General features: G+C 65.4%; 54 protein-coding genes and 1 tRNA gene (2 of these 55 cut by a window edge). 23 read left to right on the top strand and 32 right to left on the bottom strand.

What is annotated here, in order from left to right:
* From J4G32_RS08145 to J4G32_RS08135, 3 genes are all read left to right on the top strand, one after another.
* Positions 1-680, top strand: the 3' portion of a protein-coding gene (locus J4G32_RS08145; protein ID WP_210485695.1) for a Bug family tripartite tricarboxylate transporter substrate binding protein. It extends 292 nt beyond the left edge of the window; the window shows 680 of its 972 coding nt (coding positions 293-972); its start codon lies off the left edge, out of view; it ends in the stop codon at positions 678-680.
* Positions 681-764: 84 nt separating this feature from the next.
* Complete coding sequence (locus J4G32_RS08140; RefSeq protein ID WP_246504918.1) at positions 765-1226, top strand: tripartite tricarboxylate transporter TctB family protein; 462 nt, start codon at positions 765-767, stop codon at positions 1224-1226.
* An 8-nt stretch (positions 1227-1234) separates the two neighbouring features.
* Positions 1235-2734 carry a tripartite tricarboxylate transporter permease gene (locus J4G32_RS08135; protein WP_210485693.1) on the top strand — a complete coding sequence of 500 codons (1500 nt, stop codon included), beginning with the start codon at positions 1235-1237 and terminating at the stop codon, positions 2732-2734.
* A gap of 69 nt (positions 2735-2803) precedes the next feature.
* On the opposite strand, the gene J4G32_RS08130 is transcribed toward J4G32_RS08135, so the two are convergent.
* The 3 genes from J4G32_RS08130 to J4G32_RS08120 all read right to left on the bottom strand — a co-directional run bounded on the left by J4G32_RS08130 (position 2804) and on the right by J4G32_RS08120 (position 4633).
* Complete coding sequence (locus J4G32_RS08130) at positions 2804-3307, bottom strand: DUF2059 domain-containing protein (RefSeq protein ID WP_210485692.1); 504 nt, start codon at positions 3305-3307, stop codon at positions 2804-2806.
* A gap of 32 nt (positions 3308-3339) precedes the next feature.
* Positions 3340-4038 (bottom strand): ribose-5-phosphate isomerase RpiA, encoded by a 699-nt coding sequence (rpiA, locus tag J4G32_RS08125; RefSeq protein ID WP_210491013.1) that lies wholly within the window; start codon positions 4036-4038, stop codon positions 3340-3342.
* A 118-nt stretch (positions 4039-4156) separates the two neighbouring features.
* Positions 4157-4633: a hypothetical protein gene (locus J4G32_RS08120; RefSeq protein WP_210491001.1), complete on the bottom strand. Its 477-nt coding sequence runs from the start codon at positions 4631-4633 to the stop codon at positions 4157-4159.
* A 111-nt stretch (positions 4634-4744) separates the two neighbouring features.
* Between J4G32_RS08120 and J4G32_RS08115 the strand changes: the two genes are divergently transcribed.
* Positions 4745-5434 (top strand): HAD family hydrolase, encoded by a 690-nt coding sequence (locus tag J4G32_RS08115; RefSeq protein WP_210485691.1) that lies wholly within the window; start codon positions 4745-4747, stop codon positions 5432-5434.
* A gap of 51 nt (positions 5435-5485) precedes the next feature.
* Here the strand turns inward: J4G32_RS08115 and J4G32_RS08110 are convergent.
* Positions 5486-5560 (bottom strand) — tRNA-Val (locus J4G32_RS08110).
* 243 nt (positions 5561-5803) lie between these two features.
* Between J4G32_RS08110 and J4G32_RS08105 the strand changes: the two genes are divergently transcribed.
* Positions 5804-6388 carry a L,D-transpeptidase gene (locus J4G32_RS08105; RefSeq protein ID WP_210485690.1) on the top strand — a complete coding sequence of 195 codons (585 nt, stop codon included), beginning with the start codon at positions 5804-5806 and terminating at the stop codon, positions 6386-6388.
* Positions 6389-6486: 98 nt separating this feature from the next.
* Here the strand turns inward: J4G32_RS08105 and J4G32_RS08100 are convergent, their stop codons facing one another.
* Together J4G32_RS08100 and J4G32_RS08095 are read right to left on the bottom strand one after the other, a co-directional pair.
* Entirely contained in the window at positions 6487-7041 is a 555-nt protein-coding gene (locus J4G32_RS08100; protein WP_210485689.1) for a calcium-binding protein, read from the bottom strand.
* A 90-nt stretch (positions 7042-7131) separates the two neighbouring features.
* The gene (locus J4G32_RS08095; RefSeq protein WP_210485688.1) at positions 7132-7497 is read right to left on the bottom strand and encodes a gamma-butyrobetaine hydroxylase family protein; all 366 of its coding nucleotides are present in this window, start codon (positions 7495-7497) and stop codon (positions 7132-7134) included.
* Between the two features lie 110 nt (positions 7498-7607).
* Between J4G32_RS08095 and moaA the strand changes: the two genes are divergently transcribed.
* From moaA to J4G32_RS08080, 3 genes are all read left to right on the top strand, one after another.
* Positions 7608-8645, top strand: a complete 1038-nt coding sequence (moaA, locus tag J4G32_RS08090; protein ID WP_210485687.1) for a GTP 3',8-cyclase MoaA — start codon at positions 7608-7610, stop codon at positions 8643-8645.
* A 36-nt stretch (positions 8646-8681) separates the two neighbouring features.
* Positions 8682-9536, top strand: coding sequence for an ABC transporter substrate-binding protein (locus J4G32_RS08085; protein WP_210485686.1), 855 nt, complete (start codon positions 8682-8684; stop codon positions 9534-9536).
* Positions 9537-9598: 62 nt separating this feature from the next.
* Positions 9599-10462, top strand: a complete 864-nt coding sequence (locus tag J4G32_RS08080; RefSeq protein ID WP_210485685.1) for an NAD(P)-dependent oxidoreductase — start codon at positions 9599-9601, stop codon at positions 10460-10462.
* Between the two features lie 18 nt (positions 10463-10480).
* Here J4G32_RS08080 and J4G32_RS08075 read toward each other — a convergent pair whose 3' ends face one another.
* The 5 genes from J4G32_RS08075 to cobT form a co-directional block, all read right to left on the bottom strand.
* Positions 10481-10687 (bottom strand): hypothetical protein, encoded by a 207-nt coding sequence (locus tag J4G32_RS08075; RefSeq protein ID WP_210485684.1) that lies wholly within the window; start codon positions 10685-10687, stop codon positions 10481-10483.
* A gap of 10 nt (positions 10688-10697) precedes the next feature.
* Positions 10698-11489 (bottom strand): enoyl-CoA hydratase-related protein, encoded by a 792-nt coding sequence (locus J4G32_RS08070; protein ID WP_210485683.1) that lies wholly within the window; start codon positions 11487-11489, stop codon positions 10698-10700.
* A complete protein-coding gene (locus tag J4G32_RS08065; protein WP_210485682.1) occupies positions 11486-12133 on the bottom strand; it encodes a uracil-DNA glycosylase family protein in 648 nt (215 codons plus the stop codon). The genes J4G32_RS08070 and J4G32_RS08065 overlap by 4 nt, the downstream gene beginning before the upstream one ends.
* A 75-nt stretch (positions 12134-12208) precedes the next feature.
* On the bottom strand, positions 12209-12739 hold the full coding sequence (locus J4G32_RS08060) for a thermonuclease family protein (protein ID WP_210485681.1): 531 nt from the start codon (positions 12737-12739) through the stop codon (positions 12209-12211).
* 3 nt (positions 12740-12742) lie between these two features.
* A complete protein-coding gene (gene cobT, locus J4G32_RS08055; protein ID WP_210485680.1) occupies positions 12743-13762 on the bottom strand; it encodes a nicotinate-nucleotide--dimethylbenzimidazole phosphoribosyltransferase in 1020 nt (339 codons plus the stop codon).
* Between the two features lie 78 nt (positions 13763-13840).
* Here cobT and cobS point away from each other — a divergent pair, with 78 nt between their 5' ends.
* The 3 genes from cobS to J4G32_RS08040 are packed head-to-tail and all read left to right on the top strand — an operon-like array spanning position 13841 to position 15594.
* Positions 13841-14680: an adenosylcobinamide-GDP ribazoletransferase gene (cobS, locus tag J4G32_RS08050; RefSeq protein ID WP_210485679.1), complete on the top strand. Its 840-nt coding sequence runs from the start codon at positions 13841-13843 to the stop codon at positions 14678-14680.
* Between the two features lie 15 nt (positions 14681-14695).
* Entirely contained in the window at positions 14696-14893 is a 198-nt protein-coding gene (locus J4G32_RS08045) for a DUF1289 domain-containing protein (protein ID WP_210485678.1), read from the top strand.
* Positions 14894-14895: 2 nt separating this feature from the next.
* Positions 14896-15594 carry a retropepsin-like aspartic protease family protein gene (locus J4G32_RS08040; RefSeq protein WP_210490992.1) on the top strand — a complete coding sequence of 233 codons (699 nt, stop codon included), beginning with the start codon at positions 14896-14898 and terminating at the stop codon, positions 15592-15594.
* Between the two features lie 3 nt (positions 15595-15597).
* Here J4G32_RS08040 and J4G32_RS08035 read toward each other — a convergent pair whose 3' ends face one another.
* From J4G32_RS08035 to J4G32_RS07965, 15 genes are all read right to left on the bottom strand, one after another.
* Positions 15598-16449: a sulfite exporter TauE/SafE family protein gene (locus J4G32_RS08035; protein WP_210485677.1), complete on the bottom strand. Its 852-nt coding sequence runs from the start codon at positions 16447-16449 to the stop codon at positions 15598-15600.
* A gap of 71 nt (positions 16450-16520) precedes the next feature.
* Positions 16521-17312, bottom strand: coding sequence for an ADYC domain-containing protein (locus tag J4G32_RS08030; RefSeq protein ID WP_210485676.1), 792 nt, complete (start codon positions 17310-17312; stop codon positions 16521-16523).
* Positions 17313-17370: 58 nt separating this feature from the next.
* Positions 17371-17688, bottom strand: a complete 318-nt coding sequence (locus J4G32_RS08025; RefSeq protein WP_210485675.1) for a hypothetical protein — start codon at positions 17686-17688, stop codon at positions 17371-17373.
* Between the two features lie 633 nt (positions 17689-18321).
* On the bottom strand, positions 18322-19113 hold the full coding sequence (locus tag J4G32_RS08020) for an ADYC domain-containing protein (protein ID WP_210485674.1): 792 nt from the start codon (positions 19111-19113) through the stop codon (positions 18322-18324).
* A gap of 56 nt (positions 19114-19169) precedes the next feature.
* Positions 19170-19388 (bottom strand): hypothetical protein, encoded by a 219-nt coding sequence (locus J4G32_RS08015; RefSeq protein WP_210485673.1) that lies wholly within the window; start codon positions 19386-19388, stop codon positions 19170-19172.
* 23 nt (positions 19389-19411) lie between these two features.
* The gene (locus J4G32_RS08010; protein WP_210485672.1) at positions 19412-19630 is read right to left on the bottom strand and encodes a hypothetical protein; all 219 of its coding nucleotides are present in this window, start codon (positions 19628-19630) and stop codon (positions 19412-19414) included.
* A gap of 16 nt (positions 19631-19646) precedes the next feature.
* The gene (locus tag J4G32_RS08005) at positions 19647-19865 is read right to left on the bottom strand and encodes a hypothetical protein (protein ID WP_210485671.1); all 219 of its coding nucleotides are present in this window, start codon (positions 19863-19865) and stop codon (positions 19647-19649) included.
* Positions 19866-20037: 172 nt separating this feature from the next.
* Positions 20038-21036 carry a tRNA dihydrouridine(20/20a) synthase DusA gene (gene dusA, locus J4G32_RS08000; protein WP_210485670.1) on the bottom strand — a complete coding sequence of 333 codons (999 nt, stop codon included), beginning with the start codon at positions 21034-21036 and terminating at the stop codon, positions 20038-20040.
* A 16-nt stretch (positions 21037-21052) separates the two neighbouring features.
* Positions 21053-21379, bottom strand: a complete 327-nt coding sequence (locus tag J4G32_RS07995; protein ID WP_246504916.1) for a ParB N-terminal domain-containing protein — start codon at positions 21377-21379, stop codon at positions 21053-21055.
* 164 nt (positions 21380-21543) lie between these two features.
* Positions 21544-22140, bottom strand: coding sequence for an urease accessory protein UreE (locus tag J4G32_RS07990; RefSeq protein WP_210485668.1), 597 nt, complete (start codon positions 22138-22140; stop codon positions 21544-21546).
* 52 nt (positions 22141-22192) lie between these two features.
* Positions 22193-22678 carry a nucleoside deaminase gene (locus J4G32_RS07985; RefSeq protein WP_210485667.1) on the bottom strand — a complete coding sequence of 162 codons (486 nt, stop codon included), beginning with the start codon at positions 22676-22678 and terminating at the stop codon, positions 22193-22195.
* Entirely contained in the window at positions 22659-23639 is a 981-nt protein-coding gene (xdhC, locus tag J4G32_RS07980; protein ID WP_210485666.1) for a xanthine dehydrogenase accessory protein XdhC, read from the bottom strand. Before xdhC ends, J4G32_RS07985 begins: the two co-directional genes overlap by 20 nt.
* Positions 23636-25981, bottom strand: a complete 2346-nt coding sequence (gene xdhB / locus J4G32_RS07975) for a xanthine dehydrogenase molybdopterin binding subunit (RefSeq protein ID WP_210490977.1) — start codon at positions 25979-25981, stop codon at positions 23636-23638. Before xdhB ends, xdhC begins: the two co-directional genes overlap by 4 nt.
* A gap of 37 nt (positions 25982-26018) precedes the next feature.
* Positions 26019-27494, bottom strand: a complete 1476-nt coding sequence (gene xdhA, locus J4G32_RS07970) for a xanthine dehydrogenase small subunit (protein WP_210485665.1) — start codon at positions 27492-27494, stop codon at positions 26019-26021.
* Between the two features lie 93 nt (positions 27495-27587).
* Positions 27588-28028: a VOC family protein gene (locus J4G32_RS07965; protein WP_210485664.1), complete on the bottom strand. Its 441-nt coding sequence runs from the start codon at positions 28026-28028 to the stop codon at positions 27588-27590.
* Between the two features lie 266 nt (positions 28029-28294).
* Between J4G32_RS07965 and pepN the strand changes: the two genes are divergently transcribed.
* Both pepN and J4G32_RS07955 read left to right on the top strand, forming a co-directional pair.
* Entirely contained in the window at positions 28295-30946 is a 2652-nt protein-coding gene (gene pepN, locus J4G32_RS07960; protein ID WP_210485663.1) for an aminopeptidase N, read from the top strand.
* 272 nt (positions 30947-31218) lie between these two features.
* Positions 31219-33543 (top strand): sensor histidine kinase, encoded by a 2325-nt coding sequence (locus J4G32_RS07955; protein ID WP_210485662.1) that lies wholly within the window; start codon positions 31219-31221, stop codon positions 33541-33543.
* Positions 33544-34957: 1414 nt separating this feature from the next.
* On the opposite strand, the gene J4G32_RS21940 is transcribed toward J4G32_RS07955, so the two are convergent.
* The 5 genes from J4G32_RS21940 to J4G32_RS07915 form a co-directional block, all read right to left on the bottom strand.
* Entirely contained in the window at positions 34958-37117 is a 2160-nt protein-coding gene (locus J4G32_RS21940) for a calcium-binding protein (protein ID WP_281413534.1), read from the bottom strand.
* A 288-nt stretch (positions 37118-37405) separates the two neighbouring features.
* Entirely contained in the window at positions 37406-40360 is a 2955-nt protein-coding gene (locus J4G32_RS07930; protein ID WP_210485661.1) for a bifunctional [glutamine synthetase] adenylyltransferase/[glutamine synthetase]-adenylyl-L-tyrosine phosphorylase, read from the bottom strand.
* A 72-nt stretch (positions 40361-40432) separates the two neighbouring features.
* Positions 40433-41869: a sensor histidine kinase gene (locus J4G32_RS07925; protein ID WP_210485660.1), complete on the bottom strand. Its 1437-nt coding sequence runs from the start codon at positions 41867-41869 to the stop codon at positions 40433-40435.
* A complete protein-coding gene (locus tag J4G32_RS07920) occupies positions 41866-42561 on the bottom strand; it encodes a winged helix-turn-helix domain-containing protein (protein ID WP_210485659.1) in 696 nt (231 codons plus the stop codon). The genes J4G32_RS07925 and J4G32_RS07920 overlap by 4 nt, the downstream gene beginning before the upstream one ends.
* 201 nt (positions 42562-42762) lie before the next feature.
* Positions 42763-43977 carry a S1C family serine protease gene (locus tag J4G32_RS07915; protein ID WP_210485658.1) on the bottom strand — a complete coding sequence of 405 codons (1215 nt, stop codon included), beginning with the start codon at positions 43975-43977 and terminating at the stop codon, positions 42763-42765.
* A gap of 194 nt (positions 43978-44171) precedes the next feature.
* Here J4G32_RS07915 and J4G32_RS07910 point away from each other — a divergent pair, with 194 nt between their 5' ends.
* Positions 44172-44948 (top strand): GntR family transcriptional regulator, encoded by a 777-nt coding sequence (locus J4G32_RS07910; RefSeq protein WP_210485657.1) that lies wholly within the window; start codon positions 44172-44174, stop codon positions 44946-44948.
* Here the strand turns inward: J4G32_RS07910 and J4G32_RS07905 are convergent.
* Positions 44899-45687, bottom strand: coding sequence for an SDR family oxidoreductase (locus J4G32_RS07905; RefSeq protein ID WP_210485656.1), 789 nt, complete (start codon positions 45685-45687; stop codon positions 44899-44901). The genes J4G32_RS07910 and J4G32_RS07905 overlap by 50 nt on opposite strands.
* Positions 45688-45896: 209 nt before the next feature.
* On the opposite strand from J4G32_RS07905, the gene J4G32_RS07900 reads away from it, so the two are divergent.
* The 9 genes from J4G32_RS07900 to J4G32_RS07860 form a co-directional block, all read left to right on the top strand.
* The gene (locus J4G32_RS07900) at positions 45897-46868 is read left to right on the top strand and encodes an ABC transporter ATP-binding protein (protein ID WP_210485655.1); all 972 of its coding nucleotides are present in this window, start codon (positions 45897-45899) and stop codon (positions 46866-46868) included.
* Positions 46865-47743 carry an ATP-binding cassette domain-containing protein gene (locus J4G32_RS07895; RefSeq protein ID WP_210485654.1) on the top strand — a complete coding sequence of 293 codons (879 nt, stop codon included), beginning with the start codon at positions 46865-46867 and terminating at the stop codon, positions 47741-47743. Before J4G32_RS07900 ends, J4G32_RS07895 begins: the two co-directional genes overlap by 4 nt.
* Positions 47740-49368 (top strand): GMC family oxidoreductase, encoded by a 1629-nt coding sequence (locus tag J4G32_RS07890; protein WP_210485653.1) that lies wholly within the window; start codon positions 47740-47742, stop codon positions 49366-49368. Before J4G32_RS07895 ends, J4G32_RS07890 begins: the two co-directional genes overlap by 4 nt.
* Complete coding sequence (locus tag J4G32_RS07885; protein ID WP_210485652.1) at positions 49356-50618, top strand: metal-dependent hydrolase family protein; 1263 nt, start codon at positions 49356-49358, stop codon at positions 50616-50618. Before J4G32_RS07890 ends, J4G32_RS07885 begins: the two co-directional genes overlap by 13 nt.
* Before the next feature lie 76 nt (positions 50619-50694).
* Positions 50695-51930 carry an aminotransferase class V-fold PLP-dependent enzyme gene (locus tag J4G32_RS07880; protein ID WP_210485651.1) on the top strand — a complete coding sequence of 412 codons (1236 nt, stop codon included), beginning with the start codon at positions 50695-50697 and terminating at the stop codon, positions 51928-51930.
* Positions 51927-52916: an ABC transporter permease gene (locus tag J4G32_RS07875; protein ID WP_210485650.1), complete on the top strand. Its 990-nt coding sequence runs from the start codon at positions 51927-51929 to the stop codon at positions 52914-52916. Before J4G32_RS07880 ends, J4G32_RS07875 begins: the two co-directional genes overlap by 4 nt.
* Positions 52913-53863 (top strand): ABC transporter permease, encoded by a 951-nt coding sequence (locus tag J4G32_RS07870; protein ID WP_210485649.1) that lies wholly within the window; start codon positions 52913-52915, stop codon positions 53861-53863. Before J4G32_RS07875 ends, J4G32_RS07870 begins: the two co-directional genes overlap by 4 nt.
* 124 nt (positions 53864-53987) lie before the next feature.
* Complete coding sequence (locus J4G32_RS07865) at positions 53988-55583, top strand: ABC transporter substrate-binding protein (protein ID WP_210485648.1); 1596 nt, start codon at positions 53988-53990, stop codon at positions 55581-55583.
* A 79-nt stretch (positions 55584-55662) separates the two neighbouring features.
* Positions 55663-56635, top strand: the start of a protein-coding gene (locus tag J4G32_RS07860; RefSeq protein WP_210485647.1) for a hydantoinase/oxoprolinase family protein. Its footprint extends 1103 nt past the window's final position; the window shows 973 of its 2076 coding nt (coding positions 1-973); the start codon lies at positions 55663-55665; its stop codon lies beyond the right edge, outside the window.

Here is a 56635-nt window from a genome sequence, read left to right as displayed (position 1 = left end):
TGGTCGGAGCGCTTCTGACCAACAAGTCCCCGGTCACCCTCGACCAGACGACCCCGATCGCCCGGCTCACCGCGGAATACGAGGCGCTCGTCGTCCCGGCCGACAGCCCGATCAAGAACGCCAAGGACCTGGCCGCGGCCGTGAAGGCCGATCCCGCCAAGGTCACCTGGGCCGGCGGCTCGGCAGGCGGCGTCGACCACATCGCGGCGGCTTTGTTCGCCAAGGAAGCCGGCGCGGATCCGACGAAGATCAACTACATCCCGTTCTCGGGCGGCGGTGAAGCGCTGGCGGCGATCCTCGGCGGCAAGGTCACGGTCGGCATTTCCGGCTACGGCGAGTTCGAGAGCCAGATCAAGGCCGGAAAGCTGCGCCTCATCGGCATTACCTCGGCCACCAAGCTGCCGGGCATCGAGGGCGCCTCGCTCAAGGATCAGGGCATCAATCTCGAGATCGCCAACTGGCGCGCCGTGGTGGCCCCTCCCGGCATCACCGCCGACCAGAAGAAGGCCCTGACGGAAGTCGTCGACAAGATGGCCAAGTCCAAGGAATGGACCGAGTTGCTGAAAGCCAAAGGCTGGGACGATTCGTACCTGTCGGGCGACGCCTTCACCAAGTACCTGGCCGACGATCAGGTCCGCACGAAGGACGTGCTCATGTCCGTCGGCCTCGTGAAGTCGTAAAGGCGCCAGCGAGAGACGATCCAGGGAAGCGCCGCCCATCGATCGCGGCGCTTCTTTTTTCCTCACGAACGAATGGGTTTCTCCATGACTCGGCGCATCGACGTGGCAGGCCTCGTCATCGCATTGATTCTTCTGGCCGTTGCGGGCCTGATCTGGCTGGACATGTCGTCCCTCGAACTGTCCTCGGTCTACGGAATGGGGCCGAAGGCGGCGCCGAAGATCGTGGCGCTCGGCCTCGGCATCCTGGCCATCGGCAACGCCATCATGGCCCTTCGCGGCGACCTTCCGGCCCGCGAAAGCCTCGACTGGAAGCCGATCGTCCTCATCATCGGGGGCATGGCGGCGCTGATTGCGCTGATCAAGTTCGGCGGCGGGTTCATCCTCGCCACGACCGTGCTGTTCGTGGCCACATCGGCGGCCTTCGGCCGGCGGGCGCTGCTGGCGGATATCGCCATCGGCGTCGTGATCAGCATCGTCATCTACATCCTTTTCTCGAAGCTCCTCACCCTGTCCCTGCCGGTGGGCCCGCTTGAACGTCTGATCTGAGAACCGTCATGGAAGCTTTCGTCTCCCTCGCCCACGGACTCACCATCGCCATCGAGCCGATGAACCTGCTGTTCGCGCTCATCGGCGTGCTGCTGGGCACCGCAGTCGGCGTGCTTCCGGGCATCGGCCCGGCGCTGACCGTCGCGCTGCTCCTGCCCATCACCTTCAAGCTCGACCCCGGCGGGTCGATCATCATGTTCGCGGGCATTTATTACGGCGGCATGTATGGCGGCTCGACCACCGCCATCCTGATCAACACGCCGGGCGAAAGCGCCTCGATGGCCACCGCGCTCGAAGGCAACAAGATGGCCAAGGCCGGCCGCGGCGGACCGGCGCTTGCCACCTCCGCCATCGGCTCATTCGTCGCCGGCACCATCGCGACGCTGGGGCTTGCCTTCCTCGCCCCCTATCTCGTCGATCTCGCGGTGAAATTCGGACCGGAGGATTATTTCGCGCTCATGTGCGTGGCCTTTGTGACGGTTTCGGCGACCTTCGGCGATTCCCCCGTGCGCGGTCTCACCAGCCTGTTCATCGGCCTTGCCCTCGGGCTTGTGGGCATCGACATCCTCACCGGCCAGTCGCGACTCGCCTATGGGGTGCCCGAACTGTTCGACGGCATCGAGGTGACGACGCTCGCGGTCGGGCTCTTTGCGGTCGGCGAGGCGCTTTACGTGGCATCGCGCCGGCACATCCACGAAGAGAAGCTCGAGCCTGTCCGCGGCTCCCTGTGGATGACGAAGGAGGACTGGAAGCGCTCGTGGAAGCCGTGGCTGCGCGGCACCGCGCTGGGTTTCCCCATCGGCGCATTGCCTGCAGGCGGCGCCGAAATTCCCACCTTCCTGTCATATTCCGCCGAGAAGCGGCTGTCGAAGCACCCGGAGGAGTTCGGTCATGGGGCCATCGAGGGCGTGGCGGGACCGGAGGCCGCCAACAACGCATCGGCGGCCGGAACGCTCGTGCCGCTGCTGACTCTCGGCCTGCCGACCTCGGCCACCGCCGCCATGATGCTCGCGGGCTTTCAGCAATATGGCCTGAACCCGGGTCCGTTGCTGTTTGCCGAGCGTCCCGATCTGGTCTGGGGGCTGATCGCCAGTCTGTTCATCGCCAATACGATGCTGCTCGTGCTCAACCTGCCTTTGGTCGGACTGTGGGTGCGGCTGCTCGCCATCCCGCAGCCGTGGCTCTATGCGGGCATCCTGGTCTTCGCCACCATGGGCACCATCGCGGCCAACCCCTCGCCGGTGGAATTGATGATGCTCGCGGGCTTCGGCATCCTCGGCTTCCTGATGCGCCGGTTCGACTATCCGATCGCCCCGGTGGTGGTGGGATTGATCCTCGGGCCGATTGCCGAGAGCCAGTTGCGGCGCGCGTTGTCGATCAGCCTCGGCGACCCGATGGTCCTGCTGCAAAGCCCGTTCTCGGCGACGTTGCTGACCATCGCGCTGATCGCGCTCATCCTCCCCTTCGCCCTGAAGGGCATGGGTCGCTTCAAGGCTGTCGAGGACTGATCCGCTCCCCGTCTGCACGACGAAAAAAGCCCGGCGATGCCGGGCTTTTTGCTGTCTGTCGCGCAAGCGTTACTGAAGCTGGTGGCCGCGCTTGATCATCTCGGCGCGAGCCCGGATCATCACGTATTCGGAGACGTTCTGGGTCCAGGTCGCCAGATCCTTCACGATGTCGTCGAGGAGACCGGGCTGGACCGTCACGTATTTCACGCCGGTGGGCGTCTTGTAGAAGGTCGCGATTTCCTTCAACTCCGGTTCGGTGAGCTGGCTGGCAAAGACGCGCGCCACATTGTCGAGCATCTTTTCTTTCTGCAGCTCGATCTCCGGCCGCAGCATCGCCGTGACCTCGTCCAGATCCTTCTTGATCTCGGGACGGGTGACATTCATCTGCTGCAACTGGGCGAGGAAGGGTTCGGTCATGGCATCGAACGAGCGCGTCATGCCGGAGACGGTCGCAACCTCACGCGCCATGGCCAGATGGCTCGGGGTGGGCGCCGCCGTCTGGGCGAAGGCGGGACCGGCCAGCAGGGCCAGCGCGAAGGTGGTCGCGACGAGGCGAGAAGCGGAACGGATCATGGGTTAAAGCTCCAAACTGAAAGAGGTCATGGTCAGACCTGACCGAGTTCGACAAGGCCGTCGCCAGTGGCAAGGATCGCCCCTGTGCAAAGACCGATAAAGAGGCCGTGCTCGACGACGCCGGGAATGCGGTTGACAGCATCCGCCAGCGCCTCCGGCCTGTCGATGCGGCCAAGGGCGGCGTCGAGAATGAGATGGCCGCCATCCGTCACGAAGGCCGTACCGTGAGCATCCTTGCGCAAGGACAGGACGCCCTCCAGGCCCAGGTCGTCAAAGAGCGTTGCGAGTGCGATTTCGGTGGCCTTGAGACCGAAGGGAACGACTTCGATCGGCAAGGGAAACCGGCCGAGGGTCGAGACAAGCTTGGATCCGTCGGCGATCACGATCATGCGGGCGCTTGCGGCCGCGACGATCTTCTCGCGCAGATGGGCCCCGCCACCGCCCTTGATCAGGCGCAGCGCATCGTCGATCTCGTCCGCGCCGTCGATGGTGAGATCGAGCTCGGGGGTTTCGTCGAGCGTTGTGAGAGGGATGCCCTCGGCGCTCGCCTGACGGCGGGTCGCCTCCGACGTCGGCACGCCGACGACCTTCAGGCCGCTGCGCACGCGCAGGCCAAGGGCTGCGACGAAATGCGCCGCCGTCGATCCCGTGCCGATGCCGAGCCGCATGCCGTCCGTGACGAGCGCTGCCGCCCTCTCGGCCGCCGCGCGTTTCAGTTGCTCGCTCACAATCGCATTCCGTTCATGCCAGTGCGGAGCCAAGGCCCCGTCGTCGCCGGACGCCCGTCTAGCACGGCCCGCCCGGGCGAAGAAAGAAGGTTTCATCCAAACGCCCGATCAGACGATCGGATTACGGCCGTTGTGGCGAGGCTCCTGTGCCGGGCCGGGCGCTTGGCGTTGCGGCAGGCGCAGAGCCGGGCGAGGCAGCGGCGGCCGGGCTGGTCTGCGGCGTGCACACGACCTTTTCGTCGAAGACGTAGCAGATGCTCATGTCGCCGGTCCGGAAATTGACCCGGAAGACCCCGCCTTCGCGCTCATGCTTGGAGGCCACGAGGCCGTATTCGCCGGGACTTTGCGGACCCGCGCCCTCGCCCGAGCCGAAGCACAGGGTGACGCCGATGGTGCCCTCCTGCAACCCGTACTGGCATGAGCTGATCTCGCCCGTATAGCGATCGATCCGATAGATCCGGTTGAGGTCGGTCTGCGGGGCGGGGACGAAATCGAACGGCGCCGCCACGACGGATCCGGCCGCCGCGAGAACAGCCACGCCGGCAAGACGCCCGACCCGGACAAGTTTTCCAACACCGGAAAGCGCCGATCCACGCATCTCAAGGCCAACAAACCGCATTCAGCACTCCTGCTGGTAAGAACGAATCAACCTTAAGATCATATCATCCCGAGGCTTGATTCTCTCGTTATGTGAAGGTAGCCGAGTCCGATGGCCCTCTCTGCTCCGCCTATCGCCGTCTTCGACCTGGACGGGACGCTCGCCGACACCGCGGCAGACCTGGTGGGGACGCTCAATGTCGTCCTGGACCAGGAGGGCCTTGCGCCGCTTCCGGTGGACAAAGCGCGGGACATGATTGGCGCGGGAGCCCGCGCCCTCATCCAGCGCGGATTCGAGGCCGCCGGCCGTGACCTGACCTCCGCCCATCTCGACCAATTGTTCGAACGCTTCATGGCCCATTACGGCAGCCATATCCGCGTCCACACCGAGCTGTTTCCAGGCGTCCGGGGCGCTCTCGATCGCCTCGAGCAGGCAGGCTATATCCTGGCGGTCTGCACCAACAAGGTCGAGGAGCACTCGGTCAAGCTGCTCGATGCCTTGGGGGTCGGTGGCATGTTCGCCTTCAATGCGGGCCGCGACACGTTTCCCTATTTCAAGCCGGATGCCCGGCACCTGACCATGACGATTGCGCGTGCCGGTGGTGATCCTGGCCGGGCGGTCATGGTGGGGGATTCGAACACCGATATCGCCACGGCCCGCAATGCGCGGATCCCGGTGATCGCCGTGCCGTTCGGCTACACCGACACGCCGGTGCGCCAGCTGGGCCCGGACATCGTCATCGACCATTTCGACGATCTGTTCGATTCGGTGACGGCGCTCATGCGCAAGGCCGCAGCCTGAGGGCCGCAAAGCGTCGCTCGCACGAATGTGAAGAGGGTGATCAGGAAGGAATGGTGGGCGCGACAGGGATTGAACCTGTGACCCTTCGCGTGTGAAGCGAATGCTCTCCCGCTGAGCTACGCGCCCTGACCAGCGCCTTCTAAAGTCGTTGCTCCCTTGGCGTCAAGCCATACTCGGCAAATGCGCCCGAAGTCGCTGCCACCAAATGCGGCTGCGTGGCTTTAACACCTTGCTTACGACGTGGCGAAAACAAGGCAGCTATGCTATGGCGTTCGGTATCGAACCTCTGCTATGCAACGGATCTGAAACGCGGCGGTTGCGTTTAGCTATTTCAAACCAGTAGCGAAACTTGGTTATTTCGAGGCTTTTATGGGACGCACACGCGCCGCCCTGACCGGGCTTGCCTGCGCTTTCGTCGCTCTCGCGACGCCGGCTGCGGCTTTCACTGCAATCGACCCCCTGACACGCCAGCCGCTCTACAGCGCGGAGCAGGCGGTCAAGGCTCAGGCATCGCCGATCCCCCGCGAGATCGTGTCCTATGACGGGCGCCAGGCTCCGGGCACGATCGTGGTATCCACCTCCGAACGCCGGCTCTATTACGTTCTTGGCGACGGCAAGGCCGTCCGCTACGGCGTCGGCGTGGGCCGTCCCGGCTTCCAGTGGGGCGGCGCCCACGCAGTGACGATGAAGCGCGAATGGCCGGATTGGCGTCCGCCGGCAGCCATGCTGAAGCGCCGTCCCGATCTCCCGCGCCACATGGCAGGCGGTCCCGACAACCCGCTCGGCGCCCGCGCGCTCTATATCGGCAGCACGATCTATCGCATTCATGGCTCGAATGAGCCGGAGACCATCGGTGAGGCCGTCTCATCGGGCTGCATCCGCATGACGAACGAGGATGTGACCGATCTTTACACCCGCGCCAAGGTCGGCGCCCGGGTGGTTGTTCAGCGCTAGGAATTCTGCCGGCCGCCAACCGGCCCGGCCCACAAGCCATCAAGGCGCGGCTCTCTGCCGCGCCTTTTTTCATGCCCGGGCGTTGCCCGCCATCGCCATTAGATCACGACGAAATCACCGACTGCGACTTTCGCCTTGTTGGAGAGGGTGGCGAGAAGGACCTGCGCCGCCGGGCCGTTCCCGTCAGGGTCATAGAACAGCGTGCCGGAAGCTTTGGCGTAGATGATCCGGTCATCCGCGTCGGCCGCACGGGCCCCGAGGTGGAACGCCGCGGCCGATAGACCGCCCTGCGCTCCGATCCCGGCGAAGGCGGCCTTGCTGATGAGAAAGGTATCGTCGGCAGGGGTAAAATCGACAATCCGGTCAGCGCTCCGCGGCAGGGGCGGCATGCTGAAGACGAAACTGTCGCGGCCGGCCCCGCCCGCCAGGACATCGTGCCCGGCGCCGCCGTCCAGCCGGTCATTGCCATCGCCCCCGTCGACCAGATCCCGTCCTGCGCCGCCGAAGAACACATCGTCACCGCCGAGCAGGCGGACGGCGCCGGAAATCCGTCCGTCGCGTGTGTCGAGAATGTTGTCGCCCTCACCCATGACGATGCCGCCGGCGATCTGGCTCGCATTGACGAAATACGGGAGATTGACGACGAGCGACATGGCGACGACCCAAAACCACCCGCACCGCGCGGGACGATACAAGACTGCAATTGATATAACGTACCGTTTATACCTGACCCAACGGTAAAATCAATGCGGGTCGCGATGCAGCCCCTTGGCCGACAGGGCATCCACGTATTCCTGCCACCGGGCCGGCAGCTCGGCCCCCAGGGTGTGGAGGTAATCCCACCCGAAGATGCCGGTGTCGTGCATGTCGTCGAAGACCAGACGAACCGCATAATTGCCCACAGGCAGCACGCTGATGATCGACACGCCGCGCTTTCCCGGCACGGTCTTGCGCTGGGCCGGGCTGTGGCCCTGCACTTCCGCCGAGGGGCTGGTCACCCGCAGGTACTCCGCCGGCAGGTCGAAGGCGGTGCCGTCGTCGAAGGCGATCCGCAGGCTCTTCTTGTCCTTGGCGAGACGAAGCTCGATCGGCCAGCGCGCGGTGGTCATGAAACGATGTCTTCCTATATGGTGTACTGGACGCTAGCGACTGGCGGGCCACTTTCCAAGCCGCCCGCCTCCAGGACGCGCCGCCATCGCCGACGAGGAAGACCGACACCATGTGGGGAGCCCCCGCGCCTGCCACCCTGTCGCCGACGGATCGCCCACTGGTCGATCCCTTCGGCCGGACGATCTCCTATCTGCGGGTCTCGGTGACGGACCGGTGCGATTTTCGCTGCGTCTACTGCATGTCGGAAGACATGGCGTTTCTGCCCAAGCGCGATCTTCTCACCCTCGAGGAGCTTGACCGGATCTGCACCGCCTTCGTTCGTCAGGGCGTGCGCAAGCTGCGGATCACCGGCGGCGAGCCGCTGGTGCGGCGCGACATCATGACGTTGTTCCGGTCTCTCTCCCGGCATCTCGAAACCGAGGCGCTCGACGAGCTCACCGTCACCACCAACGGATCGCAGCTGTCCCGCTATGCGGCCGATCTCGCCGCCTGCGGCGTGAAGCGCGTCAACGTCTCCCTCGACACCCTCGACGACGCGACCTTCCGCAGCATCACCCGCTGGGGCGATCTCACGAAAGTTCTCACCGGGCTGGATGCGGCCCAGCGTGCGGGCCTCAAGGTCAAGATCAACACGGTGGCGCTGAAAGGCGTCAACGAGGACGAGATCGAGAGCCTTCTCACATGGGCGCATGGACGGGGCATGGACCTGACGCTGATCGAGGTGATGCCGCTGGGTGAAATCGACGCCCATCGGGTGGACCAGTACCTTCCCCTCTCCGTCGTCCGGGCCCGCCTGTCGCAGCGTTTCACCCTCTCCGAGAACGCCTACCGAACCGGCGGCCCCGCGCGCTATGTCACCGTGGCCGAGACCGGCGGGACCCTCGGATTCATCACGCCGCTGACGCATAATTTCTGCGAGAGCTGCAACCGCGTGAGGCTCACCTGCACCGGCCAGCTCTTCATGTGCCTCGGCCAGGAGGATGCGGCCGATCTGCGCGCGCCGTTGCGGCAATCCGAGGATGACGCCCTTCTGAGCTCCGCCATTGAGGCAGCGATCGCCCGCAAGCCCAAGGGCCATGACTTCGTCATCGACCGCCGCCACACGACGCCTGCCCTGACGCGCCATATGAGCGTGACCGGCGGCTAAGTCCTTACTCCTTACGAGAAAAGGCTTTCCGCTCGATTGACAGTTCCAAGCTTTGCGGGAATATCGCCCAAACTCGCGGATTGGATCGTGGTGATCAGGCTGCATTTTGCGCCCAAGCTGTTGTTGTGCCTCTCGCTCGCTTTCGGGTCGTACACGCTTGGAGCGGCCGTTGCACAGGAGAGCGGGCCCAAACCTGCACCCATTCGCATTGCCATCGAGGGAGCCTATCCGCCCTTCAACTATATCGATCAGGCGAACGAGCTTCAGGGCTTCGAGGTCGATCTGGCCAAAGCCCTGTGCGAGCAGATGAAGGCCGAGTGCGTCATCGTTCAGCACGAATGGGATGGCATTATCCGCGGCCTCCTCAACCACGAATACGATGCCATCATGTCGTCGCTCGAGATCCTCGAACGACGCCAGAAGCGTCTGGCATTCTCGGATCCCTATTACCGCATTCCGGCGATCTTCATCGCTCCCAAGAACAGCACCATCCGCAACCTTACGCCGGAAGGACTTGCTGGATCGAAGATCGGCACGACCATCCGCAGCGACTACGCGGAATATCTCGAGCAGCACTACAAGGAATCCCAGATCGCGCTCTATGGAAGCGCCATGGAGGCGACCCTGGACCTGCTGGTCGGGCGCGTCGACGCGGTGTTCGGCGACAAGCGGGCGCTGGTGAAATTTCTTGAAAGCCGCGAGGGCGATTGCTGCCGCATTCTCGGGACGGCGCCCGACGACCCCCCCTATTCGCGTCAATTCTACGGGATCGGCCTGCGCAAGGAGGATGCCGAGCTGAAGGCCCGTTTCGACCGTGCGCTCGCGGCCATCCAGGCGGATGGCACCTACGACCGGGTTCGGGTCAAGTACTTTCCCTTCGACATCAAGTAACGGCGTTTGACCGAAGGCGACGCTCTTCCTAGAACGGCACGGAACACGCACGGGAGCGGACGATGGCAAAAGTCGGATTCATAGGCCTCGGCATCATGGGCGCGCCCATGGCCCGGCATCTCAAGGTCAAGGGCCATGAGGTCACCGTGTACAACCGCACCAGCGCGAAGGCCGCGGCCTGGGTGGCCGAGCATGGCGGAACAGCGGCGGCGACCCCGCGGGAGGCGGCCACGGGCCAGGCGATCGTGTTCTGCTGCGTCGGCAACGACGACGACCTGCGCCAGGTCACCATTGGGCCGGACGGCGCATTTTCGGGGCTCGGACAGGGCGCAATCTTCGTCGACCACACCACGGCCTCGGCGGAAGTCGCGCGAGAGCTGGACGACGCTGCACGGCAAAAGGGAGCGTCCTTCATCGATGCGCCCGTCTCCGGCGGCCAGGCCGGCGCCGAGAACGGTGTTCTGACCGTCATGTGCGGGGGCACGCCGGAGGCCTATGCCACGGCAGAGCCGGTCATCATGAGCTTCGCGCGCGCCTGCCGCCTCATGGGTCCGGCCGGATCGGGACAGCTCACCAAGATGATCAACCAGATCTGTATTGCGGGGATCGTCCAGGGCCTCTCCGAGGGCATCCATTTCGGCCAGAAGGCCGGTCTCGATATCGAGGCGGTTCTGGACGTCATCTCGAAGGGCGCCGCCGGATCCTGGCAAATGGAAAATCGCGGCAAGACCATGAACGAAGGCAAGTTCGAGTTCGGTTTTGCCGTCGACTGGATGCGCAAGGATCTGGCGATCTGCCTCGCCGAGGCGCGCAAGAACGGGGCCCGGTTGCCGCTGACGGCCCTCGTGGACCAATTCTACGCGGATGTGCAGGCCAACGGCGGCAGGCGCTGGGACACCTCGAGCCTGATTTCGCGCCTGACCTAGACGAGCAGGTCCTTGGGGCTAGCGGCGGCTCATGGTGAGGTAGACGATGAAGCCGCCGAGGCCCAGGGCGAGGAGCGCCAGGACGATCTGCTTGGTCTCGCCCGACAGGGCGGCGTCGCGATACATCTGCGACATCGCGGCAGAGCGCTCCGGATCGCGCGAGACGAGCAATCCGATGACCGCGCTCAGCGTCACGAGACCGAGGATCAGGTAACCGGGCCGCATCGTGGTCTCCTTACCGGCCCGAAAAACGCGGGGGCCGCTTCTCGCGGAAAGCCGTGATTCCTTCGGCGAAATCATCGCTGAACCCCGCCTGTCGCTGCAACGCGGCCTCGATGCCCAGTTGCGTTTCAAGGTCGTTGTCGAGGCTCTGCGCCACGGCCTGCTTGGTCAAGCGATAGGCGAGCGCGGGGCCATCCGCAAGCTTGCGGGCAAACGCCGCCACGTCGTCGCGGAACGTCGCATCGTCGAACACCGTGGCGACCAGTCCCATCCGATGAGCCTCCTCGGCCGAAATCGGCTCGGCGGTCAGCATCAGGGCGAGCGCCCGCTTGGGGCCGACGAGACGCGGCAGGATCCAGGTGCCGCCCGCATCGGGGATCAGGGCGATCTTGGCGAAAGCCTCCTGCAGATAGGCCGAATGGGCCGCCACGACGATATCGCAGGCAAGCGCGATGTTCATCGAGGCGCCGACCGCCGCCCCGTTGAGCGCCGCAATGGTGAGCTTGGGATAATTGGCCAGTTGCAGAATCAACGGATTGTAGTCGCGCGCCAGCGGCGGCCCCAAATCGATACGGCCCGCCTGGTCGCGGGGCAGATCCTCCGTCAGGTCCTGCCCGGACGAGAAGCCCCTGCCCTCGCCGGTGAGCACCACAACGCGGATGTCGTCATCCTCCGCCAGCCGAGCAAGCTCGTCCCGCAGGGCCGCGTGGAGGGCCCCGTTGAAAGCGTTCAGCTTGTCGGGTCGCGCGAGCGCGACGGTCGCGACGGCTCCCTCTCGGCTGCAGCGCAGGGTGGTGGCATTCATGCGGCGGGCTCCTGTTCGTCGAGAGCGAGCATAAGGCGGACTTCCGAGCGAAGCACCGGCAAAAGCTCGGCCTCGAACCAGGGATTGCGCTTCAGCCATCCGTTGTTGCGCCAGGATGGATGCGGCATCGGCAGGACACGGGGCCGTCTCGGCTGCGCGAGGATTTCGCGCCATCGTTCGACCGTCCGGGTCAGGCCGTCCCGGAAATCCTCGCCCAGATGCCAGGCTTGGGCGTATTGCCCGATGACCAGGATCAATTCGAGGCGCGGCAGGGCGGAGAAGAGCGGCACGCGCCAGGTTTCGGCGCATTCCCGGCGGGGCGGCCGGTCGCCGCCCTTGGCATCCTGGCCGGGAAAACAGGAGCCCATCGGCACGATGGCGACATGGCGCGCGTCGTAGAAGGTCGTCTCATTCAGCCCGAGCCATTGCCGCAGGCGCACCCCGGACGGGTCGGAGAACGGCCGGCCGCTCGCATGGGCGCGGGTTCCCGGCGCCTGGCTGGCGATGCACAGCCGGGCAGACGCGCTGCCTTGCAGGATCGGCCGAGGCTCGTGGGCCAGCGGCGGGCCATGCCGTGGGGCATCGCGGCAGATCCGGCAGGCTCTGAGCTGGCGGGCAAGGCGGTCGAAATCGGGTGCGGACATGCGGGGGAAATAGGGTGGCGGAGAGAAAGTTTCGACCCGACAGGACGTCGCGCCGTCTGACGATCCGCCATCGCCCTACGGGCCGATGGGATGGGCGCGACGCCATTCGCGCGGCAGTTCGAATGTGCCCGCCCAGAGGCCTTCCCGGCGGCGTTCGGCCTGCCGCTGCTCACTCATGTAATCGCCGTAGCTGACCGCCCAGCCGGAGGCCACCATCCGGCTGCCGATATCGACACCGCCAACCGTACAGACGGCGAGCGTGCGCCGGTATTTGTCCCGGCCCGCTGCCTTGCAGGTGATGGGCCGACCGATGACGAGCGACAGCAACGCATCCCGCGCATGTTCGCCACAGCGATAAGCCTGCGCGCCGCGACGGCAGATCTGGTCGAGTTCGGGAGCGTCGATGCCCTTGAGGCGGATCCGGGTGTTCTCGAGGCGGATCGAGTCGCCGTCGGTCGCGTTCGCCCGACCCTCGAAAATCCGCTCGCTCGGCGTGAGGAAGACAGCCGCGCAGCCCGCCATTCCAAGTGCCACGAGAAGTCCGGCGATTCCGCTATGCGACGAGGTCGCCGCTTTTATGACCGGACGCTTGGAATCTCGAGACATGGGTCATAACCGTTCAGAGACTCCGGCCTGGCCGAACGTCGCCATGTTACGATGCACCGTTACGGAAGTTTTGACAATCCCCGCCGCCAGGGCGGCTCCGGTTCCCTCTCCGAGCCGCATGCCCAGTGCCAGCAGCGGGATCTTGCCGAGCCTTTGCAGGACGTCTTGATGGGCGCCCTCGGCCGACAGGTGCCCGGCGATGCAATGGTCGAGCGTTGACGGGTGGATCGCGTGCAGAATGGCGGCAGCGGCCGTCGTCACGTAGCCATCGAGAATCACCGGAATGCGCTGGAGCCGCGCGGCCAGAATCGCCCCGGCAATCGCCGCGACCTCCCGGCCGCCGAGACGGCGCAGCACCTCGAGCGGGTCCTGAAGATGGTCGCGATGGCGGGCAAGGGCGCCCTCGACCGCCGCGATCTTGCGCTGAAGCCCCTCGTCGTCGAGACCGGTGCCGCGCCCGACCCAGTGGGCCGCCTCGCCGCCATAGAGCGCCGCGTAGATCGCCGCCGCGATCGTGGTATTGCCGATGCCCAGTTCGCCGACCGCCAGAAGATCGGTGCCGCCGGCGAGCGATTCCATCCCGAACGCCATCGTGGCCACGCAGGATTTCTCGTCCATGGCGGCGTCGTCCACGATGTCGTTGGTGGGCATGTCGATGGCGAGGTCGAAGACCTTGAAGCCAAGGCCGAGATCGGCGCAGATCTGGTTGATGGCGCCGCCGCCGGCAGCGAAATTCTCGAGCATCTGGCGATTGACGTCGGAGGGGAAGGCCGAGACCCCCCGCGCCACGACTCCGTGGCTTCCGGCAAACACGCAGACCAGCGGCCGGTCAATGGCAGGCGACTTGCCCTGCCACGCGGCCACCCACTCCGCCAGCCATTCCATGCGCCCGAGGCTGCCGGCAGGCTTGGTCAACTGGCGGTCGCGGGCCCGCACCGCCTCGACGGCATCCTCGTCCGGTCCGGGCATGGTCGTGATCATGCGGCGGATATCGTCGAAGGGTGAGTTTCCGGCATCGGTCATGGTGGGCTCCCGCCCATCAGGGCATTGCGGAACGCGAAGAGGCGTGACCTATAGCGGGCGTTCCACGCGGGGTGAAGCATGTCCGACCATATTCACAAGACAGGGAGCGACGCGTCCGGCGCATGGCAGGACAACCTGGTCCGGCTCGCCCAGGCCCTGCGCTTCTTCTCCCGCCTGCCGGTCCCCCGCCTGCCCTTCGAATCGGCCGATCCCCATGCGGCCCCGGCGCTTGACGGTCTGGTCCGGGTGGTGCCCATCGCCGGGCTCATCATCGGGATTCTGCCAGGCTTCGTGATGGTCGTGGCGCTGGCGCTGGGTCTCGGTCCCTGGCTGGCCGCCATCCTGACGGTGACAGCCCTGACCCTGATCACCGGCGGCCTGCACGAGGATGGCCTCGCCGATACCGCCGACGGGCTGGGAGGGGCAACCCGCGAGCGCCGGCTCGCCATCATGCGCGACAGTCTGATCGGATCCTACGGTGCCTCTGCCCTGATCCTCGCCTTCGCCCTGCGAATCGCGGCGCTGGCGGCACTCGCCCCGCTGTTGGGAATCGTCGCGGGTGTCGCCGTGGTGATGATCGCAGCCTCCCTGTCGCGCACCGCGGCGCTCATGCCGCTGGTGTTTCTCCCTCCCGCGCGCACAGACGGCTTGTCCCGGTCTGTCGGACAGCCGAGGCGCGAATCGTTCTTGATCGCCGCAACGCTTGCCGCCCTGCTGGCAGTCGCCATCGGTCTGCTGGCGGGCCTGCCTGCCTCAGGGCTTGCGCTGATGATCGGCTTTTCCGGCCTTGCGGGGTTCGGCCTGACACGGCTCGCCGACCGCAATCTCGGCGGGCAGACCGGCGACATCGCAGGCGCGGCGCAGCAGATCGCCGAGATCGCCGCGCTGATCGGCCTCTTGATCGCGCTGGCGCGATGACGACATAAACGGCTCATGACCAGCGCCTCAAGCCCCTGCACCCGCGTCTGCATTCTCGATCCTGACACCGGCCTGTGCGAAGGCTGCGGCCGGACGAGCGCCGAGATCACGCGCTGGTTTCGCATGAGCGAGGATGAGCGCCTCGCGATCATGGCCACCCTTGAGGAGCGGATGCGACGAGCCTTTGCGCCAGAGCCCGGGAAGGCCTCGTGACGATGCCGGGCATCCGCGCGGCCGGTACGCTCCTCATCACCGCAGCGGTGCTGATCGCCTCCCTGGCCGAGGACGCCATCGCGGGCGTGCAGCCCCACGAGGCGGCGCTCCTCGTGGGCTTTTTTGGAATGGCGATGATTCTCGCGGGCGCGATCGTCGACGGCTTCGGCCAGCATTGGACCCATGGGGTGCAGGCGACCGCCGTGACCTTCGGCGTCCTGATCGGCGCCCTTTTGCTCTACAGCTCGCGCTCGGAAATTCTCGCCGTGCTCGACCGCACCATCGGCGATGTTGCGCCCGGACGCACGGTGGTCAACCCCGAGGGCGAGGTCGTCGCAGCCCGCCGCAGCGACGGCACTTTCCTCGTGACCGGGCAGGTGAACGGCCGCGACGCTCGCTTCATTTTCGACACTGGCGCCAGCACCATCGTGCTGCGGGCGGAGGACGCAGCTCACCTGGGCGTGAAGGCCGACTCGCTCACCTATTCGGTGCCGGTCTCCACCGCCAACGGCATGGCGCTGGCGGCCCCGGTCACCATCGCGTCGCTGGCGCTGGGCCCGATTGAAGAGCGCAACGTGCGCGCTCTCGTGGCGCGGGCCGGCGTGCTCCAGATCAACCTTCTGGGCATGAGTTTCCTGGAGCGCCTCTCGTCCTACGAGGTGCGCGGCAACCGGCTGATCCTGCGCGGCAAGGGCGCCTGAGACTCAGGCGATCAGGCTCGCGACGAAACGCGCGGAGACGATGAGCAGGAAGATGCCGAACGCGACCTCGAGCCGGCGCTTCGACAAGGTGTGGGCGAGCCGCGCCCCGATGGGCGCCATCCAGATGCTGGTCGGCACGAACAGCATGAAGCCGATCAGCGAAATGTAACCGATGGCGAGCGGAAATTGCAGCGCCACCACGTTGGGATATTCGGCCGCCCGCGGCAGGCCCGCATAGATGTAGCCGATCGCTCCGGGGATGGAGATGAGCACGCCAAGGCCCGACGAGGTCGCGATGGCCTGGTGGATCGGGCGGTTGTAGAAGGTCATGAACAGGTTCGAGAGCTGCCCGCCGCCGATGCCCATGAGCGCCGACAGCACGCCGATCAGCCAGCCATACGCCACCATGATGGGCTTGGCCGGCATATCGAGGCCGAACCGCCACGTATCCTTGCCGAACAGCAGGCGGATCGCCGAGACGCCGGCGACAATCACAAACACGACCTTGAACAGGTCAGCCGGGGCAAAGCGGGCGATGAAGCTGCCCATGATAACGCCCAGCACCACCGGAACCGCCCAGACCCGCAGGATCGACATATCGACCGCGCCCTTGGCCCGATGGGTCATGAACGAGCGGATCGAGGTCGGGATGATGATGGCGAGCGAGGTGCCGATGCAGAGCGGCATGCGCACCTCTTCGGGCACGCCCACGAGCCGGAACAGCTCGTAGAGAATCGGCACCGCGACGGCGCCGCCGCCGACACCGAAGACGCCGGCGAGAAGACCCGTTACCGCGCCGGCGGCGAGCATCGACACCGCGAGCCAGGACAGGTCGAAGAGAGAAATTCCGTACATCACAAGCCTCAATCAGGAATGCAGCCTGTGTGCGGGAAATCGGCCGCGACGGCAAGGACCCCCTCCGTGACTCAGGGGGACGCCCGGACGGTGACAGCCGACGCGTTGAAGAGAAGCGCGCGGGGATCGGCCATCATCCGGGCCTCGGTGCACACCTCCGGCCCGAGTCGCCGCGCGAGGTGGGGCGCGCGCAGGGCGATGTCGTCGAGCGTGATGTGCTCGGCGATGCGCGGATGGGCGACGCAGATCGCGCCCTCCGGGCCCCAGGCGGCCTCGAACGCCAGGCCCTCCACTCTGTCGGGGACCTGGATGGCGAAACGGTCATAGATGTCGACGCGGGTTCCGTTGCGCGTGGTCGGACGGTCGTCGCCACTGTAATCGGCCCGCAGCATGTGGACGCACGCCCGGTGAAGATCTGCCATCGGCAAACCGTCACGCGCCTGCCAGGGACGATAGCCCATGAGGACACATTTCCCCTGCGCGCCGCTGGTGCAGGTGAGCGCGAAGCCGCCTGCTCCGTCGGGCATTGCAAAGCCCGCGCGCCGGCCGCGCGGATCGGCCTGGCAGAACTCGGCCCCGTCCTGCCCGTCCGGCGCGCTGACAGAAAGCCGATAGAGCGTGACCGTTCCGCCCACGGCATTCAGATCGTCCTCGAGGCCGTCGATACGCACATAGCTGTCGCCCTGGGGGCCCCCGACCACCATGGCGATTCCGATCAGGGCCTCGCGCCGCAGCACTCGCCCGTCCGTGAGGTGCAGCGCAAGCTCGGGCCCGTCCGCAAGAAGCCGACCCTCAAGTCCTGACGCGGAACCGCACAGCAGGACGAGCCACAACACAAGCCACGTCTTCGACAAGGGATGCATATCAAAAAACCTCCCGGTCACCGGGAGGCCTCTCGTCTGATTGTTGGAATGAAACGCGCTAGCGGGAAACAATCCGCGAGCCGTCCTGCAGAATCACCGCCTTCAGCCGGCCATCCGAAGCCACGCCGCTGACGTCGCGACCGTTGGTGCTGAGGCCGTTCGTGCTCAGGCCGTTGGTGCTGAGCCCGTTGGTGCTCAAACCATTCGTGCTGAGCCCGTTGGTGCTCAAACCATTCGTGCTGAGCCCGTTGGTGCTCAGGCCGTTGGTGCTCAAACCGTTCGTGCTCAGGCCGTTCGTCAGTTCCCCCGCGCTCACGGTTGCCGCAGAGAATCCGAGAGCGACCGCAACAATAGCGGCATACAGATGCATCGACATTTTCTTCTCCATTGACGTTAGCGAGCGCCCGTTCCCACATGTTTGAGCCTCGCCGAGGGGAAGATATATGCAATTTTATATCAGTAAAGCTTTAGAATACCATTTCATCTAAAAATCGTTCGTTTTTTGAATGAACGACATGCTGAAAGGATTCGCTTCCATTCGAATCAATCTTCGATTGAAAAAGGCGCTGCTGTTGATCAGGAAATGTTCTTTAAGATTGTTATTCGACATGCATTCCTCAATGGCATGCCGCAATTCCCCGCCACTCGGTCGGCGGACAAAATCCGCTGGCGCCTTTGCTCCGTTGGGGGGCGCTGCTGACGAGGGTTCTCAGAAATTGTCTTGGTGCGCCGACACCCGGCCCTGGCCGTGTCGATGACAGCGCCCGAACTACCGGCGCGCGCATAGGCCGAGCCCCGTCGCACCGGCCCGTCGTTGGTGGAAACGCCGTCGCCACATGGGGATGAGAGGTCGCGGAAAAATCGGGACGTCAGAGCATCCCGCCGACAGGCCATTGGCGGGGTCACGGAACGCTGCGCCGCCAACCGACACGTCCGGCCGGAGAGAATCAAGGCGCGTCAAACCCGCCGGTTCAGGCCGGTGCGCTGCGGAGGCGGTCGGGCGCGACGGTTATTGGGGCGTGCGCCAGGTGATCGTGGATTCGTTAAACAGGATCGCGCGGGGATCCGCCCGCATCGCCTCCTCGTAACAGACATGCGGCCCCAGCCGTCCCTTGAGGTGCGGATAACGCTGCGCCAGTTCGTCGAGAGCCACGTGATCGGCAATCCGCGGATGCGAGACGCACAGAGCGCCCTCGGCGCCCCAGGCGGCCTCAAACGCCATGCCCGGCGCGTGATCCACTTTCTGGATGCCGAAGCGGTCGTAGAAATTGATCTTGGTCCCGTTACGCGTGGATGGATGATCGTCGCCGCCGTAATCGGCGCGAAACATGGCCATGCAGGCGGCATGAAGCGCCCGCATGGGGATGCCGTTGCCCTCTTCCCACGGATGGTAGCCGAAGAGCACGCATTTACCCTCGACTCCGCTGGTGCAGGTGAGGCTGAAGCCCCCTGCCCCGGTGGGAAACGCGAAAGCCACCCGTCGCCCGTCAGGATCTGGTTCGCACAGGTCCCGACGCTCGTGCGTCGTGGGATCAAGCACCGACATCCGGTAGAGCGGCAGGGGATCACCGACCGGAGGCCTGTCCTCCTCGAACCCATCGATCCGCACCGCGGCCTCGCCCGCGCCACTGCCGAGGGTCAGCGACAGGCCGATCAGCGCCTCGCGGCGCAGGGCGCGGCCATCCGCGAGAGTGAGCACGAGATCGACGCCCTCAAGCCCCATCCGCCCATCCAGGGCAACGGCCGATCCAATGAGAAGGCCGAGAACCGCCGCAAGGCAGCCGAGAAAGACTTTTGCCATGGTGGTCAGCGGCCCTCGCCGAGGCGGGGGCCGCTCCTTTGCTGATGTGACCGGGCCTATTTCACCCGGACCGGAGTGCCGTCGCGTAGGGTCACGGCCGTCACGGTGGTCCCGACGGCGTTCAGCCCTGAGAGGCTGAATCCCGTGCGGGACAGACCATTCAGCCCTTTCGGCGGTGGGCGCTCGTCCCTGTAGCCGAAGAAGGCGGAGGCCGTTGATGCCGACAATCCAATCAGCACAACAGCAAGAGACACAGTCGAGAGACGCACAGACATGGTGTTGCTCCGATTGCGTAGGGTTACTTCAGGGTGACGATCGTGCCGTCGCGCAGGGCGACGGTGGTGCCCAACGACACGGCGGTCGAAAGGCCGCTGACGCTGAAGCCGTTCAGCGACACGCCGTTGAGCCCATTCGGCGGCGGACGCTCGTCCCTGTAGCCGAAGAAGGCGGAAGCGGTTGATGCCGACAATCCGATCAGAACAGCCGCGAGTGACAGCACTGGGATGCGCACAGACATGATGTTCCTCCGCATGTTACTTCAGAATGACGGTGGTGCCGTCGCGCAGGGTGACGGTGGTGCCCAACGACACGGCGGTCGTAAGGCCGCTCACGCTGAAGCCGTTCAGCGACACGCCGTTGAGCCCATTCGGCGGCGGACGCTCGCCGATGATGCCGTGAAAGGCATGGGCACCGGTCGCACCGACAAGGCCGGTCGACAGGATAAAAACCAGTGTGCAGAAACGCTTTGACATGATCTCTCCTTGCAACATAGCTCCTGGAAACACCCTGAGCCCCTGGATCATAGAATCGTTATAACGTTACTACAATCCATCATGCAGAAATCCACAATTCTGTTCCACGGCGCGGTGCGCTCGCACACGTGTGGGAGGGAGGAATGTCTCGCAGACCGTCAGGCCACGCGTCTCAGGCGGCATCCTCAAGGGCGGACGGGCCGCGCGACACATGGGCGATGGCCGCCCGCAGGGTCGCAAGATCGGCCCCCGGCCGGTTGGCCTCGGTGGCGAGGTGACGGCGATAGGCCCGGGCACCGGGACGCCCGGTGAACAGGCCCAGCATATGGCGGGTCAGGGTATGGAGCCGGTGGCCCTCCGCCAGCCGCGCGGCGATATAGGGCTCGTAGGCCTCCACGGCCGCAAAACCGTCGGGTACCGGGGCCGTTTCGCCATAGAGGCGGGGATCGACCTGCAGCAGGATTTCCGGCTCGTGATAGGCGACCCGGCCGAGCATCACCTCATCCACATGCTGAAGATGCGCCTCCACCTCGTCCATGCTGCGCACGCCCCCATTGATCCCGATGGGCAAGGCCGGACGCGCCTGTTTGAGGCGATAGACGCGCCCGTAATCGAGCGGCGGAATATCCCGGTTTTCCTTCGGCGACAGGCCTTTCAGCCAGGCCTTGCGGGCATGGACGGTGAGCCCGTCGCAGCCGGCCGCCACGACCGCATCGGTGAGCCGGTCGACCGCTTCCTCGGAATCCTGGTCGTCGACCCCGATCCGGCATTTGACCGTCACCGGCACCGACACCGCAGCCTTCATGGCCGCCACGCAGTCGCCCACCAGCGCCGGCTCCAGCATCAGGCACGCGCCGAACCGCCCGTTCTGCACCCGGTCGGAGGGGCAGCCCACATTGAGGTTGATCGCATCATACCCGTAATCGGCGCAGATCCGCGCCGCCGCCGCCAGATCCGAAGGGTCCGACCCGCCCAACTGCACCACCACCGGATGCTGCTCCCCGTCAAACCCGAGCAGCCGCTCCCGCGGCCCATGCAACACGGCCCCTGTAGTCACCATCTCGGTATAGAGCAGCGCCCGCCGCGACAGGACGCGATGAAACGACCGGCAGAAGCGATCGGTCCAGTCCATCATCGGGGCGATGGAGAGTTTATGATGCGGTTTAGTCATTTGTATACGTCGACCTTCAGTATTCTCCAGGCTTCCAGTCAGTTATCTGTGCTGGCACGTGAGTATAACCGATTGCCGCAAACAGATGGAGTCGATGGAACCCGTCTCTCAGTTCGTAACGCGTTTCACCCGCGCGCTGGAAGAGCACGACGGGCGGCAGTGGCTCACTTCCGCACAAAGCAGATAAAATAGATGAGCTACGGGTTATGCCCGGCCTGTCTGGATCGGGGCTATCGAAGTTCGGCACGCCATCGGCGCGCGCTGGTGGATCAACAAGACTTATCTCGACGATGGTTCCAACTTCGTAATTCGGCGCCATGCTGGTTGGCTTAAAGCCTGCCATTCCAGCTCTTTCGACTATCTCCCAGGCCTCAGCGAGGATGCGTGGGTCAATTGGCATTGACTACAACCAGACGGTAGAGACGACGGCACGGAACCGCCTGACCATTCGAATGATTTTTGGATGCCAATTCGGTGGGCCGGGAACGCAATACATCACCACCCCCCTCAATCGTGCTTGTGCCCGTGATGCCCATGCGCGCAATGCGGCCCATGCTCGTGATCGTCATGGTCGTGCTTGTGCGCATGCCCATGCGCGTGATCGTCATGCCCATGCTTGTGACCATGATCGTGATGACCGTGACCATGGCCGTGATCGCCGTGGTCGTGGTCGCAGGCTTGGGCGCCTTGCTCGGGCTGGAAGCGGCGCTCGACCGGCGTTGCGGTGCAGCCCTGGCCGCGGGCGAGTTCGGCCAGCGCCGGGGTGTTTTCGATGTAGAGGGCGTCGCCGGTGAATTCGGCAAGGCCGTGCTGGCTGCCGAGATGCCAGGCCAGCCGCATGAGGCGCAGGGGGTTTTCGGCGCGCACTTCGAGCAGGGGTTCGGCTGCGGCCTTCACCTGCACGAGGGTGCCGTCCTCGAGGCGCAGGGCGTCGCCGTCGTTGATGCGCGTGTCCATGTCGAGATCGAGGTGGATTTTCGTGCCGGCCTCGCCGGTCCAGTGGGCATGGCGCTGGCCGCGCGCCGCGTGATCGAGGGTGATCGTGTCGACGACGCGGTCCGGCTTGACGGCGGGTTTGCGGACGATGGTGCTGACGCTGGGCATGGTGCTGTCTCGTGGAGTGGCCGATGGGCTCTGGGGCGAGCGTGATGGTCTGCTAATAGCGCACCTTGTCGGCTTTGTCCGCCCAGGTGTCGAAGACCGCCTTCGCCTCGAGGCTGGGCACATGGTCCATGGGGATGATGCGCTCCGCGATGGGAACCGACAGCTCGTCGTAGATCAGGCTGTCGTCGAAGCCGATGGCGGCGGCGTCCGCCCGCGTATTGGCATAGACGATCCGGCGGATGCGCGCCCAATAGGCCGAGGCGAGACACATGGGACAGGGCTCGCAGCTCGAATAAAGCGTCGCGCCCGGCAGGGAGAAATCGCCCACGGCCTCGCAGGCGCGGCGGATGGCCGTGACCTCGGCGTGGGCCGTCGGATCATTGGTGGAGGTGACGCAGTTCCAGCCCTCCGCCAGCACCACGCCGTCGCGCACGATGACGGCCCCGAACGGGCCGCCGGCGCCGTCGTTCATGTGCTCGCGCGAGAGGGCGACGGCACGGGCCAGATGCCGCTGGTCTTCACTGATGAGATCGGTCATGCGCGCTTTTATCGCTTGCGGGGACGGGAGGCGAGAGGGCTTGCAAAAAAGTCGCGCCCTCCCGCTGCTGAAGAAGCTGGGCGGCCACAGAAGCCGCGATCACCGCCGGATCCTTGTCGCGGATGCCGGTAAGGCCAATGGGGCAGAGCAAAGCGGCGATCCGGTCCGCCGGCAAGCCCGCCTCGCGGAACCGCCGTTCGAACCGGGCGCGTTTGGAGGCGCTGCCGATCAGGCCCAGATAGGGAAAGTCGCGCCGCAGCGCCGCAGCCGTAATGGCCATGTCGAGGGGATGGTCATGGGTCATCACCAGCACGAAGGAATCCGGCGGCGCGGAAGCGATCACGGCTTCAGGCTCCGTGAGCAGCAGTGTGGTGGCGTTCTGCGGAGAATGGCCCGGGAAGGCATCTGACCGGCTGTCGAACCAGCGCACCGCGAAGGGCAAGGGCGCGAGCGCCAGAACCAGTGCGCGACCCACATGGCCGGCGCCGAACAGCAGCAGGGGCGTGCGGTTCTCGCCATAGGTCTCTTGCCAGCCCTGAGGATCCTCCGCGCCGGGCGCGACTTCGCGCACGACCCGGCCCTCGACGAGGCGGCAGGACAGGGAAAAGACGCCGTCGGCTTCGCGCGCGGCCCATGCCTCGGCCTCGGCAAGGTCGCGCTTGTCGAAGGTCTCGATGAGGATCGTCACGCGCCCGCCGCAGCACTGGCCGAGATCGGGCCCCAGCGCCTGATCGATCAACCGGGCGGCACCCCTTCCCTCGCGCAGCATCGCGCGGGCGAGCGACAGCATCCGCATTTCGAGCTGCCCGCCGCCGATCGTGCCGTGAAACGCGCCGTCGGGGCGCATCACCATCTGGGCTCCCGGATCACGCGGAACCGAGCCCTTGGCCGCGCGCACGCCGATCAGCGCTGCCGCGCCATCGGCACGGAGACTGTCTGCGAGATGCCGCCAGACTTTCACGGGCCGTTCCTGCTTTCCATCGGCCTGCCGCGCAACGCTTCGCAGGCCCGCAGGATCGCCTCCGGTGTGGCCGGCGCATCGAGCGGAACGGGGGATGCGGGATCGAGCGCGTGCACGGCATCGGCCAGCGCGCAGAACACGCTGTTGGCCAGCATGATGGGCGGCTCGCCCACCGCCTTGGAGCGATAGATGGTGTCCTGCCGGTTGGCATTGGGATAGAGCGCGACGCGGAAATCGGACGGCACGTCGGACGCTACTGGAATCTTGTAGGTCGAGGGCGCGTGGGTGAGCAGACGCCCGTCGCGGGCGAACACCAGTTCCTCGGTGGTGAGCCAGCCCATGCCCTGCACGAACCCGCCCTCGATCTGGCCGAGGTCGATGGCAGGATTGAGAGAGCGCCCCACATCGTGAAGAATGTCGACGCGCAGCAGCTTGTTCTCGCCCGTCAGCGTGTCGACGATCACCTCGGAACACGCAGCCCCATAGGCGAAGTAGAGGAACGGCCGGCCGGTGGCGGTGGCGCGATCCCAGGTTATGTGCGGCGTCTGGTAGAAGCCGGCCTCGGAGAGTTGAATCCGCGCCAGCACGCATTGCTTGGCGAGCTCCGCGAAGGTCAGGCTCTCGTTGCCGGCAAAGACGCGGTCATCGCGAAACGCCACATCGTCTTCGGTCACGCCGAAGAGCGCCGCAGCGCGCGCGGCCATGCGCTGCTTGATCGCGCCCGCCGCGATGCGGGCCGCCATGCCGTTGAGATCGGAGCCGGACGAGGCCGCCGTCGGCGCGGTGTTGGGAACCTTCGCGGTGGTGGTGGCGGTGATGCGCACGCGTTCCATGGCGATGCCGAATTCTTCCGCGACGACCTGCGCAACCTTGATGTAGAGCCCCTGCCCCATCTCGGTACCGCCGTGGTTGAGATGCACGGAGCCGTCCTGGTAGACATGCACGAGCGCACCGGCCTGATTGAGATGGACGAGCGTGAAGCTGATGCCGAATTTGACGGGCGTGAGCGCAAGGCCGCGCTTCATGATCGGCGAGGCGGCGTTGAACGCCGCGATCTCCCGCCGCCGCTCGCGATAGTCGCTGGTGCGCTCGAGATGGCGCACCAGGCCGTGCAGGGTGTCGACCTCTTCCACCGCCATGCCGAACGGCGTGAGGTTGCGGTCCGGCGTGTAGAAATTGGCATAGCGGATATCGAGCGGGTCGCGGCCGCTGGCCCAGGCGATCTGGTCCATCACGTGTTCGATGGCGAGCATGCCCTGCGGACCGCCGAAGCCGCGAAAGGCGGTGTTCGACACGGTGTTGGTCTTGAGCCGCTTCGAGCCCACGCGCACGACGGGGAGAAAATACGCGTTGTCGGAATGGAACATCGCCCGGTCGACGACGCCGCCGGAAAGGTCGGCCGAATACCCGCAGCGCGCAAGATGCTCGACCTCAAAGCCGGTGACGCGACCATCCGCGTCGAAGCCCACCGCCCAGTCGCTGCGCATGTCATGCCGCTTGCCGGTGAGGATGAAATCGTCGTCGCGGTCGAGCCGCAATTTGCAGGGCCGGCCGGTGATGCGGGCAGCGAGCGCCGCCGTCACCGCCCATTGCGTCGCCTGGCTTTCCTTGCCGCCGAAACCGCCGCCCATGCGCCGCGTCTCGCAGGTGACGAAGGCATCGGGAATGGCCAGCACGCGGGCCACCACATGCTGCACTTCGGTGGGATGCTGGGTCGAGGAATAGACATGGATGTCACCATCCTCGCCGGGGATCGCCAACGCGATCTGGCCCTCAAGATAGAAATGCTCCTGACCGCCGACGCGAAAGGCTCCCGACAGCCGCTGTGGCGCGGCAGCGATGGCGTCTTGCGGCTCACCCCGCCCGAACGCGTAATCCGGCAGCACGGTCTCGCCGCGCGCCAGCGCATCCTCGACGGTGACGCTTGGATCCTCCGCGTCGATCGCGACGACCGCGAGCCGCGCCGCCCGGCGGGCGATATCGCGCTCGGTGGCAACCACCGCAAACAGAGCCTGGCCGTGAAAGCCGATGGCTCCATCGGCGAAGAGCGGATCATCGCCCAAGGCGGGCGACACGTCGTTGAGGCCCGGGATGTCTGCGGCGGTGAGCACCGCGACGACGCCGGGATAGGCCCGCACCGCGTCAAGATCGAGGCGACGCAGTTGCCCGCGCGCCTTCGGCGACGTGCCGATGGCCAGATGCAGCGTGCCATCGGGCTCGCGGATATCGTCGATATACTGCGCGGAGCCCTGCACGTGCTTGATGCCGGAATCGTGCGGAAGCGGCTGATGAACATGGCGCAGCTCGGCCTGGGCCAAGCCCTCTTTTAGGGGATCCGTCATGGGTGTCTGTCGGATGGGTGCGTCGTCGGCCATCGGGCTACTCCGCCGCCTGCAGGTGGTCGCGATGGCCAACGATGCGGGTTGCGCGGGTCTCGCCGGAGGCGGTTTCGCTGAGGGCCTTGAACAGCAGGTTGCGCGCCACCGTTCTGCGATACGCGGCCGATGCCCGGTGGTCGTCGAGGGGCTGATAATCGCGCGCCAGCGCCGCCATTGCGTCGCCCCAGGCGGCGGGCTCATCGAGAGACACACCCGCAAGCGCTGCTTCGGTCTCGGTCGCGCGCTTCGGGATTCCCGCCATGCCGCCAAACGCGATGCGGGCTTGGGCGATGCGTCGTCCGTCGAGCGTGAAGGTGAACGCGCCGAGCGCCGCCGAAATATCCTCGTCGAACCGCTTCGTCACCTTGTAGGCGCGGAAGACCTGGTCAGCGCGCAACAGAGGCACCGTGAGACGCCGGAGATATTCGCCGGGGGCTCGATCCTGCTGCCGGTAAGCGATGAAGAAGGCGTAGAGCGGCAGCGACCGGGTCGTCTTGCCCAGGCGCAAGTTGATGGTGGCGCCGAGCGCCATGAGCGCAGGCGCAAGATCGCCGATGGGCGACCCGTTGGCGATGTTGCCGCCGACCGTCCCCGAGGCCCGCACCTGCGCCGAGCCAAACCGCCGCACGATCTCCCCGAGGTCGGGATCGATGGCCGCCAGACTCGCGAAGGCATCCGCATGGCTCGCCATCGCGCCGAGAACAAGGGTGTCAGGTGTTGTCGCAATGTCCTTCAGGCCCGCGACACGGCCGAGCCAGATCACCTTGTCGAGGCTGGAAAGCGACTTCGTGACCCAAAGACCCACATCGGTCGCGCCGCCCACAAGAGTTGCGTCCGGATGGGCCGCGAAGAGATCCGCCAAGGAGTCCTCGCTCGCGGGGGCGGCAAAGAACGCAGTGGAGTTGCCGACGAACAGGTCTTCGCGTTGCGAGTCGGGTGACAGGCTGCGGGGCTCCGCCAACCCATCAAAGACCGGCGGCTCCGCGCAGGCCGCGACGGCCGCGTCGACGATCGGCCGATAGCCGGTGCAGCGGCAGAGGTTGCCCGCCAGCGCATCGTTGATGGCGTCCCGATTCACCGGCCGCTCGCCCTCCTGATGAAGTGCGAACAGGCTCATGACGATCCCCGGCGTGCAGAACCCGCATTGCGAGCCGTGGTGGGCCGCCATGGCGGCCTGCACCGGATGCAGCGTGCCACCCGCCGCAAGATCTTCCACCGTCACGAGTTCCGCGCCGTCGACCTGGCCGAGGAGGAGAATGCAGGCGTTGACGGGCTCGTAGCGAACACGGCCGTCGCGCACGCGGCCGAGCGCGACCGTGCAGGCGCCGCAATCGCCCTCCCCGCAGCCTTCCTTGGTGCCGAAATGCCGCTGGTTCAGTCGGAGATAATCAAGGAGCGTCGTGCGCGGATGGAAATCGGAAATCTCGACGGGTCGTCCATGCCGCCAAAAGCGGATCGCGTTGCGGGTCACGATCATCCTCCGCCGGATCAATCCGGCCCGCCATCCTGTGCCGGGCCGGGGATCGGGGCAAGGGCTTTCGGCGTCGCGCGCGGCGACGCTAGATAGGAGCTACCAGGTGCCGGTATTGGGCATCGATGCCCACGGCTCCTGCACCGGCTTGGCCGGTCCACGCTGCAGCAATTCGATGGAGATGCCATCCGGCGACTTGACGAACGCCATGTTACCATCCCGCGGCGGCCGGTTGATGGTGATGCCGGCATCCATCAGCTTCTGGCAGGTGGCGTAGATGTCGTCGACCTCGTAGGCGAGGTGACCGAAATTGCGGGCGCCCGTATAGGTTTCCGGGTCCCAGTTATAGGTGAGCTCGAGCAGCGGAGCCTTGGTGTCGCGCCCTGCCGCTTCGTCACCGGGGGCGGCCAGAAAGACCAGGGTGAAACGGCCCTTCTCGCTCTCGGTGCGGCGGGTTTCCACCAGGCCGAACTTGTTCACGTAGAAATCCAGCGCCTTGTCGAGGTCAGCGACGCGGACCATGGTGTGCAGATATCTCATCGTCAGTCCTTTTTTCAGTGGCGGGACGCACGCGCACGGGTCGCGCGGCGATCGGGCGCGCCATCCGGCAAGGCCTGAAGCCGGCCTGCCGGATCGTCCCTGAGGTCATGGCGCTTTTTGCCTTGAGATCAAGGAGTTTGTGCGGTCTTGAGGGCCAGGAGGGTCCGGTCTGCGCAAATGCGCACTGCCCATCCCGTCCCGGATGGGGCAAAAGACTCAGCGCAGGCCTCGCGGCCCACCGACACCGAACCGACAGAGAAGCTTCCATGCGCCACGACGCAGCCCCGATCATTCGTCTCCAGGACTACCGCCCCAGCGATTTCCTGATCGATCGCGTCGATCTCGACGTGCGTCTCCATCCGACCGCGACCCGTGTTACCGCCACGCTGGCGATTCGGCCGAACCCGGAGGGTCGAAGCGACGCGGCGCTGGTGCTCGACGGCGATGAATTGAATCTCAAGGGGGTGTCGCTCGATGGGCGCGACCTGCCGGCAGCCGAATTCGACGCCACGACGCAGGGGCTGATCATCGCGCAGCCCCCACGGCAAGCCTTTACGCTGCGCATCGAAACGGAGATCGATCCGACGGCTAACACCAAGCTGATGGGTCTCTACCGGTCCGGCGGGAATTACTGCACCCAGTGCGAGGCCGACGGCTTTCGCCGAATCACGTATTTTCTGGACCGTCCCGACGTGCTCGCGGTCTACACCACCCGCATCGAAGCGGATCTGGGCGAGGCGCCGGTCCTGCTCGGCAACGGCAACCCGGTCGAGGTCGGCCCTGTTGCCGGCACGGATCGGCACTTCGCGGTCTGGCACGACCCGCATCCGAAGCCTGCCTATCTGTTCGCCCTGGTCGGCGGGCGTCTGGGGCATGTGACCCGCGCCTACACGACGGCCAGCGGCCGCGCGGTGAAGCTGTCGGTCTATGTGGAACCCGGCAAGGAGGACCGGGCCGGCTATGCGCTCGATGCGCTCGAGCGCTCCATGCGGTGGGACGAGCGCGTGTTCGGCCTCGAATACGACCTCGACGAGTTCAACGTGGTGGCGGTGTCCGATTTCAACATGGGCGCGATGGAGAACAAGGGCCTCAACATCTTCAACGACAAATATGTGCTCGCCTCGCCCGAGACGGCGACCGATGCGGACTACGCCAATATCGAGGCGATCATCGCCCACGAATATTTCCACAACTGGACCGGTAACCGCATCACCTGCCGCGACTGGTTCCAGCTTTGCCTCAAGGAAGGCCTGACGGTGTTTCGCGATCAGGAGTTTTCCTCCGACGAACGGTCGCGCGCGGTCCATCGCATCGCCGAGGTCAAGACCCTCAGGGCGCGCCAGTTCTCGGAAGATGCGGGGCCCCTCGCCCATCCGGTGCGGCCGAGGCAGTACCGCGAGATCAACAATTTCTACACGGCCACCGTTTATGAAAAGGGCGCGGAGATCGTCCGGATGCTCAAGACCCTCATCGGGGCTGCCGATTTCCGCAAGGGCATGGATCTCTACGTGGCGCGCTGCGACGGCACCGCCGCCACGGTCGAGGATTTCCTGGCGGCCTTCGCGGATGTGACGGGCCGGGACCTGTCGCATTTCGCCCAATGGTACAGCCAGGCCGGCACGCCGCGGGTCACCGTCACCGGGACCTACGATGCGGCAGCGCAAACCTATCGGGTCGATTTCACTCAGGCCACCAACCCGACCCCGGGCGAGACGCTGAAGAAGCCGATGGCAATTCCGGTTCGCCTGGGACTGGTCGCGCCCGATGGCAGCGCGCTGGCCGCACGCAGCGATCGCGTGAGCCGTGACGGCGTCTTTCTGCTCGAGGCCGAGCGCGACAGCATCGTCTTCACGGATGTGTCGCAGAAACCGACTCCGTCGGTTTTTCGCGACTTCTCTGCTCCGGTCAAGGTCGCGCTCGATCTTGGCAATGACGATCTGCTGGTGCTGCTGCGGCACGATTCCGATCCGTTCAACCGCTGGCAGGCGGCCCAGAGCGTGTCGCTTCGATTGCTGGTGAGCCTGGCCAAGGGCGAGCCTGTCGGGCCTGCAGAAATCGCGCCACTGGCCTCCGCGCTCACAGGTTTCCTCGAACGTGATGCGCTTGCCGATCCGGCTTTTGCCGCGCTGGTCCTGTCGCAACCGGGTGAGGCGGAAATCGCCCAGGAGATCGCGGCCGATGTCGACCCGGATGCGGTCCACGCGGCCCGGCGCACCGTCCGCCGGCAGATCGCCGAGGCGGCGTCTCCCCTGTTGCGCCGTCTCTACGACGATCTTGCCGATACCGGCCCCTATCGGCCGGATGCCGCAAGCGCCGGCAAACGGGCGCTGCGCAACATCGCTCTCGACCTCCTGGCCGTGGCCGATCCGGACGCCGGCCAGACATTGGCCCGCGCGCAGGCGCTCGGGGCCACCAACATGACCGACCGGCTCGCGGCGTTGAGCACCCTTGCCACGATCCCCGGCCAACCGCGCGAGGACGCGCTGGCGGCATTCGGCGAGCGCTATCGGGAGGAGCCGCTGGTTCTCGACAAATGGTTCACGCTCCAGGCCGCCATCGAAGAGCCGGGAACGCTGGCGCGGGTCCAGGGCCTTCTCACGCACCCGGCCTTCTCGCTTGGCAATCCGAACCGCGTGCGGGCGCTCATCGGCAGCTTTGCCATGCTGAACCAGACGCAGTTCAACCGCGCTGACGGCGCGGGCTATCGCTTCGTCGCCGAGACGATCCTGCAGGTCGACGCGCTCAATCCGCAACTGGCCGCCCGCCTTCTCACCGCGTTCAGCTCCTGGCGTCTGATGGCAGGCGGACGACGGGGCCACGCACGGAGCGCGCTCGTGTCGATTGCGGATTCACCGCGCCTGTCGCGGGATGCGCGCGATATCGTGCAGCGCACGCTCGAAGAGTCAAAGCCGGCCTGAAACATGCTCTGTCTGGTTGGCGTCGTTGCGTCAACGACCGCGCGCGACCGCTGACTCGCGCCAGAACCTGAGCCGTTCGCTGCGGATGAACCGCCCTGCCTACCCGCAATGGGCAGTGCGGAACGTCCATTCGCCGTCACGCGGAAAGTTTTTATTAACCTCGATGCTGTCGCCGCTGGACAAATCACGCGCCCGTGATTCTATTGATGGTGATTCGGGAAGATGCGGCACGTCCTTCCGAATGAGGACGAATGGATTCCGGAGGACCACGCATGGCGGGGGCAGCGACCGCATGCGTACCCGCACGTGCGGGTACGATTCTAGGGGTAACGCGCTCTGACGCGAACCCGACCTATCGACGACTTGAACAATACGAACCGCTGCTGCGCCTCGCGGTTCCGGCTCTCCTTGCGCTGTTCCTTCTGACCCTCGCGGCGAGCGCGTGGATCCAGGTGCGCGAAGGGCGCGAGGACACGCTTGTCGACGCCATCGCCGACATCGACATCATCGCCTCGCTTTCGGCGGCGAAGCTGGGCATCCACCCCGCTCCGACCGATCGCAATGCGGCGGCGGCGCAATTGGCGACGCTCGTGCGCGGCATGCCGCAAAGTGCGCTTGCCCAAAGTCGCACGCTGGTGCTGGTGAATGCGGCCGGCAAGGTGATGGCGGTTCATCCTGCAACCGAATCTTTCCCCGACACGTTGATCGAGCTTCTGGGCGAGTCCCAGCCCCTGACGACCTTCGCGGACCGCGCCGGCGTGATGACCATCAAGCTGGCGAGCGGCGATGACGGCATCGCCACCGTTCGCAACCTCCCTGCCTCGTCGGGGCAGATCGCCCTCGTGCAGCCGGTGCCCCGGGTGCTGTCAGGCTGGTGGACCCGCACCATCGGCCACGTCTCGCTGCTGGGCGCGACGATCGTCGTTCTCCTCGGCATCGGCATCGCCTATGTGATGCAGGCCAACCGCGCCCGCGCCGCCGACGAAGTCTGCGAGAAGGTCCGCGACAGGATCGATTCAGCCCTCAATCGCGGGCGCTGCGGCCTGTGGGACTGGGATATCGGACGGGGCCGTCTCTACTGGTCGGATTCCATGTACGAGTTGCTGGGCTATGAACGTCAGGACGAGTTCCTGTCGTTTGGCGAAGTCAACGCGATGATCCATCCCGACGATCAGGACCTCTATACGCTGGCCGAACAGCTTGCCTCGGCCAAGACCTCACTCGTCGATTATGAATTCCGCATCCGCAGCTCCACCGGCGACTGGGTCTGGCTGCGGGCGCGCGCGGAATTGATGGACGATCCCGACGACGCCGCAAGCCACCTCGTCGGCATTGCGGTCGACGTCACCGAACAGCGCGGCCTGGAAGAGCGCACCGCACGGGCCGACGCGCGTCTGCACGACGCCATCGAGGCGATCTCGGAAGCCTTCGTGCTGTGGGATGCCAACAACCGCCTCGTGCTGTGCAATTCGAAATTCCACAAGCTGCATGAGCTGGCGCCCAACGCTGAGCTGCAAGGCAAGTCCTACGCGGAAGTGATGGCGCAGGGGCGGCCCGCCGAAGTGCAGCACCAGTTCATGCGCCGCCAGGAAGAAATCGGCGCGCGCAGCTACGAGGCGCGCCTCCAGGACGGGCGCTGGCTGCAGATCAACGAGCGGCGCACGAAGGACGGCGGCTACGTGTCGGTCGGCACGGACATCACCGCACTCAAACGCCACGAAGGCCGGCTGGTGGAATCCGAGAAGGAACTCATCGCCACCGTCATGGATCTCAAGCAGTCGCGCCAGAAGATGCAGGCGCAGACGCAGCAACTGGCCGACCTAGCCGAGCGCTATCTCGACCAGAAGGCGCAGGCCGAAAGCGCCAACCGCGCCAAGTCCGAATTCCTCGCCAATATGAGCCACGAATTGCGCACCCCGCTCAACGCCATCATCGGCTTTGCCGAAGTGATGCAGAGCGGCATCTTCGGGGCGCTGGGTTCAGACAAGTACGAGGAATATTGCAACGACATCCGCGGCAGCGGTGAATACCTGCTGTCGGTGATCAACGACATCCTCGACATGTCGCGCATCGAGGCCGGGCGCACGAGCCTCACCAAGCAGCCCATCGCCGTCAACGCCTCGATCCAGCGCGCCTTGCGGCTCGTGAGCGAGCAGATCAAGGCGAAGAACCTCACCATCAAAGTCGACGTCATTCCCGAGGACATCGTCGTGCCGGCGGACGAGCGCGCGATCCACCAGATCCTCGTCAACCTGCTGCAGAACGCCACCAAGTTCACCAGCGACGGCGGCTGCATCACGGTGCGCACCCGTCAGGCGGGCGATGCCATCAACCTCTATGTGGAGGATAACGGCATCGGCATTCCCGAGCACGCGTTGCAGAAGCTGGGCCGTCCGTTCGAGCAGGTCGAGACCGAGTTCTCGAAGAGCTACAAGGGCTCAGGCCTCGGGCTCGCCATCGCCCGCTCGCTCACCGAACTTCACGGCGGCACGCTCCGCATCCGCAGCCAGGAAGGCGTCGGCACCATCGTGCTCGTCCACCTGCCGCTCACCGAGGCCACGAACTCGGATATTGCGCTGGCCGATACGGCCGCGTAGGCCCGCCTGACGATTGGGGTCTGCGACAGGAAGCGCAGCGTCTTGCGCCTTGTCTTGCTAGGGCGGCAGAGACGCTCCGGAGTTCACGGCGCTATTCGCGACTTCACGGTTCCGCTGCCGTGCATCCATCTCAACCCTTGCCACCACGCCTGCGAGGCTACGACAAAACCGCCCTGCGATTGAGCCAGGAGCAAGGCCGCTGGAGCAAGGCCGCTGCGGCGATCTCCGTCCTCCTTCACTATTCGCGAGAGTCGGTGCGACCCGCCGCCTGCTCCAACCATGCCGCGCAAGACCGCTATACTGGCTCAATCCCGCGCCAACGATGCATTGCTGGAAGCGTAAGAGGATCTACCCGTCGCTCGCGTCGAGGCGCGACAGGAGAGCCGGTCCGCCCGCTCGGCCCTGACAACAGTCTCGGTCAAGACCGGCATTCCCCGAGCGTCGAAGGCTTGCCCGATAGGCCGCGCGCAAAGGGATGACGCTTTAAGGACGCTCACCGCAAGAGCGATGCAAGGGAAGGTGCTGCCGAACGGCCCGTCGCTCGCGTTGAGGCGCGACAGGAGAACCGATCCGCCCGCTCGGCCCTGACAACAGTCTCGGTCAAGACCGGCATTCCCCGAGCGTCGAAGGCCTGCCCGATAGGCCGCGCGCGAAGGGATGACGCATTAAGGACGCTCACCGCAAGTGCGAGGCAAGGGAAGGTGCTGCCGGACGGCCCGTCGCTCCCGTTGCGGCGCGACAGGAGAGCCGGTCCCCCCGCTCGGCCGTGACAACAGTCTCGGTCAAGACCGGCATTCCCGAGCGTCGAAGGCCTGCCCGACAGGCCGCGCGCGAAGGGATGACGCTTTAAGGACGCTCACCGCAAGAGCGAGGCAAGGGAAGGTGCTGCCGGACGGCCCGTCGTTCTCATGAGCGGACATTGCGCTTCACGAGCATTCACCCCGCCTCGCTGGCACAACGCCGGAGACAGGTGCCCGCTCAGCGTCGGCGACACGGCGCATCGATGGACGTCCTGCGTTGAGAACCGGGTTGTCCGTTGCTCTGCTGCCGGACGACCCGGGCCGCCACGAGGCGCAAGGCCAGGACGCCCTGCCGTCCGACCCGACCTCAACCGGCGCGTCGATGAGCGTCGTTCCGGGACCGTGCCGTCAACACCCCCGTGGTACACCGGGCGATCGCCGCGACGGCACAAGGCAAGGACCGGAATCGCCACCTGAGATCACACGATACTCTGTCCAGGGAGGGCATTGTCACCCGGCTGGAGCGGCTGCCGGAATGGCCGCCGGCCGCGCTGACGCCACAGCTTGGAGATACCCGCTGCCACGCAGCACATCACCCCAGGCTCAAGGCCAGGGATGATGTCGCGACGTGAGAAGGGTGAGAGAGCCAGGATGACTCGGCGACGGATGCCCTTTTAGAACCACTGATTGGTGATGCTCGCCGCCACCAGGAAGTGGTCGGCGGTGAGAACGGTGCCGGGGGTGACGACGGCAAACTTCACTGCCGCCTGCGTACCGGAGCCGTCCGCGTCGTAGGACACCTCGCCGGTCGTCTTGTTGTAGAGGATGTGCTGGTCGGCGGTGGTCGCTGCCGTGCCGGCCTTGAAGAACGCCGCGCCCAGGGTTCCGGGCGTCATGCCCTTGAAGACGCTGCCGGCAAGCTGGATGCGGTCGTCCGCCACCGCAAAGTCGGTGATGCGGTCGAGGTTGGAAGCGCCGGGCGTCGTCGTGAACACGAAGATGTCGCGGCCAGAGCCCCCGGTCAGCACGTCGCTGCCAAGCCCGCCATTGAGGAGATCGGCCCCCTGCCCGCCATCCAGCGTGTCGCTGCCGCTGTCGCCCGCGAGTTGATCGTCGCCCATCCCGCCGGTGAGCAGGTTGTAATCGGCGTTGCCAAACAGCCGGTCGGCCGAGGCGGTGCCGGTGAGGTTTTCGATGGCCACAAAGGTGTCGCCTGAAGCGTCGCCGGTGTTGAGCGACGGCGTGGACAGGCTCGCCGTCACCCCGCTCGTTGCGCCCGCATAGCTTGCCGTGTCGCTCCCGGCCCCGCCATCGAGGGCATCCGCGCCCGCGCCGCCGGTGAGGAGGTCGTTGCCGTCGCCGCCGTCCAGCGTGTCGGCACCTGCCGCGCCCAATAGAACGTCGTTGCCGTTTCCGCCCGACAGCGCATTGTCATAGACGTTGCCCTGAAGCGAGTCGGCGGAGGATGAGCCGACCACACCCTCGATGCCGATCAGCGTGCTGCCCGCGCCGTCACCCGTCGCCAGGTTGACGATCACGCCGCTCACCGCATCCGCAAACGACACGGTGTCGAAGCCGTCGCCGCCAGCCAGGGTGTTGGCGCCCGTCCCGCCCGCCAGCAGGTCGTTGCCCGCACCGCCCTGCAGGTTGTCGGCGCCGTCCCCGCCCACCAAGGTGTCGTTGCCGCCAAGGCCCGAGAGCTGGTTGTCGCCGGTATCGCCGGTGATGTGGTCGCCATAGGACGAGCCCGTAACCGCCTCGATGCCGCTGAACGTATCACCAGCCGCTTCGCCCGCGCTCCCACCGGTTGCCAGATTGGCCGTCACGCCCGACCAGGCATCCGCGTAAGAAGCGGTGTCGAGGCCGTCGCCGCCGGTCAGGGCATCCGCCCCGCGCCCGCCGGCCAGCAGGTCGTCACCCGCGCCGCCCACCAGAACGTCATGGCCGTCATTCCCAGACAGGGTGTCGGCACCGCCATTGCCGATCAGCAGATTGTCGCCCTGATCGCCCGAGAGCACATCCGCATAGGCGGAGCCCGCAAGACCTTCGACATCGGTGAAGACGTCGCCCGAAGCATCGCCACCGCCGAGCAGGCTCGCCCGAACGGCCGACGTGGCAGTGTCGAAGACCACAAGATCAAAGCCCGCACCGCCGTGGATCGTATCAACACCAGCGCCGCCGGACAGAACGTCATTGCCCTCCCCGCCATCCAGCAGGTCGGCTCCATCGTTGCCCACGAGCGAGTCGTTGCCCGCGCCGCCGATCAGCCAGCCCTGACCGGACAGATGGTCGTCGGCCGCCGTGCCCACGGACACGCTGAGCGCGAAGCCCTTCGACGTGGTCCGGCCGGCGCCTACGACCTCTGCATGGGTGGCCTCGCCGATCGCAGTGCCACCGGCTTGTACGCTCATCTTGGAGGACGGCAAAGTATTGTCGACAATGACCCCCTCACCGATCTCGATCGTCAGGTGAGCAGGATTGTCCTCTAGCTCGCCCTCGTCTGGCGCATTGAGATTAATGATCCACTCGTCCGCGTGGATAACCGGCGAGCCGATGTTGAAAATCATCTCCTCGCCCTGGATGACCGGGTTCAGAGTTGCGGTGTCGCCGACGATTTCAAAGTCGATATAGGGGGCGTCCGACCCATCAGTAGGAGCGGGGCTCCCGCCGGAGCTGCCTGCTGGAGGATACGACGAACCGGTCCCCGATCCGCCGGTAGGGTTGCCGGTGATCGTGCCACCGGTGCCGGTGCCGCCATACCAGATGCCGCCGCCTCCACTGTTGTTGGCGCACGCGTTATAGGAGGCGAGAATCTCATCGTTCGCGGAGGTCATACAACTCATCCTGGCTCAGTGGCGACGGGCATCGAGCCCAGCACCCGTTTCCAGACGTTACAACGTACCAAAAAGCAATCAAGTAACAAATCGCACAAAGCACAGATGAAGCAAGACAACCTTCAGGAGAAATGTCTATTCGTCATGCAATTACCGGTAATTTTTCCAGTCTTTCGATTCACGATCTCGCGAATATCTACCGATCTTGGTTCACTTTCACAGATTTTCTGTTCGATCAGCGAGCTTTACGCAGATCCGATGTCAACCACACGCACTCATACCGTGAAGTCAGGAGTGTAGAACTTTATCGAAAATCTTCACGACCTGTCCGCGCAGCTGCGTCAGGTGGATCTGAAGCGCCTCGGCTGTGGGCAGGCCGAGGACGGCCGCCAGGCGCTGGAGGATGGCACGCGACAGGGTCGTTGCGTCGAACGGTCCCTCCGCCATCAGACGCTGCCACTGAAAGACGTCGCCCAGGCTGTGATGGGCGTCCAGCAGGATGCGCGCATCCGGCTCGCTCAGGAGACCCGCCTCCTGCGCGCGGGCGATCACCATCGCGGTGGAGGCGCCAGGCGGCGTCGGGATCAAATCCGGGTGCGCGAGCCGGAGACCCTGGGCTATGAAATCGAGATCGGTGAGACCGCCGCGCGCGAGCTTGAGATCCCACGGATCGGCATCGCCCTTCTCCTGCGCGATGAGCTTGCGCATCGCCCGCACATCCTTGAACACCCGCTTGGCAACACGCGGCGTGTCGAGAAGCTCGGTGACCGCCTGCGTGACGCGCTGGCCGAATGCTTCGTCTCCGGCCATCACCCGTGCCCGTGTGAGGGCCATGTGTTCCCAGATGTCTGCTTCGCTGGACTGGTAGTTGATGAAGCCCCGGAACTGGGAAGCGACCGGGCCTTTGCCACCCTGCGGGCGCAGGCGCAGATCGACTTCGTAGAGCAGGCCGCGGCGGGTCGGCACCGTCAGCGCTGCAACGAGGCGCTGTGTCAGGCGGGTGTAGTACACCACCACATCGAGTTTCTTCGCGCCGTCGCTTTCGCGCGACGCCTCGTCAAAATCGTAGATGACCACGAGATCGAGATCGGAACTCGCGGTCAGTTCGCGCGATCCGAGACGGCCCAGACCCAGCACGGCGACTTCGGCGCCCGGCACGATGCCGTGATCGGCCTCGAAGTTGCGCCGCACCTGCTCGAAGGCCGCGCGCACGATGGCCCGCGCGATCGCCGCATAGGCCTCGCCCGCCCGCGCCGGCGAGAGAATGTCGGAGAGCAGGCGCGCACCGGTGACAAAGCCCATCTGTCGCGCCGCGTCCCGGCAGCGGTCGAGAAACTCCTCATAGTCGGATGGCCTGCCGATGATCTGGCGCACCTGCTCGTCGATGCCGTCATCGTCGCTCACCGGTTCGCCGAATGCCGGGTCGATGAGGGCATCGAGGACGTGCGGCGATTGCGCGACGATGTCCGCAAGACGCGGCGCGGTACCCAGCAGATCGGCGAACAGAAGGCGCAAACGGTCGTGCGATTGCAGGATGGTGAGCAGCTCGACCACGGCGGGCATGCGCCCGAACGCGCGGTCGAGAGCTGCCAGGGCCGCGTCGGGATCGGGCGTGCCGCCGAGCGCGCTGAGCAGCGCCGGGACCAGCTCGGTCAGCACCTCGCGGGCGCGCTGGGACGTGATGGCCGCGCGACGGCCGAAATGCCAGCCACGGATCGTTTCCGCCGCGCGCTCGGGCTCGCGAAAGCCCAGTCGCGCCAGTGTCGCCAGCGTGTCCGGATCGTCCGACGTTCCGGTGAAGACCAGGCTGCCGATATCGGAGGCGAGTTCCGGTCCTTCCTCGAACAGCAACGCGTAATGCCGCTGTACGGTGCGCGCCTGCTCGGTGAGCGCATCGGAAAAGGATGCGAGATCCGGATAGCCACAGAAATGGGCGAAGCGCGTGAGATCGTGGAGATCCGACGGCAGCCGCTGGGTTTGTTCGTCGGCCACCATCTGCAGGCGGTGCTCGATGGTGCGCAGGAACCGATAGGCGTGCGAAAGCTCGTCCCGGGCCTGCGCGGTGATCCACTCCTCGTCGCAGAGCGCCGCCAGCATGTCGAGCGTCCTCCTTCCGCGCAGAGCAGGCCGCCTTCCGCCGAAGACCAGCTGCTGCGTCTGGACGAAAAACTCAATCTCGCGAATGCCGCCGCGTCCCAGCTTGATGTCATGGCCCGCGACCGCGATCTCGTCATGCCCGCGAACCGCATGGATCTGGCGCTTCATCGCATGCACATCCGCAATCGACGCGAAATCGAAATACTTGCGCCAGATGAAGGGACGCAGATCGGCAAGGAAGCGCTCGCCCAGCGCGATGTCGCCTGCAACCGGACGCGCCTTGATGAGGGCTGCCCGTTCCCAGTTCTGGCCGACGGTTTCGTAATAGGTGTAGGCGGAGGGCAGCGAGACGGCGGTGGGCGTCGAGCCGGGATCGGGGCGCAGGCGATAATCGACCCGGTGGACATAGCCGTCGGCAGTGCGCTCCTGCAGCAGCCGGGCGACCTGCTGGGCGATGCGCGTGTAGAGCGTCGGCGCCTCGGCGCCTTCCGGCAGGCAGGAAGCGTCCGGATCGAAGAACACCACGAGGTCGATGTCGCTGGAATAATTGAGCTCGCCGGCCCCGTGTTTGCCCAGCGCCAGAACGGTAAATCCCGAGCCTTCTCCGGGAGCCTCGGGATCGGGAAGGACGATGCGGCCGAGATCCGCCGTCTCCGTCAGGACAAGGTCCACCGCGCCGCGCACGGAGGCATCCGCGAAGGCGCTGAGCGCCGCGACGACGTCATCCACCGTCCAGATTCCGCCGATATCGGCGAGCGCCACCAGCAGGGCGTGGGCGTTGCGGTTCTGTCGGAATGCCGCCACCGCCTCGTCCCGCGAGAGGGTCCCGGCCCGCACCTCCCGGAACAGATCCCGCTGGGAACTGATGATGGCGTCGTGGGAGATTTGAGGCGATCTGAGCGCGAGTTGCTGCAACCGGGCTGGACGGGTGACGATCACCTGCCAGAGAAACGGCGAGTGGTCGGCGATGGACAGCATCAGGTCGCGAAAGAGACCGGCCGCGAGATGGGGCAGGAGCGCCGCGCTCTCCGGATCCTCCTGCACGCGATCGACAAAATCCCCGAGCAGCGATTCCGCGCGGGCCCTATCCGATACCGGCGGCGTTGCTGAGAGCCGGTCGATGAGTGAGGTGGACGGATCAGGCACGGGCACTCCCTCGTCGTGTTGCGTGAGGGGAGTGTTCACGGGGCATGGAAAGGCGCAACCGAAATCTCGCCCTTACGGATCGGTCAACGCGGCGCCCGGATCGCCAGCGGGCCGGCTGGCGACCGTCAGCGGCAGCGTCAGCACCACGCGCAGGCCCGGCCCGTTGCTCTCCAGCGTAAGGGCGCCCCCATGCAGCCGCGCGACAGCGGCAGCCAGACTGAGGCCGAGCCCAAAGCCCGGTCGGGAGCGGGCGGATTCGAGCCGCACGAACCGTTCGAGCACATGCGCGCGCTCATCCTCGGGAATACCCGGCCCCCGGTCGGCCACGACGATGCGAACCTCGCCCTTGTCCCGCAGGGCCGTGACGGTGATCGGCTCTGCGAGCGCGTCGGGCCCGGTGGGAGCGCCATATTTCAGTGCGTTGTCGAGAAGATTGGCGACGGCCTGGCCGAGGAGTTCCCGGCTGCCGTGGAGCGGCAGGTCGTCCTGCACGTCGACCACCAGCGAGATTCCCGCCTCATCGGCAAGGGCCTCGTAGAGTTCGGCCACATCCCGCACGGCCTCGGCGGCGTCGAAATCGGAAAGGCCCTCGCGGGCATTGCCGGCCTCCAGACGCGCGATCATCAGGAGCGCGTTGAAGATCCGGATGAGGTTGTCGCTCTCTTCGATATTGGCCTCGAGGGCAGCCCGCAATTCCTCGGGGGTCTTGGCAAGACGCAGCGCCTCGTCGGCCTTGTTGCGCAGGCGTGTCAGGGGTGTCTTGAGATCATGCGCGATGTTGTCCGAGACCTCGCGCATGCCATGCATCAGCTCGCCGATGCGATCGAGCATCGCATTGAGGTTCTCGGCGAGCCGGTCGAGTTCGTCGCCGGTTCCGGCGACCTTGAGCCGTCCGTCGAGATCGCCTGCCATGATCGTGCGGGCTGTATCGGTCATGTCGTCGATGCGTCGCAGCACACGACGGGTGATGAACCAGCCGCCGGCGCAGCCCATCACGCCGATGAACAACAGCGAATAGCCGAACGCCCGGCGGATGACGTCCCGCAGGCGCGCGCTTTCCTCCATGTCGCGGCCGACCAGCAGGCGGAAACCGCTCGGCAGAAGGTAAACGCGAACGAGCGCATTGCTGGGCTGGGAATCGGCCTCGTCGGTGCGGGTATAGGGCGTCTCGAACTGGCCGGGATGGTCGATGACGCCCGGCGGCAGCGCGCCCACGTTGCCGGCCACGCGTTCACCCGTATTGGTGGTGACGAGATAGAGCGATGCGCCCGGTGCGCGCGACCGCCGCTCGACGATATTGACCAGGCGCCGGAGCCCGCCGAGGCGATACTGCTCGGACAAGCCGTTGATCTCCGCCTCGATGGTGGAGTTGAACTGATCGGTGAGAAGGCGCTGCGCGTTCCACGCCACGTAGCCGAGCGCCACCAGGGCGAACAGTGCAAACACCACCAGATAGGCGAAAGAGAGCTTGAACGCGGTGGTGCGGAACAGCTTGCCGAGCGCGCTCACTCGTCTGCCTCGCCGCCGACGCGGACCATGTAGCCGGCGCCCCGAATCGTATGGATGAGCGGCTTGTCGAAGCCCTTGTCGATCTTGGCGCGCAGCCGCGACACATGGACGTCGATGACGTTGGTCTGCGGATCGAAATGATAATCCCACACATGCTCCAGCAGCATCGTGCGGGTGACAACCTGATTGGCGTTCTTCATCAGGTATTCGAGGAGCCGGAACTCACGCGGTTGCAGGATGATCTCATGGCCGGAGCGGATGACCCGATGGGACAACCGGTCGAGTTCGAGATCCCCGACCCGATAGGTGGTCGGCTCCGCCTTCGACACGCTCGATCGCCGCCGCGCCAGAACCTCCACGCGGGCGAGCAGTTCGGAGAAGGCGTAAGGCTTGGGGAGGTAGTCGTCGCCGCCGGCGCGCAGGCCTTTGACGCGGTCATCGACCTGGCCAAGGGCGGAAAGGATCAGAACGGGGGATTCGACCTTCTGCTCGCGCAAGGAGCGGATGAGCGACAGGCCGTCGAGCTTGGGCAGCATCCGGTCGACCACGAGGACATCATAGTCCCCGGCTTCGGCCATGGCGTAGCCGTCGAGGCCGTCTGCCGCGTGGTCCGCCATGTGGCCCGCTTCCCGGAAGGCTTTGACGAGGTAGGCCGCAGCCTCCTTGTCGTCTTCGATGATGAGAATCCGCATGGCCCTGACTGTAACGGAAAAAATGCTCCCACGGCAGGCCGGCCCTGGAGGGGGGGGATCGGCTAGCCTGCCGTGGGCAGAAGATACCGGTTTACGCGGGGCTCTAGGCTAGAAATCCCGGTATCTCAAGGTGTCCCGAAGCACCGATCAGCGCTTCGGGACAGAATTCGGCGGCGGGGGCATGCCACCGAAGACTCCTGATCAGACGCCCTTGGGCTGGCTTGCGACCTCGAGTGTCACCTTGCGCTCCTTGCCTTCACGGTAGAGCGTGAGCGACAGGGTCTTGCCCGGTGCGACCTGCGCCACGCGGCGCGAGAGGTCCTTGGCCTCGTTGATGCGCTCGCCGTCGACCGCCACGATGGTATCGCCGGTCTTGACGCCGGCCTTCGCGGCCGGGCCGTCCTTGATGGCTTCCGCCACGAGGGCGCCCTTGGCCTCCTTGAGGCCGATCGCCTCGGCGATCTCCTTGGTGACCGGCTGCATCTGCACGCCGATGAAGCCGCGGGTGACCGACCCCTTATCCTTGAGCGAGGCCACGACGTTCTCGACGGTGCTGGCCGGAACCGCGAAGGCGATGCCAACGTTGCCGCCGGAGGGCGAGAAGATGGCGGTGTTCACGCCGATCACTTCACCCGCGAGGTTGAAGGTCGGGCCACCCGAATTGCCCTTGTTCACCGAGGCGTCGATCTGGATGTAGTCGTCATACGGACCGGCGCCGATATCGCGGTGCTGGGCCGAGACGATGCCGGCCGTGACCGTGCCGCCGAGGCCGAACGGATTGCCGACCGCCAGAACCCACTCGCCGATCCGTGCCTTCTGGCCCGCAAGGCGAACATAGGGGAAATCGCTGCCCTCGACCTTCAGGAGTGCGAGATCGGTCTTCGGGTCGACGCCTATCACCTTGGCGTCGAGCGTCTCGCCGTTATCCATGGTCACCTGCACTTCGGATGCGTTGTCGACCACGTGGTTGTTGGTCACCACATAGCCGTCAGCCGAGACGAAGAAGCCGGAGCCGAGCGACTGGCCGAACTGGCGGGGGCGCTGCTGATTCTCGCCGCGTCCACCGCGCTGACCCTGCTGCTGGTCGCGGAACTGCTTGAAGAAGCGCTCCATGGGGTGGCCGGGAGGAAGATCCGGCATGGAGAACTGCTGGCCTTCGCCATCATCGCCGCGATCGGCAGTGTTGAGGACCTTCACCTTCACGGCGACGACGGCAGGCTTGACCCGCTCGATGACGTCGGCGAAGGACGGCAGCCCCTGGACGGGCTGGGCCATCGAGCGAAGCTCGGCATGAGCCGGCGTGGATGCGATGAGGCCGCTCTCGACAGCGCCGCCGGCGATCAGGGCTGCGATAGCTGCTGCGCCAAGAAACTTGGCCGTACGGTTCCGGCCCCGGCCGGCAGAATTCTTCAACATGTGTCTCTCCTCCGGAACCCGATGGGGTTCTGCATGAGAACAACATGATGCCGCCTGCGTTACGGCATGCCGTCGGCAAGATGAATTGTTTGTAAGGTTTGCGGCGGGCTGAAACAGCGCCGCGCTGACGTCGACGGTTGCCGAAGGGCCGTAAGGTTGTATAACAAACGACAGGCATTAACCGCAAGTGAGTCATGGCAGGCACCCCGGCGAGCATCCCCTCCGCACCGCGCTTTCCAGACATTCGTCGGGAATCTCTTCCTGAGGCGATCGCCAATTCCATCGCCGAAGCGATTGCGGTGCGCCGGCTCGGCGCCGACGAACGCATCGTGGAGACGACGCTGGCCCTGAAGATGGGAGTAAGCCGCGTCCCCGTGCGGGAGGCCCTGAAGGTTCTCCATACCCAGGGGATCCTGCTCGGCGGCGGCCATCGCGGGTTCCGGGTCGCGTCGTTCTCACCCAAGATGATCCAGAGCGTGCAGGAAGCGCGCATCGATCTCGAAACGCTGCTGTTGCGGGACGCCATCGCCGCATGGCAGACAGGCGAAGCCGATCCGGCGGAGCTCGACGGCGCGATCGCGACCATGCGCGCGGCAGCTCACGCGGGGGATTCGCAGGGCATCCTGCGGGCGGACGTGGAATTTCACCGGGTCATCTGCGAGGCCGCCCACAACGCCATCATCGGCACCCTGTGGAACACCATCGCGCGGCACGTGCTGATCATTCTCAACCTGGCGCGGTTTCGCGATATCGACCTGTGGGTGGTCGTGCGTCGGCACGAGGCCTTGCGCGATCAGATCCTGGCGCAGGTGAAAGACCCTGGCCCGCCAGGCGATCTGCGCATCATCCTGGAGGCGCATTTCCTGTCCGAACGGACACCGCAGACTGCACCACCGAGCACGCCGATTCTGAGCGAGCCTGTCAGGCGGCGAGCCAGCCACCGTCGACCATCAGACAAGATCCGGTCGTGAAGGACGATTCGTCGCTGGCGAGAAACACGGCAGCCTGTGCGACTTCTTCGGGCAAACCGAGACGTCCCAGCGGGTGGCGGGCAACGGAGGCGGCGCGGGCGGCATCCGGGTCGGCGCGGCGTCGGAAGGCGGTCTGCAGCAACGGCGTATCGATGGCGCCGGGCACCAGCACGTTGACGCGGATGGAATCGGCCGCGTGATCGAGCGCCATGCTCCGCGCGAGGCTGCCGATCGCGCCCTTCGTGCTGAGATAGGCAGCATTGGCGCGGCCGCCGGCGATGGCCAGTTGCGAGCCGACAAGGATGATCGAACCGCCGCCGCTCTCGCGCATGGCGCGCAATACCGCACGGCTCCACAGGAATGTTCCGGTGAGGTTGGTGCGCAGCACCGCATCCCACTGGTCGAGCGTGGTGTCGAGGACCGATGTGCCCGTGGACCAGCCTGCTGCGGCCAGCAGAATGTCGATGCGCCCGAAGCGCGCGAGCGCGGCCTCGGCATGCATTGTCACCGTCGCCTCGTCACCCACGTCTCCCGCGAGCGTCAACACCTCGGAGCCTGCCGCGCGAACCGCGTCAGCGGCAGACGACAAGGCATCCGCGTCGCGGTCGACCAGCACGATGCGGGCGCCCTGGCGGGCAAAGGCGAGCGCAGAGGCCCGACCGATTCCGGAACCGCCGCCGGTGATCACCGCGACCTTGTTCGGCAGTCGGCCGCGTGATTGCCCATCATTCGCGTTCATGCGCAAAACCTCATGCGTGCTGCCGATAAATGAGGCTTGTGTATACATGTAGTATGTTAGACGTTCAAACGGAATGTTACACAATGAGATCCAGTCTTTGCGGCGATTTCAGACCGATCCAGAATCAGATGTTGCAGGCTGCGGGGATTGCCACGTGAGGCCGTCACACCGCGCCGGTGGCTGGCTGCGGGCGCTGGGGCGTGGCCCCGATGCGTGAGCCGGTTCTGTCCGTACGCGGCCTCAGTGTCGCCTTCCCGACCCGGCGCGGGTCGTTGACGGCGCTCAACGATCTGTCGTTCGAGATCGGAAAAGGTGAGGTTCTCGGCATCATCGGCGAGTCGGGCGCCGGCAAGTCCGTCACGGGCTCGGCCGTCATCGGGCTCCTGTCCCCCGGACGCATCACCGCCGGCGAAATCCGTCTCGGTGGATTGCGGATCGACGGGCTGGACGACCGCGCCATGCGCCGGATCCGCGGCAAGCGGATCGGCATGATCTTCCAGGACCCGCTGACAAGCCTCAACCCGCTGCTGCGCATCGAGGACCAGCTCGTCGAGACGATCCTGACCCATCTCAACCTGACACCCGATCAGGCGCGCATCCGCGCCATCCAGCTTCTCGACGAACTCGGCATTCCCAATCCCGCCCAGCAGATCAAAAGCTACCCGCACGAATTTTCGGGTGGGATGCGCCAGCGTGTCGTCATCGCGCTTGCCATCTGCGGCGAACCCGATCTCATCATCGCCGATGAGCCGACGACGGCGCTCGACGTGTCCGTCCAGGCGCAGATCATTCACTTGATCAAGCGCATCTGCAAGGAGCGGAGCACGTCCGTGATGCTCATCACGCACGACATGGGCGTGATCGCCGAAGTCGCCGACCGGGTCGCCGTGATCTATGCCGGACGGATCATCGAACAGGGCACGGTCGCCAATGTCGTCGCGCGGCCACAGCATCCCTACACTCAAGGGCTGATGAGCGCGATTCCGCCGCTCGAGCGGCGTCCGGAGCGATTGACGCAGATCTCCGGCTCGATGCCGCGCCTGACGGCCATCCCGCCGGGCTGTTCGTTTCATCCGCGCTGCGGTTTTGCCTTCGACCGGTGCCAAAAAGATGTGCCGCGCCTGCAGGGCGGCGATGACCGGGCGGTGGCCTGCCACCTCTACGACGAGGTCGTGTCGTGACAGAAGCTGCTTTGGTGCGCGTCGAGGGGCTCAGCAAGACCTTCACCAACCGGCAGGGTCTGCTCGGCTACGTCCTGCGGCAGAAGAGACGCTCCAGCGAGGCGGTGAAGAACGTGTCGTTCAGCATTGCCAAAGGCAAGACTTTCGCACTCGTGGGCGAATCCGGTTCGGGAAAATCGACCATCGCCCGCATGGTCGTGGGGCTCCTCCCGCCATCGGGCGGCAACGTCCTGATCGACGGCATCGCCATGCACGGAGCGGATCTTGCGCACGCCCGGCAGGGGCTTACGCACCGCATCCAGATGGTGTTTCAGGACCCTTACGCCAGCCTCAATCCCCGCTGGCGGGTGGATGCCATCGTGTCCGAACCCATCCTCGCCCTGCGGCGTGAGACCAACCGACAGGCGATCGCGCAACGGGTTGCCGAATTGCTGACGCTGGTGGGACTCCACCCGGCCGATGCACAGAAATACCCGCATGAATTCTCCGGAGGTCAGCGCCAGCGCATCGCCATCGCGCGGGCGCTGGCCTCCGATGCCGATTTCATCGTTTGCGACGAGCCGACCTCCGCGCTCGATGTCTCGGTGCAGGCGCAGATCCTCAACCTGATGCGCGATCTGCAGGACCGGCTGGGCCTCACCTATCTGTTCATCAGCCACAACCTCGCGGTCGTGCGCTACGTGGCCGACGAGATCGGCGTCCTCTACAAGGGGGAACTCGTCGAGCGCGGTGACGGCGCGGCCATCTTCGATCACCCGCAGCATGCCTATACGCGTCAGCTGATCGCCGCGGTTCCCAATGTGGACGCGTTGCGGCGCGAGGCGGCCACGCTCGCCGACGACCGGCCGACACGCGCACGGGCCGAGTTTCCATGACCGAGCCCCGCGCCGACGTGATCGTGATCGGCGCGGGTCCGGCCGGCTCCGCCGCCACCTGGCGGCTGGCCAAAGCCGGGTTCTCGGTCATCTGCCTCGAGCGCGGTCATTGGTTCGACTACAGCACCCTCGGCCACGGCACGCCTTTCTACGAGCGACGCCGCGCGAAACAGTTCAACGATAATCCCAACATCCGACGAAACGCGGACGATTACCCGATCGACGACACGGACAGCCCGATCAAGCCAATGATCGGCAATGCGGTCGGCGGCGGCTCGATCTATTGGGCGGCTCACATTCCCCGCTACCGTCCGGAGGATTTTCGCGTTCGGTCGTTGGACGGGGTCGGCGACGACTGGCCGATCGCCTATGACGATCTCGCGCCGTATTACGACATCAACGAGGCCGAGACCGGCCTTGCGGCCTTTCCGGGCGACCCTTCCGGCCCGCTGCGGCAACAGCCGGTCGTTGCCGCGCCGACGATCGGCCCGGCGGGACGGCGTCTCGGCCGCGCGTTCGATTCCAGTGGCTGGCATTGGTGGCCGGTCGACCTCACCGTCGGCAGCGCGGGCGCGGCGCGCGCAACCTGTACCCATCCCGGCCCGTGCGAACCGGGATGTCCGTCGCGTGTCCAGGCAGGGGCGGACGCCACCTACATGCGCAAGGCCATCGCGGCAGGCGCGCGCCTGATGACCGGCGCCCGCGTCATCGGGCTTGAGCACGATGCAGATCAATGTGTCACCGCCGCCATCGTTGCCACCGATACCGGCATCCTGCGCGTGCGCGGTGACCGCTTCGTGCTGGCCGCCAACGGAATCGGCACGCCGCGCTTGCTCCTGATGTCCGCCTCGGCGCGTTTTCCCAACGGTCTCGCCAACGGGTCGGGTCTGGTGGGACGCAACCTGATGCTGCACCCGCATGCTCGTGTCGACGGCTGGTTCGACGAGAGACTCGGAGCGTGGGCGCCCGGGCAAAAAGCCGGGATTGTGTCGCTCGAATTTTACGCAACGCGATGCGAGAACGGGTTCCCGCGAGGGTTCAAGATGCAATCGAATCCAGGGCCTGCGCCGGCCGATCTGGCGCGCGGCGCGGCGATCGGGTCGCGCCTGCCGTGGGGGTCAGATCATCACGCGTCTTTCGAGCGCGCATTCGACCACACGTTGGGCCTGACGATCTGCATCGAGGATCTTCCCGAACCGGCCAACCGCATCACCCTCGCGGATGATCTGGTCGATCGCGACGGCGCGCCGGCACCGAAGATGACCTACCTCCTGTCGGATGCCTCGCGCCGCAACCTCGACTTCGCCATGGATCGCGCTGAGGAGATTTTACGCAAAGCGGGCGCGAAGCGGATCGCGCGCGATCCGCTGAAGCAGCAGGCGGGCTTCCATCTCATGGGCACGACGCGAATGGGCACGGCACCGGAAACATCCGTGGTCGATCCCTACGGCCGCTGCCACGGGGTGCCCAATCTCTTCATCGTGGATTCCAGCGTGTTCGTCACCGGCGGCGCGATGAACCCCACATCCACCGCGCAGGCTTTCGCGCTTCGGACCGCCGATCATCTTGCGGCGACAAGCAACCGCTCTCCTCCAGCCCCCGGGGATTTCTCATGCGCACCTTGATCCTGGCCGGACGCGTCATCGACGGCGTCCAGGCCAAGCCCATTCCGAATGGCGCCATTCTCGTGGAGAACGACCGCATCATGGAAGTCGGAAAGGCGGCGGATTTTGCTGGCATCGAGGGCGTCGCCATCGTCGACCGGCCGGACGCCACCGCGATGCCGGGGCTCATCGATGCGCATGTGCATCTTGCCTATAGCGGAACGCCCCACAAGGCGGCGTTTCGCGCCGAACACGCGGAAATGTCCTATCCGTCCGTGGCGCTTCGCGCGGCGGCCTATGCCCGCACAACCCTGTCCTACGGGTTCACGTCCGTGCGGGACATGCATGCGCCCGGCGGGGTGATCATCGATCTGCGCAACGCCATCGACAAGGGTGAGGTGCCGGGTCCGCGCATCAAGGCATGCGGCCACGGGCTTTCGGTGACCGGTGGACACATGGACCAGCCGGGCTGGGCTGATCACACGGCCTTTCGCGATCTCACCCACCCGTGCGACGGCGCGGATGGATTTCGGCGCGGGGTGCGCGCCATGGCCAAACGCGGCGCGGATTTCATCAAGATCAACAGCTCGACCTCGACCCATGGACGGCCGGGCCAGTATTGCCAGCAGGAAATGTCCGACGCGGAGATCGCCGCGGTCTGCGACGAGGCGCATATGCAGGGCCTCACGGTCGCGGCCCACACGAGCGGCGAAGACCCGCTGGCCGCAACGATCATCAATGGCGTCGACTGCGTCGAGCATGCCCATTTTACCGATGACCGCATCATCGACCTGATGGTCGAACGCGGGACCTATTTCGTCCCGACGCTGCTCGTGAACGAACGCAACTTCGACTTTTCGCCGGAGGCACAGGGAGTGAGCCCGAAGCATTGGGACTGGCTGCTGGCCTCGCGTGAGGCCAAGTGGATCACGCTGGAAAAGGCCCGTCGCGCCGGGGTGAAAATCTGCTGCGGCACCGATGCCGGGTTCATGATTCCGCACGGTCCCATGAGCTGGCGGGAAATCGCCCTGCTGATATCGGGTGGCTTGTCCGCCATGGAGGCGCTGATCGCCGCCACGGCCACGAATGCGGATTGCCTCGCCATTGATGCCGGGCGCCTCATGCCTGGTCGCCTTGCCGACATCCTCGTCATCGAGGGCGATCCGCTCAGCGACATCGCGTGCCTTGCCGATCCCGCCAATCTGACGGTGTTCAAGGGCGGCGAATGCGTCTCCTCACCGCCATCCCGCGCGCTCCTGAAGACCGCTTGACGAGGCCAGAGTTTGTTATACAATCTAACGATTATGCAATTTTGGATGCTGCAATCCACCGCCGGGGAGGCAGTGCTTGGCCCTTGACCTGTCGCAGCATGAGGCCGCCGCCGAACGTTCCGGCAGCTTTGCCGCGTGGGGCCGCGCGTTGCGCCCGCTTTGGGGGCTCGATCCTGACACCCACTACATCAACCACGGGGCATTCGGCGCCACGCCGCGCGAGATCGGCGAGGAACAGACGCGCTGGCGCGTGGCGATGGAACGCAACCCGGCGCGCTTCTTCATGACCGACCTCCCCCGCCTCCTGCGCGAGGCGGCAGCACCACTTGCCGCCTTTGTCGGCACCAAGCCGGACCGTCTGGCCTTCGTGGAGAATGCCACAAGCGGCATCTCGGCGGTCGTGCGGTCGCTGGACCTTGCGCCCGGCGACGAAATTCTCACGACCGATCACATCTACAACGCCGCCCGCAATACCTTGCGCTTTGTTGCGGACAGAACCGGCGCGCGTCTCGTGGAAGCACCGCTCGGCATGCCGGTGCGCGACGATGACCATGTGGTCGGGACCGTCAAAGCGGCCCTGAACGCGCGCACAAAACTTCTCGTCATCGACCATGTGGCGTCCGCGTCCGCCGTTCGCCTGCCAGTCGAACAGTTGGTGGCGCTCGGGCGCGAGCGCGGGATTCCTGTACTCATCGATGGGGCGCATGCTCCCGGACTTCTCGACCTCGACATCGATGCGATCGGGGCCGATTGGTATGTGGGCAATTGCCACAAATGGCTGTGCGCCCCCAAGGGTGCGGCGTTTCTTGCGGTAGCGGAAAGGCCAACGCCCGTCGTCCATCCCCTGGCGATCTCCCACGCGTATGGACAGGGCTTCACGGCGGAATTCGACAAGGTCGGCACGCGTGATCCGTCGTCCTGGCTCAGCGTTCCGGCCGCAATCCGGTTTCACGAGCGGGTAGGCGGCAAGCGGCTTCGCCAGCGCAACCGCGAACTTGCTGCCACCATCGCCGCTGGCTCGGCGCGCGAACTTGGCACGGCGCTTGGCGCGGCGCCCCAACTGTTCGACGCCATGGCGACAATCCGTCTTCCCGGCAACCCGCCCGCCACACGGGACGAAGTCACCCGCATTCACGATCAGCTGTGGGACAGCGGGCGTTTCGAGACGGCTATCACGAGTGTTGCGGGAGCCTTATATCTGCGCATCTCCGTGCAGGCATACAATGATCTGGACGATTTTTCCGGTCTCTCAGACGCGCTACTGGCGGCTCTTCATGATGGCGCAGGCGCCGGGCCGAAGGCGTCCCGATGATCTCCTATCTGCTCCAGCGCCTGGGCCAATCGCTGCTCGTTCTCTTCATCGTCGTCATCATGGCGTTTCTGCTGTTCCGGTTTCTCGGCGATCCGATCGTTTCCATTCTGGGGGCGAATTCGACCGGCATGCAGCGCGACGAGTTGCGACGGCAGATGGGCCTCGATGCACCGTTGATCGTCCAGTTCTTCGAGTATCTGTGGCAAACCATGCGCGGCGATTTCGGCCTCAGCTACCGGCTGGGGCAACCCGTGGCTCGCGTGCTGTTGGAGCGGGCGCCGGCCACGATCGAACTCGCAACCTCCGGCCTCTTGCTGGCCCTCATCATCGGCATCCCGGCCGGGATCTACACGGCGATCCGCGGACGTAGCATCGCCAGCCAGTTGACGCTCGGCGTCTCACTCATCGGCATCTCGATGCCGTCTTTCTTCATGGGCATGCTGCTGATCTGGATCTTCAGCATCAATCTCGGCTGGCTGCCCTCGTTCGGGCGCGGCGAGACCGTGCAGCTCGGCTGGTGGAGCACCGGATTTGCGACCAGAAGCGGTTTGGCAGCCCTTGTCATGCCGGCGCTCACCATCTCGGTGTTCCAGATCGCCATGATCATGCGACTGGTGCGCGCCGAAATGCTGCAGGTCATGCGGATGGAGTATATCCGCTTCGCGAAGGCGCGCGGATTGTCGAGCCGCTCCGTCTATATCCACCATGCGCTGCGCAACACGCTCGTTCCGGTCATCACCATCACGGGCCTGCAATTCGGCTCGGTCATCGCCTTTGCGGCGATCACCGAATCCGTCTTCCAGTGGCCGGGCCTGGGCCTTCTCTTCCTGCAATCGGTCGCCGCCGCCGATGTGCCCATGCTGGCAGCCTACCTGGTGCTTATCGCCGTCGTGTTCGTGACGATCAACCTCTTGGTCGACCTGTCCTATTACGCCATCGATCCGCGCATCAAGACAATGGCCGAGCAGAAGGGACCGGCCGCATGAACGGCTCCTCCGTGGCGACACTTGGACACCAGATCGCGCGAACCTCCGCCAGGGTGTGGCGAAGCGACCTCGTCAGCGATTTCCTCCACGCACCTGTCGCGGTGCTGTCGTTTGCGATCGTGCTTCTTTACGTGCTCGCCGCCGCCTTCCCGTCGGTCTTCGCGCCCCATTCCGTCACCGACCTCGCATCGCTGGATTTCAGCGACGCCTTCCGGCCGCCGGCCTGGATCGCGGGCGGGGACATCCGTTTCGTGTTCGGCGCCGACGATCAGGGACGCGATATCCTGTCGGCGATCATCTACGGGCTGCGGATCTCGCTCTTCGTCAGTTTCGCCGCGGTGGCGATCTCGCTGCTCATCGGCGTGGTGTTCGGCCTTCTGGCCGGGTTCTTCGGCGGCTGGATCGATGCGCTGATCATGCGCGCGGCCGACGTGCAACTGACCTTTCCGGCCATGCTCGTCGCCGTGCTCATCGATGGGGTCGTGCGCGCCGCCTTTGGCGAGCGGGTGCACGATCAGTTCGCGGTCTGGATCCTCATCATGGCCATCGCGCTCTCGGGCTGGGTTCAATATGCCCGGACCGTCCGCGGCCTCACGCTCGTCGAGAGTGGCCGCGACTATGTGCAGGCGGCGCGGCTCAGCGGACGGCCGACCTCCTTCGTGTTGTTCCGCCACATCCTGCCGAATGTCGCGACGCCCGTCTTCGTCGTGGCGACCATCCAGCTTGCCGTCGCGATCATCCTCGAGGCCACCCTGTCATTCGTCGGCCTGGGTATTCCGCCGACGCAACCGTCACTCGGCACGCTCATCCGTGTCGGCAACGGCTATCTTCTCTCGGGAGAATGGTGGCTTGCGATATTCCCCGGCCTTGCACTCGTCATCCTGGTGCTGGCCGTCAACCTGCTCGGGGATTGGCTGCGCGACGCACTCAATCCGAGACTGAAATGAGAACCGATCGGAACGCCAGGCCTGCGGAGCTCCAAGACGCCAGAAGGTGCGCGCCATCAGCGCATCCACAATCATCGCGGGCCTCTCGCGTCAGAGCCCGCCACACCCCATGAGGAGTCGATCGATGACGAACGTCTATCTTCGCGGCCTCGCCGGCGCGATCCTGAGCACGGGCCTTCTGGCCCTTCCCATCATGGCCGCGCCCGCCATGGCCAAAACCCTGCGCATCGGCGCCCAGGCCGATGCCGGCACCATGGACCCGCAGGCCCAGAACATTCAAACCACCATCACCCTGCTGTCGATGATCTACGAGCCCCTGATCACCCGCGACAAGACCCTCGCCAAGGCTCCCATGCTGGCTGAGAGCTGGACCCAGGTCGATCCCAACACGTGGCGGTTCAAGCTGCGCCCGAATGTGAAGTTTCATGATGGCGGATCTCTCACCGCCGAGGACGTGGTGTTCACGATCAAGCGTGCTCAATCCGCCACCTCGCAATTCACCGCCTATGTGGCGGGATTGCAGCCCAAGGCCATTGACGACCTCACCGTCGAGATCGTCACGCCCAAGCCCGATCCGTTGCTGATCGACAAGTTGATCTACATCCCGATCATGGACAAGGAATGGTCGGAGAAGAACAACGCGCTGACGCCGCAGAACCTGAAGGAGAAGCAGGAGAGCTTCACCGCTCTCAATGCCAACGGCACCGGTCCCTACAAGCTCACCAGCCGCCAGCCCGACAGCAAGACCGTGCTGAACCGGGTGCCGGCCTATTGGGGCAAGATGGACGGCGACATCGACCAGGTTGATTTCACCCCGGTCGCCAGCGACCCGACCCGGGTCGCCGCGCTGCTTTCGGGTGAGCTCGATCTCGTCATCGATCTTCCGAGCCAGGACGTCGCGCGCCTCGCCCAGAGCCCCGACATCAAGATCGAGAAGATCGACGAGTTCCGGACGATCTTCTTCGGCTTCGATCTCAAGAACGACACCCTGAAATATGGCGATGCGGGCGGCAAGAACCCGTTCAAGGATGTTCGCGTTCGCCAGGCCATCAATCTCGGGCTCGACCGCGACGCGGTGGTGCGCACCGTGATGCGGGGGCTCGCAAGCCCCACCGCGCAGATCCTTGCGCCCAACAATGTCGGCTACGATGCGGCTCTCGACAAGGGTCCGGCGCGCAACGTTGAGGCAGCCAAGAAGCTGCTGGCCGATGCGGGGTATCCGCAGGGCTTCTCCTTCACCCTCGACTGCCCGAACGACCGCTATGTCAACGACGAGCAGGTGTGCAAGACTCTCGTGACGATGCTGTCCCAGATCGGCCTGAAGGTGACGCTCAACTCCATGCCGCGCGCGAAATTCTTTCCCAAGGTCTGGGATCGCGACACGTCCATGTACATGATGGGCTTCAACTCGCCGTTCTTCGACGGCATGTATGCGCTTGAGACGACGGTGATGACCCGCAACGACGCCAAGGGCGAAGGCATCTACAACTACGCCAACTATTCGAACCCGCAGCTCGATACTGAGATCGCCGCCGCGCGCGACGAACTCGACACCGCCAAGCGCACCAAGATGATCGCCGCCCTCTACAAGAAGATCACCGACGATGCGCTCTATGTGTCTCTCTACAACCAGGTGCTGGTCTACGCCATGCGCAAGAATGTGAGCACACCGATCCGCCCGGACAACTGGCTCGACATCCGCTGGGTGACGATGAACTGACGAACGCCTCGACAACCGGGCCGGCCCCCTCGCGAGCCGGCCCCTCCCCTTCGCATTTTCTTCGGAAGAGATTATCTCGATGAGCGACGCTTCCTATCGCATCGGCATTGATGTCGGCGGTACGTTTACGGATTTCGTCCTCGCTGATGTGCCCCGCCGCACGCTGCGATTCCACAAGGAACCCAGCGTTCCGGGCGATCCGTCGCTCGCCGTCGAGCGCGGCATCGAGGCGTTGTTCGCGCAGAACGGCATCACGAGCGATGAGGTCGAACTCGTGGTGCACGGCACCACCATCGGCCTGAATGCCATCATCCAAAGGCGGGGCGCCCGCATGGCTCTGGTTGTCTCGAAGGGCAACCGGGATCTGCTCGAGATCGCGCGCCTGCGCCTGCCGAGTTCCTACGATTTCACCGAGCCGCGCGAAGTCCCGCTCGTGCCGCGCGACCTCGTCTTCGAGATCGACGCGCGGATGAAATCCGACGGCACGGTTCTCACGCCGCTCGATCCCGCGGAAGTGGAAGCCCTCGCCGGTCGTCTCAAGGCCTCCGGCGTCGACGCCGTGGCGATCCTGCTGCTCAACTCCTATCGGGACGCCGCGCTTGAGGTCGAACTCGCAACCCATCTGCGGCGCGCCTTGCCGGGTGTGCTGATCACCGAATCCGGTGTCATCTGGCCCGAGGTGCGCGAGTATGAACGCGGACTCGTGGCCGGGCTCAATGCCTATATCCAGCCGCTGATGACGAGCTATTTCGAACGATTGAAAGCCCGGCTCAAAGGCAAAGGCATCACGGCGCCGATCTACATCACGGCCAACAATGGCGGGACGCTCAGCCTCGAGACCGCGGAAGCGCGCCCGATCGATACCGTGCTGTCGGGACCGGCCTCTGGCGTCGTCGCGTCGACCCGGGTCGGCAACGCCGCCAGTCGCAAGGAGATCATCACCTTCGACATGGGCGGAACGAGCGCCGATATCGCTGTGTGCCAGAGCGGCATTCCGGAATTCTCAACCAGCACTTTCGTCGGCGATTTTCCCCTCATGATGCCTGTCGTCA

Origin of the sequence: Microvirga antarctica, assembly GCF_017921815.1 — a bacterium.
GTDB lineage: Bacteria > Pseudomonadota > Alphaproteobacteria > Rhizobiales > Beijerinckiaceae > Microvirga > Microvirga antarctica.
Note: the sequence above shows the minus strand (reverse complement) of the source record. Positions and strands in the feature narration are given on the sequence as shown.

Excerpts from the sequence above, each read along its gene's own strand:
- J4G32_RS08140 (WP_246504918.1), top strand. The coding sequence starts at position 765 with ATGACTCGGCGCATCGACGTGGCAGGCCTCGTCATCGCATTGATTCTT.
- J4G32_RS08135 (WP_210485693.1), top strand. The coding sequence starts at position 1,235 with ATGGAAGCTTTCGTCTCCCTCGCCCACGGACTCACCATCGCCATCGAG.
- J4G32_RS08130 (WP_210485692.1), bottom strand. The coding sequence starts at position 3,307 with ATGATCCGTTCCGCTTCTCGCCTCGTCGCGACCACCTTCGCGCTGGCC.
- J4G32_RS08120 (WP_210491001.1), bottom strand. The coding sequence starts at position 4,633 with ATGCGTGGATCGGCGCTTTCCGGTGTTGGAAAACTTGTCCGGGTCGGG.
- J4G32_RS08115 (WP_210485691.1), top strand. The coding sequence starts at position 4,745 with ATGGCCCTCTCTGCTCCGCCTATCGCCGTCTTCGACCTGGACGGGACG.
- J4G32_RS08105 (WP_210485690.1), top strand. The coding sequence starts at position 5,804 with ATGGGACGCACACGCGCCGCCCTGACCGGGCTTGCCTGCGCTTTCGTC.
- J4G32_RS08100 (WP_210485689.1), bottom strand. The coding sequence starts at position 7,041 with ATGTCGCTCGTCGTCAATCTCCCGTATTTCGTCAATGCGAGCCAGATC.
- J4G32_RS08095 (WP_210485688.1), bottom strand. The coding sequence starts at position 7,497 with ATGACCACCGCGCGCTGGCCGATCGAGCTTCGTCTCGCCAAGGACAAG.
- moaA (WP_210485687.1), top strand. The coding sequence starts at position 7,608 with ATGTGGGGAGCCCCCGCGCCTGCCACCCTGTCGCCGACGGATCGCCCA.
- J4G32_RS08080 (WP_210485685.1), top strand. The coding sequence starts at position 9,599 with ATGGCAAAAGTCGGATTCATAGGCCTCGGCATCATGGGCGCGCCCATG.
- J4G32_RS08075 (WP_210485684.1), bottom strand. The coding sequence starts at position 10,687 with ATGCGGCCCGGTTACCTGATCCTCGGTCTCGTGACGCTGAGCGCGGTC.
- J4G32_RS08070 (WP_210485683.1), bottom strand. The coding sequence starts at position 11,489 with ATGAATGCCACCACCCTGCGCTGCAGCCGAGAGGGAGCCGTCGCGACC.
- J4G32_RS08065 (WP_210485682.1), bottom strand. The coding sequence starts at position 12,133 with ATGTCCGCACCCGATTTCGACCGCCTTGCCCGCCAGCTCAGAGCCTGC.
- J4G32_RS08060 (WP_210485681.1), bottom strand. The coding sequence starts at position 12,739 with ATGTCTCGAGATTCCAAGCGTCCGGTCATAAAAGCGGCGACCTCGTCG.
- cobT (WP_210485680.1), bottom strand. The coding sequence starts at position 13,762 with ATGACCGATGCCGGAAACTCACCCTTCGACGATATCCGCCGCATGATC.
- cobS (WP_210485679.1), top strand. The coding sequence starts at position 13,841 with ATGTCCGACCATATTCACAAGACAGGGAGCGACGCGTCCGGCGCATGG.
- J4G32_RS08045 (WP_210485678.1), top strand. The coding sequence starts at position 14,696 with ATGACCAGCGCCTCAAGCCCCTGCACCCGCGTCTGCATTCTCGATCCT.
- J4G32_RS08040 (WP_210490992.1), top strand. The coding sequence starts at position 14,896 with ATGCCGGGCATCCGCGCGGCCGGTACGCTCCTCATCACCGCAGCGGTG.
- J4G32_RS08035 (WP_210485677.1), bottom strand. The coding sequence starts at position 16,449 with ATGTACGGAATTTCTCTCTTCGACCTGTCCTGGCTCGCGGTGTCGATG.
- J4G32_RS08030 (WP_210485676.1), bottom strand. The coding sequence starts at position 17,312 with ATGCATCCCTTGTCGAAGACGTGGCTTGTGTTGTGGCTCGTCCTGCTG.
- J4G32_RS08025 (WP_210485675.1), bottom strand. The coding sequence starts at position 17,688 with ATGTCGATGCATCTGTATGCCGCTATTGTTGCGGTCGCTCTCGGATTC.
- J4G32_RS08020 (WP_210485674.1), bottom strand. The coding sequence starts at position 19,113 with ATGGCAAAAGTCTTTCTCGGCTGCCTTGCGGCGGTTCTCGGCCTTCTC.
- J4G32_RS08015 (WP_210485673.1), bottom strand. The coding sequence starts at position 19,388 with ATGTCTGTGCGTCTCTCGACTGTGTCTCTTGCTGTTGTGCTGATTGGA.
- J4G32_RS08010 (WP_210485672.1), bottom strand. The coding sequence starts at position 19,630 with ATGTCTGTGCGCATCCCAGTGCTGTCACTCGCGGCTGTTCTGATCGGA.
- J4G32_RS08005 (WP_210485671.1), bottom strand. The coding sequence starts at position 19,865 with ATGTCAAAGCGTTTCTGCACACTGGTTTTTATCCTGTCGACCGGCCTT.
- dusA (WP_210485670.1), bottom strand. The coding sequence starts at position 21,036 with ATGACTAAACCGCATCATAAACTCTCCATCGCCCCGATGATGGACTGG.
- J4G32_RS07995 (WP_246504916.1), bottom strand. The coding sequence starts at position 21,379 with ATGGCAGGCTTTAAGCCAACCAGCATGGCGCCGAATTACGAAGTTGGA.
- J4G32_RS07990 (WP_210485668.1), bottom strand. The coding sequence starts at position 22,140 with ATGCCCAGCGTCAGCACCATCGTCCGCAAACCCGCCGTCAAGCCGGAC.
- J4G32_RS07985 (WP_210485667.1), bottom strand. The coding sequence starts at position 22,678 with ATGACCGATCTCATCAGTGAAGACCAGCGGCATCTGGCCCGTGCCGTC.
- xdhB (WP_210490977.1), bottom strand. The coding sequence starts at position 25,981 with ATGACGGATCCCCTAAAAGAGGGCTTGGCCCAGGCCGAGCTGCGCCAT.
- xdhA (WP_210485665.1), bottom strand. The coding sequence starts at position 27,494 with ATGATCGTGACCCGCAACGCGATCCGCTTTTGGCGGCATGGACGACCC.
- J4G32_RS07965 (WP_210485664.1), bottom strand. The coding sequence starts at position 28,028 with ATGAGATATCTGCACACCATGGTCCGCGTCGCTGACCTCGACAAGGCG.
- pepN (WP_210485663.1), top strand. The coding sequence starts at position 28,295 with ATGCGCCACGACGCAGCCCCGATCATTCGTCTCCAGGACTACCGCCCC.
- J4G32_RS07955 (WP_210485662.1), top strand. The coding sequence starts at position 31,219 with ATGGCGGGGGCAGCGACCGCATGCGTACCCGCACGTGCGGGTACGATT.
- J4G32_RS21940 (WP_281413534.1), bottom strand. The coding sequence starts at position 37,117 with ATGACCTCCGCGAACGATGAGATTCTCGCCTCCTATAACGCGTGCGCC.
- J4G32_RS07920 (WP_210485659.1), bottom strand. The coding sequence starts at position 42,561 with ATGCGGATTCTCATCATCGAAGACGACAAGGAGGCTGCGGCCTACCTC.
- J4G32_RS07915 (WP_210485658.1), bottom strand. The coding sequence starts at position 43,977 with ATGTTGAAGAATTCTGCCGGCCGGGGCCGGAACCGTACGGCCAAGTTT.
- J4G32_RS07910 (WP_210485657.1), top strand. The coding sequence starts at position 44,172 with ATGGCAGGCACCCCGGCGAGCATCCCCTCCGCACCGCGCTTTCCAGAC.
- J4G32_RS07905 (WP_210485656.1), bottom strand. The coding sequence starts at position 45,687 with ATGAACGCGAATGATGGGCAATCACGCGGCCGACTGCCGAACAAGGTC.
- J4G32_RS07900 (WP_210485655.1), top strand. The coding sequence starts at position 45,897 with ATGCGTGAGCCGGTTCTGTCCGTACGCGGCCTCAGTGTCGCCTTCCCG.
- J4G32_RS07890 (WP_210485653.1), top strand. The coding sequence starts at position 47,740 with ATGACCGAGCCCCGCGCCGACGTGATCGTGATCGGCGCGGGTCCGGCC.
- J4G32_RS07885 (WP_210485652.1), top strand. The coding sequence starts at position 49,356 with ATGCGCACCTTGATCCTGGCCGGACGCGTCATCGACGGCGTCCAGGCC.
- J4G32_RS07875 (WP_210485650.1), top strand. The coding sequence starts at position 51,927 with ATGATCTCCTATCTGCTCCAGCGCCTGGGCCAATCGCTGCTCGTTCTC.
- J4G32_RS07870 (WP_210485649.1), top strand. The coding sequence starts at position 52,913 with ATGAACGGCTCCTCCGTGGCGACACTTGGACACCAGATCGCGCGAACC.
- J4G32_RS07865 (WP_210485648.1), top strand. The coding sequence starts at position 53,988 with ATGACGAACGTCTATCTTCGCGGCCTCGCCGGCGCGATCCTGAGCACG.